General features: G+C 61.5%; 54 protein-coding genes (1 of these 54 only partly in view). 20 read left to right on the top strand and 34 right to left on the bottom strand.

Annotated features, from left to right (window positions below; genetic code table 11):
- Window positions 1-781, bottom strand: partial view of a LysR family transcriptional regulator gene (locus E4O97_RS08365; protein WP_248161128.1) — the 5' portion only. It extends 110 nt beyond the left edge of the window; only the first 781 of its 891 coding nucleotides appear in the window; it begins with the start codon at window positions 779-781; the stop codon falls past the left edge of the window.
- Between the two features lie 153 nt (window positions 782-934).
- Here E4O97_RS08365 and E4O97_RS08360 point away from each other — a divergent pair, with 153 nt between their 5' ends.
- From E4O97_RS08360 to E4O97_RS08320, 9 genes are all read left to right on the top strand, one after another.
- Window positions 935-2,425: an aldehyde dehydrogenase family protein gene (locus tag E4O97_RS08360; RefSeq protein WP_078820152.1), complete on the top strand. Its 1,491-nt coding sequence runs from the start codon at window positions 935-937 to the stop codon at window positions 2,423-2,425.
- 170 nt (window positions 2,426-2,595) lie between these two features.
- A complete protein-coding gene (locus E4O97_RS08355) occupies window positions 2,596-3,879 on the top strand; it encodes an FAD-binding oxidoreductase (protein ID WP_032878169.1) in 1,284 nt (427 codons plus the stop codon).
- 374 nt (window positions 3,880-4,253) lie between these two features.
- Window positions 4,254-5,390 carry a branched-chain amino acid ABC transporter substrate-binding protein gene (locus tag E4O97_RS08350; RefSeq protein ID WP_078820153.1) on the top strand — a complete coding sequence of 379 codons (1,137 nt, stop codon included), beginning with the start codon at window positions 4,254-4,256 and terminating at the stop codon, window positions 5,388-5,390.
- Between the two features lie 201 nt (window positions 5,391-5,591).
- Window positions 5,592-6,506 carry a branched-chain amino acid ABC transporter permease gene (locus tag E4O97_RS08345; protein ID WP_003188099.1) on the top strand — a complete coding sequence of 305 codons (915 nt, stop codon included), beginning with the start codon at window positions 5,592-5,594 and terminating at the stop codon, window positions 6,504-6,506.
- A 2-nt stretch (window positions 6,507-6,508) separates the two neighbouring features.
- Window positions 6,509-7,786, top strand: coding sequence for a high-affinity branched-chain amino acid ABC transporter permease LivM (livM, locus tag E4O97_RS08340; RefSeq protein ID WP_005784284.1), 1,278 nt, complete (start codon window positions 6,509-6,511; stop codon window positions 7,784-7,786).
- Window positions 7,783-8,658, top strand: coding sequence for an ATP-binding cassette domain-containing protein (locus E4O97_RS08335; protein ID WP_005784285.1), 876 nt, complete (start codon window positions 7,783-7,785; stop codon window positions 8,656-8,658). The genes livM and E4O97_RS08335 overlap by 4 nt, the downstream gene beginning before the upstream one ends.
- Entirely contained in the window at window positions 8,655-9,371 is a 717-nt protein-coding gene (locus E4O97_RS08330) for an ABC transporter ATP-binding protein (protein ID WP_005784287.1), read from the top strand. The genes E4O97_RS08335 and E4O97_RS08330 overlap by 4 nt, the downstream gene beginning before the upstream one ends.
- A gap of 824 nt (window positions 9,372-10,195) precedes the next feature.
- Complete coding sequence (locus E4O97_RS08325) at window positions 10,196-10,960, top strand: SDR family oxidoreductase (RefSeq protein WP_032878165.1); 765 nt, start codon at window positions 10,196-10,198, stop codon at window positions 10,958-10,960.
- A gap of 184 nt (window positions 10,961-11,144) precedes the next feature.
- Entirely contained in the window at window positions 11,145-12,050 is a 906-nt protein-coding gene (locus E4O97_RS08320; protein WP_005784289.1) for a cation diffusion facilitator family transporter, read from the top strand.
- 119 nt (window positions 12,051-12,169) lie between these two features.
- Here E4O97_RS08320 and E4O97_RS08315 read toward each other — a convergent pair whose 3' ends face one another.
- The 5 genes from E4O97_RS08315 to ureE all read right to left on the bottom strand — a co-directional run bounded on the left by E4O97_RS08315 (window position 12,170) and on the right by ureE (window position 15,858).
- On the bottom strand, window positions 12,170-13,279 hold the full coding sequence (locus tag E4O97_RS08315; RefSeq protein ID WP_248161127.1) for an AGE family epimerase/isomerase: 1,110 nt from the start codon (window positions 13,277-13,279) through the stop codon (window positions 12,170-12,172).
- A gap of 173 nt (window positions 13,280-13,452) precedes the next feature.
- Window positions 13,453-14,025 (bottom strand): HupE/UreJ family protein, encoded by a 573-nt coding sequence (locus E4O97_RS08310; RefSeq protein WP_032878162.1) that lies wholly within the window; start codon window positions 14,023-14,025, stop codon window positions 13,453-13,455.
- Between the two features lie 22 nt (window positions 14,026-14,047).
- Window positions 14,048-14,662, bottom strand: a complete 615-nt coding sequence (gene ureG / locus E4O97_RS08305) for an urease accessory protein UreG (RefSeq protein ID WP_005784294.1) — start codon at window positions 14,660-14,662, stop codon at window positions 14,048-14,050.
- Window positions 14,663-14,686: 24 nt separating this feature from the next.
- Window positions 14,687-15,361: an urease accessory protein UreF gene (locus E4O97_RS08300; protein ID WP_248161126.1), complete on the bottom strand. Its 675-nt coding sequence runs from the start codon at window positions 15,359-15,361 to the stop codon at window positions 14,687-14,689.
- The gene (gene ureE, locus E4O97_RS08295) at window positions 15,358-15,858 is read right to left on the bottom strand and encodes an urease accessory protein UreE (RefSeq protein ID WP_005784297.1); all 501 of its coding nucleotides are present in this window, start codon (window positions 15,856-15,858) and stop codon (window positions 15,358-15,360) included. Before ureE ends, E4O97_RS08300 begins: the two co-directional genes overlap by 4 nt.
- A gap of 337 nt (window positions 15,859-16,195) precedes the next feature.
- On the opposite strand from ureE, the gene E4O97_RS08290 reads away from it, so the two are divergent.
- Entirely contained in the window at window positions 16,196-16,693 is a 498-nt protein-coding gene (locus tag E4O97_RS08290) for a C40 family peptidase (RefSeq protein WP_248161125.1), read from the top strand.
- A gap of 4 nt (window positions 16,694-16,697) precedes the next feature.
- On the opposite strand, the gene E4O97_RS08285 is transcribed toward E4O97_RS08290, so the two are convergent.
- Both E4O97_RS08285 and E4O97_RS08280 read right to left on the bottom strand, forming a co-directional pair.
- Window positions 16,698-17,330, bottom strand: coding sequence for a TetR family transcriptional regulator (locus E4O97_RS08285; RefSeq protein WP_005784300.1), 633 nt, complete (start codon window positions 17,328-17,330; stop codon window positions 16,698-16,700).
- A 151-nt stretch (window positions 17,331-17,481) separates the two neighbouring features.
- Window positions 17,482-17,802, bottom strand: coding sequence for a hypothetical protein (locus E4O97_RS08280; protein ID WP_005784302.1), 321 nt, complete (start codon window positions 17,800-17,802; stop codon window positions 17,482-17,484).
- Window positions 17,803-18,160: 358 nt separating this feature from the next.
- Between E4O97_RS08280 and E4O97_RS08275 the strand changes: the two genes are divergently transcribed.
- The gene (locus E4O97_RS08275) at window positions 18,161-20,227 is read left to right on the top strand and encodes an AsmA family protein (RefSeq protein WP_248161124.1); all 2,067 of its coding nucleotides are present in this window, start codon (window positions 18,161-18,163) and stop codon (window positions 20,225-20,227) included.
- Between the two features lie 131 nt (window positions 20,228-20,358).
- On the opposite strand, the gene E4O97_RS08270 is transcribed toward E4O97_RS08275, so the two are convergent.
- Both E4O97_RS08270 and E4O97_RS08265 read right to left on the bottom strand, forming a co-directional pair.
- Entirely contained in the window at window positions 20,359-20,889 is a 531-nt protein-coding gene (locus E4O97_RS08270) for a ferritin-like domain-containing protein (RefSeq protein WP_005784304.1), read from the bottom strand.
- Window positions 20,890-20,986: 97 nt separating this feature from the next.
- A complete protein-coding gene (locus tag E4O97_RS08265; protein WP_103733894.1) occupies window positions 20,987-21,877 on the bottom strand; it encodes a DMT family transporter in 891 nt (296 codons plus the stop codon).
- Window positions 21,878-21,974: 97 nt separating this feature from the next.
- On the opposite strand from E4O97_RS08265, the gene E4O97_RS08260 reads away from it, so the two are divergent.
- From E4O97_RS08260 to E4O97_RS08250, 3 genes are all read left to right on the top strand, one after another.
- On the top strand, window positions 21,975-22,763 hold the full coding sequence (locus tag E4O97_RS08260) for a helix-turn-helix transcriptional regulator (protein WP_005784308.1): 789 nt from the start codon (window positions 21,975-21,977) through the stop codon (window positions 22,761-22,763).
- 71 nt (window positions 22,764-22,834) lie between these two features.
- Window positions 22,835-23,134 carry a PsiF family protein gene (locus tag E4O97_RS08255; protein WP_005784310.1) on the top strand — a complete coding sequence of 100 codons (300 nt, stop codon included), beginning with the start codon at window positions 22,835-22,837 and terminating at the stop codon, window positions 23,132-23,134.
- 209 nt (window positions 23,135-23,343) lie between these two features.
- Complete coding sequence (locus E4O97_RS08250) at window positions 23,344-24,357, top strand: AI-2E family transporter (RefSeq protein WP_032878157.1); 1,014 nt, start codon at window positions 23,344-23,346, stop codon at window positions 24,355-24,357.
- Window positions 24,358-24,440: 83 nt separating this feature from the next.
- Here the strand turns inward: E4O97_RS08250 and E4O97_RS08245 are convergent, their stop codons facing one another.
- On the bottom strand, window positions 24,441-25,709 hold the full coding sequence (locus E4O97_RS08245) for an Hsp70 family protein (protein WP_078820160.1): 1,269 nt from the start codon (window positions 25,707-25,709) through the stop codon (window positions 24,441-24,443).
- A gap of 238 nt (window positions 25,710-25,947) precedes the next feature.
- Here E4O97_RS08245 and E4O97_RS08240 point away from each other — a divergent pair, with 238 nt between their 5' ends.
- A complete protein-coding gene (locus E4O97_RS08240; RefSeq protein ID WP_032878155.1) occupies window positions 25,948-26,886 on the top strand; it encodes a DnaJ C-terminal domain-containing protein in 939 nt (312 codons plus the stop codon).
- Window positions 26,887-26,931: 45 nt separating this feature from the next.
- Here E4O97_RS08240 and ureC read toward each other — a convergent pair whose 3' ends face one another.
- The 22 genes from ureC to cbiE all read right to left on the bottom strand — a co-directional run bounded on the left by ureC (window position 26,932) and on the right by cbiE (window position 49,436).
- Window positions 26,932-28,632, bottom strand: coding sequence for an urease subunit alpha (gene ureC, locus E4O97_RS08235; protein WP_078820161.1), 1,701 nt, complete (start codon window positions 28,630-28,632; stop codon window positions 26,932-26,934).
- 118 nt (window positions 28,633-28,750) lie between these two features.
- Entirely contained in the window at window positions 28,751-29,056 is a 306-nt protein-coding gene (locus tag E4O97_RS08230) for an urease subunit beta (RefSeq protein WP_032878152.1), read from the bottom strand.
- On the bottom strand, window positions 29,053-29,586 hold the full coding sequence (locus E4O97_RS08225) for a GNAT family N-acetyltransferase (protein ID WP_078820162.1): 534 nt from the start codon (window positions 29,584-29,586) through the stop codon (window positions 29,053-29,055). The genes E4O97_RS08230 and E4O97_RS08225 overlap by 4 nt, the downstream gene beginning before the upstream one ends.
- Window positions 29,587-29,591: 5 nt before the next feature.
- Window positions 29,592-30,104, bottom strand: coding sequence for a GNAT family N-acetyltransferase (locus E4O97_RS08220; RefSeq protein ID WP_032878150.1), 513 nt, complete (start codon window positions 30,102-30,104; stop codon window positions 29,592-29,594).
- A 9-nt stretch (window positions 30,105-30,113) separates the two neighbouring features.
- Window positions 30,114-30,416 (bottom strand): urease subunit gamma, encoded by a 303-nt coding sequence (gene ureA, locus E4O97_RS08215; RefSeq protein ID WP_032878149.1) that lies wholly within the window; start codon window positions 30,414-30,416, stop codon window positions 30,114-30,116.
- A gap of 159 nt (window positions 30,417-30,575) precedes the next feature.
- Complete coding sequence (locus tag E4O97_RS08210) at window positions 30,576-31,415, bottom strand: urease accessory protein UreD (RefSeq protein ID WP_248161122.1); 840 nt, start codon at window positions 31,413-31,415, stop codon at window positions 30,576-30,578.
- A gap of 31 nt (window positions 31,416-31,446) precedes the next feature.
- Window positions 31,447-32,145: an urea ABC transporter ATP-binding subunit UrtE gene (gene urtE / locus E4O97_RS08205; RefSeq protein WP_078820165.1), complete on the bottom strand. Its 699-nt coding sequence runs from the start codon at window positions 32,143-32,145 to the stop codon at window positions 31,447-31,449.
- Between the two features lie 148 nt (window positions 32,146-32,293).
- On the bottom strand, window positions 32,294-33,127 hold the full coding sequence (gene urtD, locus E4O97_RS08200) for an urea ABC transporter ATP-binding protein UrtD (protein ID WP_087149500.1): 834 nt from the start codon (window positions 33,125-33,127) through the stop codon (window positions 32,294-32,296).
- Window positions 33,124-34,191: an urea ABC transporter permease subunit UrtC gene (gene urtC, locus E4O97_RS08195; RefSeq protein WP_032878142.1), complete on the bottom strand. Its 1,068-nt coding sequence runs from the start codon at window positions 34,189-34,191 to the stop codon at window positions 33,124-33,126. Before urtC ends, urtD begins: the two co-directional genes overlap by 4 nt.
- Complete coding sequence (gene urtB, locus E4O97_RS08190) at window positions 34,191-35,693, bottom strand: urea ABC transporter permease subunit UrtB (protein ID WP_248161121.1); 1,503 nt, start codon at window positions 35,691-35,693, stop codon at window positions 34,191-34,193. Before urtB ends, urtC begins: the two co-directional genes overlap by 1 nt.
- A 139-nt stretch (window positions 35,694-35,832) precedes the next feature.
- Complete coding sequence (gene urtA, locus E4O97_RS08185) at window positions 35,833-37,098, bottom strand: urea ABC transporter substrate-binding protein (RefSeq protein ID WP_032878139.1); 1,266 nt, start codon at window positions 37,096-37,098, stop codon at window positions 35,833-35,835.
- A gap of 184 nt (window positions 37,099-37,282) precedes the next feature.
- A complete protein-coding gene (locus E4O97_RS08180) occupies window positions 37,283-38,293 on the bottom strand; it encodes an iron ABC transporter permease (RefSeq protein WP_032878137.1) in 1,011 nt (336 codons plus the stop codon).
- Window positions 38,290-39,237, bottom strand: coding sequence for an ABC transporter substrate-binding protein (locus E4O97_RS08175; RefSeq protein WP_248161119.1), 948 nt, complete (start codon window positions 39,235-39,237; stop codon window positions 38,290-38,292). The genes E4O97_RS08180 and E4O97_RS08175 overlap by 4 nt, the downstream gene beginning before the upstream one ends.
- Window positions 39,234-40,022, bottom strand: coding sequence for an ABC transporter ATP-binding protein (locus E4O97_RS08170; protein WP_078820168.1), 789 nt, complete (start codon window positions 40,020-40,022; stop codon window positions 39,234-39,236). The genes E4O97_RS08175 and E4O97_RS08170 overlap by 4 nt, the downstream gene beginning before the upstream one ends.
- Complete coding sequence (locus E4O97_RS08165; RefSeq protein ID WP_248161118.1) at window positions 40,022-42,130, bottom strand: TonB-dependent receptor; 2,109 nt, start codon at window positions 42,128-42,130, stop codon at window positions 40,022-40,024. The genes E4O97_RS08170 and E4O97_RS08165 overlap by 1 nt, the downstream gene beginning before the upstream one ends.
- Window positions 42,131-42,281: 151 nt before the next feature.
- Complete coding sequence (locus E4O97_RS08160) at window positions 42,282-43,664, bottom strand: PepSY domain-containing protein (RefSeq protein ID WP_248161117.1); 1,383 nt, start codon at window positions 43,662-43,664, stop codon at window positions 42,282-42,284.
- A gap of 117 nt (window positions 43,665-43,781) precedes the next feature.
- Window positions 43,782-45,842 carry a TonB-dependent copper receptor gene (locus E4O97_RS08155; protein ID WP_248161116.1) on the bottom strand — a complete coding sequence of 687 codons (2,061 nt, stop codon included), beginning with the start codon at window positions 45,840-45,842 and terminating at the stop codon, window positions 43,782-43,784.
- Between the two features lie 93 nt (window positions 45,843-45,935).
- A complete protein-coding gene (locus E4O97_RS08150; protein ID WP_248161115.1) occupies window positions 45,936-46,325 on the bottom strand; it encodes a DUF2946 domain-containing protein in 390 nt (129 codons plus the stop codon).
- A gap of 9 nt (window positions 46,326-46,334) precedes the next feature.
- Complete coding sequence (locus tag E4O97_RS08145) at window positions 46,335-46,817, bottom strand: copper chaperone PCu(A)C (protein WP_032878127.1); 483 nt, start codon at window positions 46,815-46,817, stop codon at window positions 46,335-46,337.
- 47 nt (window positions 46,818-46,864) lie between these two features.
- Entirely contained in the window at window positions 46,865-47,257 is a 393-nt protein-coding gene (locus tag E4O97_RS08140; RefSeq protein ID WP_005784364.1) for a DUF2946 domain-containing protein, read from the bottom strand.
- Window positions 47,258-47,514: 257 nt separating this feature from the next.
- Window positions 47,515-48,234 (bottom strand): cobalt-precorrin-6A reductase, encoded by a 720-nt coding sequence (locus E4O97_RS08135; protein ID WP_078820173.1) that lies wholly within the window; start codon window positions 48,232-48,234, stop codon window positions 47,515-47,517.
- Window positions 48,231-49,436, bottom strand: a complete 1,206-nt coding sequence (cbiE, locus tag E4O97_RS08130; protein WP_248161114.1) for a precorrin-6y C5,15-methyltransferase (decarboxylating) subunit CbiE — start codon at window positions 49,434-49,436, stop codon at window positions 48,231-48,233. The genes E4O97_RS08135 and cbiE overlap by 4 nt, the downstream gene beginning before the upstream one ends.
- A gap of 38 nt (window positions 49,437-49,474) precedes the next feature.
- Here cbiE and cobG point away from each other — a divergent pair, with 38 nt between their 5' ends.
- The 5 genes from cobG to E4O97_RS08105 all read left to right on the top strand — a co-directional run bounded on the left by cobG (window position 49,475) and on the right by E4O97_RS08105 (window position 54,825).
- Window positions 49,475-50,821, top strand: coding sequence for a precorrin-3B synthase (gene cobG / locus E4O97_RS08125; RefSeq protein WP_248161113.1), 1,347 nt, complete (start codon window positions 49,475-49,477; stop codon window positions 50,819-50,821).
- Complete coding sequence (locus tag E4O97_RS08120; RefSeq protein WP_032878122.1) at window positions 50,814-51,440, top strand: precorrin-8X methylmutase; 627 nt, start codon at window positions 50,814-50,816, stop codon at window positions 51,438-51,440. The genes cobG and E4O97_RS08120 overlap by 8 nt, the downstream gene beginning before the upstream one ends.
- Complete coding sequence (locus E4O97_RS08115) at window positions 51,440-52,171, top strand: precorrin-2 C(20)-methyltransferase (protein ID WP_005784378.1); 732 nt, start codon at window positions 51,440-51,442, stop codon at window positions 52,169-52,171. The genes E4O97_RS08120 and E4O97_RS08115 overlap by 1 nt, the downstream gene beginning before the upstream one ends.
- Complete coding sequence (gene cobJ / locus E4O97_RS08110) at window positions 52,171-53,808, top strand: precorrin-3B C(17)-methyltransferase (protein ID WP_248161111.1); 1,638 nt, start codon at window positions 52,171-52,173, stop codon at window positions 53,806-53,808. Before E4O97_RS08115 ends, cobJ begins: the two co-directional genes overlap by 1 nt.
- A 237-nt stretch (window positions 53,809-54,045) precedes the next feature.
- Complete coding sequence (locus E4O97_RS08105) at window positions 54,046-54,825, top strand: hypothetical protein (RefSeq protein ID WP_078820177.1); 780 nt, start codon at window positions 54,046-54,048, stop codon at window positions 54,823-54,825.
- On the opposite strand, the gene E4O97_RS08100 is transcribed toward E4O97_RS08105, so the two are convergent.
- Complete coding sequence (locus tag E4O97_RS08100) at window positions 54,822-55,418, bottom strand: MarC family protein (RefSeq protein WP_003171467.1); 597 nt, start codon at window positions 55,416-55,418, stop codon at window positions 54,822-54,824. The two genes, E4O97_RS08105 and E4O97_RS08100, sit on opposite strands and share 4 nt — an antisense overlap.
- Window positions 55,419-55,641: the final 223 nt, after the last annotated feature.

The raw sequence follows: 55,641 nt of genomic DNA, 5'->3' as shown, positions 1-55,641 counted from the left end.
GCCAGGGAATCACCAGCTTGCCCTCGGCCAACTCCTCTTCCACCAGAAAGCGCGGCAACAGCGCCACGCCACAACCCACTTGCGCGGCCCGAATGCACATATAGAAGGTGTCGAACCGCGGCCCGTGGTAGCTGTGCTCGGTGTGGAAGCCCTGGCTGGCGAACCAGTCATGCCAGCCCTGGGGCCGCGAGGCGTTTTGCAGCAACACCAGGTCGCTCAGTTGCGTGGGGTCGGTGAAAGGCTGCGTCGGCAGGCTCTCCGGCGCGCATACCGGCACCAGCTCTTCACTGAACAGCTTCAGGCTCTCGGTACCAGGGCGTGCGCCCTGGCCGAAATAGAACGCCATGTCAGCCTTGCCTTGCAGCAGCTCGTCCGGCTGCTGTTCGTTGCACAGGTCCAGGTGGATCTGCGGGTGACGCAGGCGCCAACCCTTGAGGCGCGGCACCAGCCAGCGCGCGCCGAAGGTATAGGGCGTGGACACGCGCAGCACCTCGGTCTCGCCTCCGTAGGAGCGCAGGTAATGGGTAGACATCTCCACCTGGGTGAGGATCTTGCGCACTTCCACCAGGTACAGATCGCCCGCCGGGGTCATCTGCAAGCGGCGGCGTACCCGGCGAAACAGCAGGTGCTGCAACAACTCTTCCAACTGCGCCACCTGTTTGCTCACGGCGCTTTGTGTGAGGTTCAGCTCTTCGGCGGCGCGGGTGAAGCTCAGGTGGCGGGTGGCGGCTTCGAAGCACTGCAGAGCGGTGATCGACGGCAAATGTCTTTTGTTCAGCACGGCTTGCCTCTTTTTATTCTTTGCATGAATAAACGGAATGATATCTCGCCTAATCGTCGTTTGTTGGCAAGTCTTGGGCCAGCTACAAATAGGGCCAGGATCGCCGTGCATATTGCGGCGCGAATTTTTGTATGCAGATTGAAGGAGTGACCCATGGTTGCCGCATTGCTTGATCGTCTCGGGGTAAACCCGGCGCTGTACCAGGCGGGCAAACAGCCCGTGCATTCGCCGATTGATGGCAGCCGTATCGGCAGTGTGCACTGGGAAGGCCCTGCCGAGGTGGAGCAACAGGTCAGTCGTGCCGAGCATGCATTTGAGGCTTGGCGCAAAGTGCCGGCGCCACGGCGTGGCGAGCTGGTGCGCCAGTTTGGCGACGTACTGCGCCAATACAAGGCCGACCTGGGCGAACTGGTCTCCTGGGAAGCCGGCAAGATCACCCAGGAAGGCTTGGGTGAAGTCCAGGAAATGATCGACATCTGCGACTTCGCTGTGGGCCTGTCCCGACAGTTGTACGGCTTGACCATTGCCTCCGAGCGCCCAGGCCACCATATGCGTGAAACCTGGCACCCGCTGGGCGTGGTCGGGGTGATCAGCGCCTTCAACTTCCCGGTTGCCGTATGGGCCTGGAACACCGCGCTGGCATTGGTGTGCGGCAACGCGGTGATCTGGAAACCCTCTGAAAAGACCCCGCTCACCGCCCTGGCGTGCCAGGCGCTGTTCGAGCGCGTATTGAGCAAGTTTGATGATGCTCCCGAGTACCTGAGCCAGGTGATCATCGGCGGCCGCGACGCCGGCGCCGCGCTGGTGGACGACCCGCGTGTGGCCCTGATCAGTGCCACCGGCAGTACGCGCATGGGCCGCGAAGTGGCGCCGAAAGTCGCGGCGCGCTTCGCCCGTAGCATTCTTGAGCTGGGTGGCAACAACGCGATGATCCTCGGCCCAAGCGCCGACCTGGACATGGCCGTGCGCGCCATCCTGTTCAGCGCCGTCGGCACTGCCGGCCAACGCTGCACCACCTTGCGCCGGCTGATCGCCCATGAGTCGGTCAAGGAGGACATCGTCACCCGCCTCAAGGCTGCTTATTCCAAGGTGCGCATTGGCCACCCGCTGGAAGGCAACCTGATCGGCCCGCTGATCGACAAGCAGGGTTTTGACAACATGCAGGACGCCCTGGAGCAAGCCTTGAGCGAAGGCGGCAAGGTGTTCGGCGGCAAGCGCCAACTGCAAGACACATTCCCCAACGCTTACTACGTCTCGCCGGCAATTGTGGAAATGCCCGAGCAAAGCGACGTGGTGTGTACGGAAACCTTCGCGCCGATTCTCTACGTGGTCGGCTACACCGACTTCGCCGAAGCCCTGTGCTTGAACAACGCGGTGCCACAGGGGCTGTCGTCATGCATCTTCACCACGGATGTGCGTGAAGCCGAGCAATTCATGTCGGCGGTGGGCAGTGATTGCGGGATTGCCAACGTCAATATCGGCCCGAGCGGCGCGGAGATCGGGGGGGCCTTTGGCGGTGAAAAAGAGACAGGCGGCGGGCGAGAGTCGGGTTCTGATGCGTGGCGCGGGTATATGCGGCGTCAGACCAATACCGTGAACTACTCGCTGGAATTGCCTCTGGCCCAAGGCATTACCTTCGACTGAGCCCACGCGTCGAAGTGAGATCAAAATGTGGGGGGGCTTGCTCCCGATAGCAGTGTTTCAGTCAGCAAATCTGTAGCTGACCCACCGCTATCGGGAGCAAGCCCCCTCCCACATTTGATCAGATTTTCAATTCTGAAAAGTTGTTTGTTAGGTCTCATCGGAGTCTGGCAATGGCACTACGCGAAACATGTTTATGGGAACACCTCACCCCCGGCCGGCCGGATCGTGCCGCGCTCAGGGGCGCGCTCAAGGTGGATGTCTGCGTGATCGGCGCCGGTATCACCGGTTTGTCGGCGGCCATTCATTTGCTGGAGCAGGGTAAAAGCGTTGCCGTGCTGGAGGCGCATCGCACCGGCCATGGCGGTTCGGGGCGTAACGTCGGGTTGGTCAATGCCGGCATGTGGATCCCGCCAGATGAGATCGAAGCCGGGTTTGGCACGGCGGTTGGCAGCCAGCTAAACCGCATGTTGGGCGCAGCGCCGGCCCTGGTATTCAGCCTGATCGACAAATACAAGATCGATTGCCAATTGCGCCGCGAGGGCACCTTGCACATGGCCCACAACGCCCGTGGCGAGGCGGATTTGCGCAGTCGTGAAGAGCAATGGAAGCGCCGTGGTGCGCCGGTCGAATTGCTCACCGGGCAGGCGTGTGAGCAAGCCACCGGCACCCAAAAAATCTCCGCCGCCTTGCTCGATCGACGGGCCGGCACCCTGAACCCCATGGCCTACACCACGGGCTTGGCGAATGCCGCCGCAGCGCTGGGCGGGCAGTTGTTTGACCATTCCCCGGTCACCCAGCTTGAGCGCCAAGGTGCCGATTGGTCGGTGCAGACCGCCGAGGGCGCGGTGCAGGCCGCTCAGGTGGTGATCGCCTCTAACGCCTACACCGAAGGCGAATGGACCGAGTTGCGGCGCAATTTTTTCCCCGGCTATTACTATCAGGTGGCGTCAGCGCCGCTGACCGATGATGCCGCCCGGCAAATCCTCCCCGGTGGCCAGGGCTCGTGGGATACGCGCCAGGTACTGAGCAGCATCCGTCGCGATGCCGATGGCCGTCTGTTGCTTGGCAGCCTGGGCAATGGCAACCAGAAACCTGCCTGGTTCCTCAAGGCGTGGGCCGATCGGGTGCAGCAGCACTACTTCCCGTATCTCAAATCGGTGCAGTGGGAATACACCTGGACCGGCTGCATCGCGTTTACCCCAGACCATCTGATGCGCCTGTTCGAACCCGCCCCTGGCCTGGTCGCAGTCACCGGCTATAACGGGCGCGGTGTGACCACCGGCAGTGTGGTCGGCAAGGCGTTTGCCGACTATCTGTGTCACCAGAATCCCCAGGCCTTGCCGATCCCCTTTGCACCGATGCAGCCACTGGCGGGTGCAGGTCTGCGCAGTTGCCTGTATGAAGCAGGATTCTCGCTGTATCACGCCGGGCAATGTCTGAGGATCGTGATCTGATCAGCGAAATACCGCTCAAAAGCCTGCGTTTTCTTAGCAGGCTACCCATCTGTATTGGTGCAAGGCGTAGCAATCACGCACTGTAAATGTGCAGTTCCGTTACGCACGTTGTTACAGGTGTAGGAACTGTCGTTTATCCCTCTGGTTGCAGCTGCGACCTGGCGGGGTTGTACTTTTTTGGTTCGTTGGTTGCACCTATCGGGGCTAGACGGTTGCACGTCCTGGCAAAAGGCGTCGAAACGCCTGTAATAACAATGACACCGTGTCTTTTTGAAGAATAAAAAAGTAATGGCACGCGGCTTGCTCTGAGCTTTCAGTGAAAAGTTTGAATGCAAGTTGTCGTGCCAAAAATCAAAAATATCGGAGCACCACTCATGTCCCAGACGTTTTACAAGAAAGGTTTTCTGGCCCTCGCCGTTGCAGCGGCGCTGGGTGTTTCTACGTTTGTTCAAGCTGATGTGAAAATTGGTGTGGCGGGCCCGATGACGGGTGCCAACGCCGCTTTCGGTGAGCAGTACATGAAGGGTGCCCAGGCGGCAGCCGACGTTATCAACAAGGCCGGCGGCATCAACGGCGAGCAGATCAAGCTGATTGCCGGCGATGACGCCTGCGAACCCAAGCAAGCCGTGGCCGTGGCCAACCGCCTGGCGGACCAGGACAAGGTGATCGGTGTGGTCGGGCACTTCTGCTCGTCCAACACCATCCCGGCGTCTGAGGTCTACGACGAAGCCGGCATCATCGCCATCACCCCAGGCTCCACCAATCCACAGGTCACCGAGCGCGGCCTGGGCGCCATGTTCCGTATGTGCGGGCGTGACGACCAGCAAGGCATCGTCGCCGGCGACTACATCGTCGATGTGCTCAAGGGCAAGAAAGTCGCGGTGATCAACGACAAGGACACCTACGGCAAAGGCCTGGCCGACGCCACCGCAGCCCAGTTGACCAAGCGCGGTGTCAAGCCGGTGCTGGAAGAGGGCCTGACCCGTGGCGAGAAAGACTTCAGCGCCCTGGTCACCAAGATCCGCTCCCTGGGCGCCGACGTCGTGTACTTCGGCGGCTTGCATCCAGAGGCCGGCCCATTGGTGCGCCAGATCCGTGAAGCGGGCCTCAAAGACGTCAAGTTCATGTCCGATGACGGCGTAGTGACCGACGAACTGGTGGCGACCGCCGGTGGTGCGCAGTACGTCGATGGCGTCTACATGACCTTCGGCGCCGATCCGCGCCTGTTGCCGGACAGCAAGACCGTGGTTGAAGAGTTCCGCAAAAACGGCACCGAGCCTGAAGGCTACACCCTGTATGCCTACGCCTCGATCCAGGCCCTGGCCGCCGGCTTCAACGGTGCCAAGTCCAACAAGGGCGAAGACGCGGCCAAGTGGCTCAAGGCCAACCCCGTGCAGACGGTAATGGGCAAGAAGGAATGGGACGGCAAAGGTGACCTGAAAGTCTCTGACTATGTGGTTTACCAGTGGGACAAGGACGGTAAGTACCATCAGCTGGAAAAACAGAAGTAAGGCTGAGCACCACAGTTCCAATGTGGGAGGGGGCTTGCTCCCGATAGCGCAGTGTCAGCCAACACATGCATGACTGACCCACCGAAATCGGGAGCAAGCCCCCTCCCACAGGGGAACGGTGTTGTTATTGAGATCTGTTTTTTCCTCCAGAAGCGCCGCACACCCACCGGTGTGCAGGTGCTCACCGCGTGAGATTGCGTTATGGATGGTATTTTCCTGCAGCAACTGGTCAACGGCCTGACCCTCGGGTCGGTCTATGGCCTGATCGCCATCGGCTACACAATGGTCTATGGCATCATTGGCATGATCAACTTCGCCCACGGCGAGGTTTATATGATTTCCGCTTACCTCGCGGCGATCAGTCTGGCACTGCTGGCTTACTTCGGCATCGAATCCTTCCCGCTGCTCATTCTCGGCACCTTGATCTTCACCGTGGTCGTCACCGGCGTGTACGGTTGGGTCATTGAACGGGTCGCCTATAAACCGTTGCGCAACTCCACCCGACTGGCTCCGCTGATCAGCGCCATCGGCATCTCGCTGATCCTGCAGAACTACGCACAGATCGCCCAGGGCGCCAAGCAACAAGGTATCCCGACCCTGCTGGCCGGCGCCTGGCGCGTCGATATCGGCACTGGCTTCGTGCAACTGACCTACACCAAAGTGTTCATCCTCGTGGCGGCATTCGCCGGCATGGCGTTGCTCACCTACATCATCAAGTACACCAAGCTGGGTCGCATGTGCCGCGCCACCCAGCAAGACCGCAAGATGGCCTCGATCCTGGGCATCAACACCGACCGGGTGATCTCCTACGTGTTCGTCATCGGCGCGGCCATGGCTGCCCTGGCCGGCGTGCTTATCACCCTCAACTACGGCACCTTCGACTTCTATGCCGGCTTCATCATCGGCATCAAGGCGTTTACCGCGGCGGTACTCGGCGGCATCGGCTCCCTGCCTGGGGCGATGCTAGGCGGGATCATCCTCGGTATCTCCGAGTCGCTGTTCTCGGGGTTGATCAACTCTGACTACAAAGACGTGTTCAGTTTCTCCCTGCTGGTGGTGATTCTGATTTTCCGTCCCCAGGGCCTGCTTGGTCGCCCACTCGTGGCGAAGGTGTAAACATGTCTGCTGCCAAATCCATTGATATCAAGAAGAGTGTGGTCGATACGGTCCTCGCCGGGCTGATTTCGCTGATCGTGTTCGGGCCCATCGTCGGCGTAGTGCTCGACGGCTACAGCTTCAACCTGGAGCCGCTGCGCGTTGCCACGTTGGTCGCCATTGTGATGGCCGGACGCTTTGCCCTCAGCCTGTTCCTGCAAACCCCCAAGGGCGTGAAGATTCTGCAGGGTTTTGAAAGCAGCGGCTCGGGTGTGCACGTGCTGCCACCGGACTACAAATCGCGGTTGCGCTGGATCATCCCGGCGTTGATCGTGATCGCCATCGTGTTCCCGATCTTCGCCAACAAATACCTGCTGACCGTGGTGATTCTCGGGCTGATCTACGTGTTGCTCGGCCTGGGCCTGAACATCGTGGTGGGCCTGGCCGGCCTGCTCGACCTGGGTTACGTGGCGTTCTATGCCATCGGTGCCTACGGCCTGGCGCTGGGTTATCAATACCTCGGCCTGGGGTTCTGGACGGTGCTGCCGCTGGCGGCAATCGCGGCGGCGCTGGCGGGGTGCATACTCGGCTTCCCGGTGCTGCGAATGCACGGTGACTACCTGGCCATCGTGACCCTGGGCTTTGGTGAAATCATTCGCCTGGTACTCAACAACTGGCTGTCATTCACCGGCGGCCCCAACGGTATGCCGGTGCCTTCGCCAACCTTCCTGGGCCTGGAGTTCGGCAAGCGTGCAAAGGATGGCGGCATCCCGTTTCACGAGTTCTTCGGCATCGATTACAACCCCAACATCAAGTTCATGTTCATCTACATCGTGCTGTTTCTGGTGGTGCTGGCCGTGCTGTACATCAAGCATCGCCTCACGCGTATGCCGGTCGGTCGCGCCTGGGAAGCCTTGCGTGAAGATGAAATCGCCTGTCGTTCCATGGGCCTGAATCACGTATTGGTCAAGCTCTCGGCGTTCACCATTGGGGCTTCCACTGCCGGATTGGCGGGTGTGTTTTTTGCCAGTTACCAGGGCTTCGTCAATCCGTCGTCGTTTACCTTCTTCGAGTCGGCGTTGATCCTGGCCATCGTGGTGTTGGGCGGCATGGGCTCGACGGTGGGCGTGGTGATTGCGGCATTCGTGCTGACCGTGGCGCCTGAATTGCTGCGCAGCTTCTCCGAATACCGTGTGCTGCTGTTTGGCGTGTTGATGGTGGTGATGATGATCTGGAGACCGCGTGGCTTGATTCGGATCAGCCGCACCGGTGTGACGCCACGCAAGGGGGTAGCGCCATGAGCAAGGAAGTCGTGCTATCTGTCGAACACCTGATGATGCACTTCGGTGGCATCAAGGCCCTGAGCGATGTCAGCCTCAAGGTCGAACGCAACTCGATATTTGCCCTGATCGGCCCCAATGGCGCCGGCAAAACTACGGTGTTCAACTGCCTCACCGGCTTTTACAAAGCCAGCGGCGGCAAGATCGAACTCAACGTGCGCGGCAAGCAAACCAACGTCATCCAGTTGTTGGGTGAGCGCTTTGAGGCCACCGACTTCGTATCGCCCAAAAGCTTCCTCAGCCGCGTGTACTACAAGATGTTCGGCGGCACCCACCTGGTGAACCGCGCCGGCCTGGCGCGGACGTTCCAGAACATTCGCCTGTTCAAGGAAATGTCGGTGCTGGAAAACCTGCTGGTGGCCCAGCACATGTGGGTCAACCGCAACATGCTCGCGGGCATCCTCAATACCAAGGGCTACCGCAAGGCTGAAAGTGATGCCCTGGACTGTGCGTTCTACTGGCTGGAGGTTGTGGACCTGGTGGACTGCGCCAACCGCCTGGCTGGCGAGCTCTCCTATGGCCAGCAGCGCCGCCTGGAAATCGCCCGCGCCATGTGCACGCGGCCGCAGATCATCTGCCTGGACGAACCGGCAGCGGGCCTCAACCCTCAGGAAACCGAAGCCCTCAGCGCGATGATTCGCCTGCTGCGCGACGAACACGACCTCACGGTGGTGCTGATCGAACACGACATGGGCATGGTGATGAGTATTTCCGACCACATTGTGGTGCTGGACCACGGCAACGTGATCGCCGAAGGCGGCCCCGACGCGATCCGCAACGACCCGAAAGTGATCGCCGCCTACCTGGGCGCGGACGAAGAGGAGTTGGTATGAGCGCACCTATCCTCGAAATGAAGGACCTGGACGTGTTCTACGGCCCGATCCAGGCGTTGAAGAAAGTCTCGCTGCACATCAACGAAGGCGAAACCGTCAGCCTGATCGGCTCCAACGGCGCGGGAAAGTCCACGCTGCTGATGTCGATCTTCGGCCAGCCTCGGGCCGAGTCGGGGCAGATTCTGTACAACGGCGTCGACATTACCCACAAGTCGTCCCACTACATCGCCTCCAACGGCATTGCGCAGTCGCCGGAAGGGCGGCGGGTGTTCCCCGACATGACCGTCGAGGAAAACCTGCTGATGGGCACCATCCCCATTGGCGACAAGTTTGCCAGCGAGGATATGCAACGCATGTTCGAGCTGTTCCCCAGGCTCAAGGAGCGGCGTAACCAGCGCGCCATGACCATGTCCGGCGGCGAGCAGCAAATGCTCGCCATCGCTCGTGCGCTGATGAGCCGGCCCAAACTGTTGCTGCTCGACGAGCCAAGCCTGGGACTGGCGCCGATTGTGGTGAAGCAGATCTTTTCTACCCTGCGCGAGCTGGCGTCTACCGGGATGACCATCTTCCTGGTGGAGCAGAACGCCAACCATGCGCTGCGCTTGTCGGATCGGGCGTATGTGATGGTCAATGGCGAGATTCGCCTGACGGGCACCGGTAAAGAGCTGCTGGTGAACGAGGAAGTGCGCAACGCCTACCTGGGCGGTCACTGACCTCAAGTCCAGACACATCACCCCTGTGGGAACCTGGCCTTATGTGGGAGCCGGGCTTGCCCGCGATAGCATCACCTCGGTTTAGCTGGCATACCGAGGTGGCTGCATCGCAGGCAAGCCAGCTCCCACCCAAGGCCCGGTTCCCACATTTGTTTTTGCGGTGTCAACAAGCCCTCCACCAAATTGTGGAAAACAAATCCAGCCCACCTCCAAAGCGCGACATATAGCCGCCGCAAATCCCTGTTTTGTCACAGTTTTGACTTGTCCCCATCCACTGTGGAACCGGCTGTGGGTAACGTGGGTGTACTTGGCTGAAAGCCTTTGAATACGGGGCCTGTAGCGTTGTGGTTGTTTTTTGATCGGCGGCTTTTTCTCGACCCTCTACCGGCTTTGTCAACCTGTTTAAAGACACAGGTATATGACCGGAATATGTCCATCCAGCCTGTGGATAAGTCTGTGACTAAACTCTGGAAAGACGCCCGCAGGGGCCGGAATGACTGGCCTGAAGCCATCGTTGCGTTTTTCCGAATTTTTCAGGGGCTACATACGCCCCAGCCAAGGTCAAGCAAAAAACTTTCTAAAAACGCCTGCAAGCCTTGTACACAGTGGCTTCGAGCGATGTGCACTTGCCCCCAAAGACTGTGGGCGCAGTTGTGGATAACCTGCGCGCATATGGCTGCAGGCCACGTTTTATAAGGCTTTGCTTGGGGTGGTTAAAAAACGCACAGTTGCGTGTGAAGTTACGTGCGTAGCGGTTGCCGCAGCCGCGGCGGAAGGGCATTCTGCTGGCAACTTTTTTCCCCGATGCACTCAAGGAGAACACCATGTCCGACACGCTATTCATTACTGGCGCTACTTCAGGTTTCGGCGAGGCCTGTGCCCGTCGTTTTGCCGAAGCCGGCTGGAAACTGGTGCTCACCGGTCGTCGTGCCGAGCGCTTGAATGCCTTGGTCGAAGAACTTTCCAGGCAGACCGAAGTGCATGGCCTGGTGGTGGATGTGCGCGATCGCAAAGGCATGGAGGAGGCCATCGCCAACTTGCCGCCGTCGTTCGCCAAACTGCGTGGCCTGATCAACAACGCTGGCCTGGCCGTGGGCACTGATCCGGCCCCCAAGTGCGACCTCGACGACTGGGAAACCATGGTCGACACCAATATCAAGGGCCTGCTGACCACTACCAACCTGCTGCTGCCGCGCCTGATTGCTCATGGCCGGGGTGCGGGGATCATCAACCTGGGTTCCATCGCCGGTAACTACCCGTACCCCGGCAGCCATGTGTATGGCGGCTCCAAGGCGTTCGTGAAGCAGTTCTCGCTGAACCTGCGTTGCGACCTGCAAGGCACTGGCGTGCGTGTGACCAACATCGAGCCGGGCCTTTGCGAGAGCGAGTTCTCGCTGGTGCGCTTTGGCGGTGACCAGGCGCGTTATGACGCCACCTACGCAGGTGCCGAGCCGATCCAGCCGCAGGATATTGCCGATACGATTTTCTGGGTGATGAATACGCCGGCGCACGTGAATATCAACCGGTTGGAGCTGATGCCTGTGAGCCAGACCTGGGCTGGGTTTGCGATTGAGCGGGGGGCCAAATAGGGCCTTAGACCGCGTCGCCTGCATCGGGGGCAAGCCCCCTCCCACATTGATCGGGTTCGCAGATCAAGTGTGGGAGGGGGCTTGCCCCGATAGCGGTAAATCGGCCAAAAACAGGCCATAAGGTACACTCCGCTCCTGAAAACCCTCCGCACTGTGCGGTTTAAAGGTTTTGACAGGAGGAAATGTGAGTAACCGAGGTGAGCAGGCACTGCTCAAACAATCGACCATCCTGATGTTCGCCGTGGCGATCGCCGGGATTGTCACGGGTGTCATATCCGGCGCCCAATCCATTTTATTCGACGGCTTTTTCTCGCTGATCGCCACCGCCATCAAGGTGCTGATGCTGATCACGGCCAAGCTGATCGCCAAGAAAAGCAACGAGCGCTTCCAGTTCGGCTATTGGCACCTGGAACCGATGGTGCTGTTGATCGAAGGCAGCTTCCTGCTGCTGATCGCCATCTACGCGTTCCTCAATGGTGTGTTCGGCATCATCAACGGCGGGCGCGAGATCGAGTTGGGGCTGGTGATCATTTATGCGGCGGTGTTTACCGTCGTGGAGTTCGCCTACTTCTTTTATGTGCGCTACCGCAACCGCACGCTTAAATCGTCGCTGATCCAGTTCGACAACATCAGTTGGCTGGTGGACGCAATGCTGTCGGTGGGCTTGCTGATCAGCTTCCTTGCCGCACTGCTGCTCAAGTCCCAGGGCTATGGCGAATGGGCGGTGTACGTCGACCCGCTGATTTTGATCCTGTTGGCCCTGAGTATGCTGGCGCCAGCGTTCAAGATCCTGCGCCCGGCGTTGCGTGAAGTGCTGGGGATCGCGCCGGATCACCTGGACGATAAAGTACGCGAAGTGATGGATGCGGCGCAGGCCAGGCATGGTTTCGATGACTACGTGTCCTATGTGCAGAAGCACGGGCGGGCGCGGTTTATCGAGATTCATGTAGTGCTGCCGGCCGATTACCCAGTGGATAAGGTCGCGACCCTCGACAGGTTGCGCGAAGAGATATCCACAGGGCTGGGCACGCCGGATGCGGCGCGTTGGTTGACGATCAGTTTTACCGGGGATCGCAAGTGGATTGCGTGAGGTCAGTCAGACCGAGGTGAGGCTATCGGGAGCAAGCCCCCTCCCACATCAGGACGATTTTCAACATGAAAACGCGGACAAGTGTGGGAGGGGGCTTGCCCCCGATGAGGCCCTGAGGGTTACCCAAACTGCTTGATCAAACCCTGGTAGCAAGTCGCCAAGTGATAGGGCGTGGTAGAAGGCATATCCCGCCGGCTCACCTTACCGTCGGCATCCAGGCATTCATGCCAGCCCTTTGCATGCAGAAAACGCTGTTGCAGCGCCAGCAATTGACGTTGCAGCACCGTCTCGCTGCCGGGACGCAAGGTCAGTGCTCGCAGGTATTCCGCCTGGGCCCAGATGCGCTGAGTGCCGTCGCGCACCGTGCCATCGAGTGCCAACATGCCACTGACCGCACCGCTTAACTTATCCACACCCTTTTGCTCGGCATAGGCAAACGCCCGTGTCAGTGATGCATGCAGCGGCGTGCCGCGCAGCACCTCTGAGGATTCCAGCAAAAAGAACCATTCGAACTGGTGCCCTGGCTCAAACCAGTTATCCACAGCGCCCAGCGGTTTCTCCAGCATCACGCCGTGCTCGCGGTCGATGAAGCGTTGCTGCATGGCCGTCGCCAGTGCCAGCAGTGCCGCTTGTACCTGCGCGTCCTCGCGTACCGCGAGGGTGGCGAGGAAGCCCTCGGCCAAGTGCATCAGCGGGTTTTGCAACGGGCCGGATTTGAGCGAGGCCCAGTTGCGCTCAAGTACCGCCTCATACAAGCCATCGCCCGTGGCAAAGCGTTGAGCGACAACTTCCAGTGCGGCGTTGAGCACCGACTCCACCAAGGGTTCACGCACCTTGGCCCAGTAATGGGCACAGGCAAAGATGATGAACGCGTGGGTGTAGAGGTCCTTGCGCTTGTCCAGGGGTTGGCCGGCCGGGTCGATGCTGTAGAACCAGCCGCCGTGCTCGGCATCATGGAAGTGCCGCTGCAGGGAGCGGAACAGCGCCGCCGCCCGTTCATCGGCAAAGGCCGCACCTGGCTCGCCGATCAGGCTGGCGAACAGGTACAGCTGCCGGGCGCACGCCATGGCGCGATAGCGTTGTGGGGGCAATGGTTGATGATCGGCATCCAGTGCCTCAAAGGGCAGTGCGAGGTCGGCATTCCAACCCGGACCTTGCCAGAGGGGCACGATCAGGTCATGGAAGTGCGTGAGCACAGGCGTCAGGGAAGAGGGGGAAGCGATGGGCATTGGCTGGCGTCGTCACGGCAGGGGTGTTTGCCGCGCATGGTAGCAGGCTTGGGATCGGTGGTGTTTGTACTGGCACTATCGCGGGCAAACCCGCTCCCACATTTTTGAAGTGTGAACCCTCTCAAATGTGGGAGCTGGCTTGCCTGCGATGAGGTCCTTGCAGTCGCTGACGATCAGCCCGCCAACAACCACACCCCGGTCGCTGCCGAAGCCGCCCCGGCCACCCGCACCAAGGGTGCTGCAGCCGCTGGCAAAAAGCGCACCACTGCATAACCGGCGGCATGCAACGCCGCGGTCGCACCCACAAACCCAATGGCATACGCCCAAGGGCTGGTCATGTCCGGCAGTTCAAGGCCATGGGCCACGCCGTGAAACAACGCAAACAATGCCGTGGCACCCACCGCCATGAACAGCGGCGGCCGCACCGCCAGTGCCACGGCCAGGCCCAGGGCGAGCACCGAAGCGGCAATCCCGCTTTCCAGCGCCGGCAATTGCAGCCCTTCAAAACCCAACACCCCGCCGATCAGCATGGTGCCCACGAAGGTGCATGGCAGTGCCCAGCGCGCGACGCCTTTCTGTTGGGCCGCCCACAGGCCGACCGCAACCATGGCCAGCAAGTGATCGAGGCCGCCCAAGGGATGGCTGATGCCGGCCACCAGGCCATTGTCGCCGTGGCCAGGGTGCGCGAAGGCCAGGGCAGGGGCCAGCAGCAGCGCGGCAGCGGCGAAGAGTTTGTTGAGGCTCATGGACAGGTTCCTTATGGGTTGATCAGGCGGCGGTCAGCAAGCCCTGGCGTTCGATGAAGGCGACGATGTCGTCCAGGCCGACTCCGGTTTTCTGGTTGCTGAACACAAAGGGTTTGCCGTTGCGCATCCGCTGGGTGTCGCTGTTCATCAACTCCAGCGAGGCGCCCACCAGCGGGGCCAGGTCGATCTTGTTGATCACCAGCAAGTCGGATTTGCAAATACCGGGCCCGCCTTTGCGTGGCAGCTTGTCACCAGCGGACACATCGATCACATAAATGGTCAGGTCTGAGAGTTCCGGGCTGAAGGTGGCCGACAGGTTGTCGCCGCCGGACTCCACCAGGATCAGGTCCAGGCCGGGAAAGCGGCGGTTGAGCTGGTCCACGGCCTCAAGGTTGATCGAAGCATCTTCGCGAATCGCCGTGTGCGGGCAGCCGCCGGTCTCCACGCCGATGATGCGCTCCGGCGCCAGTGCCTTGTTACGTACCAGAAAGTCGGCGTCTTCGCGGGTATAGATGTCGTTGGTGACCACCGCCAGGTTATAGCGATCACGCAGCGCGAGGCACAGGGCCAGGGTCAGGGCGGTCTTGCCGGAGCCCACCGGGCCGCCGATTCCGACGCGCAGGGGTTGTGTGTTCATGTGCTTCTCCACAATAAAAAACGTTCAGGAACGAAACAGGCGGCTGTACTGGCGTTCGTGGGCCATGCACGCCAGGGACAGGCCAAAGGCGGCGCTGCCCAACCGCGCAGGGTCAATGCGCTCGGCGTCCTGCTGGGCTTGCTGTAGCAAGGGCAGCAGTTCGCTGGTCAGGCGTTGCGCGGCTTGCTGGCCCAGTGGCAGGGTTTTCATCAGCACGGCCAATTGGTTCTCCAGCCAGCTCCACAGCCATGCGGCGAGAGCATCGTCGGGGCTGATGTGCCAGGCGCGGGCGGCCAGGGCCCAGCCAAGAGCCAGGTGCGGTTCGCCGCGTTGTGCAAGGAACTCACGGGCGGCGCTGTCCAGTTCCGGTAAGCCATTGAGCAGTTGCTGCAGGGAGTAACCCATTTGCCGGCTCTCCTGATACAGCTCGCGGGTCTCACGGCTGGCGCGGTGTTCTTCGCACAATTGCGCCAGCCCAGGCCAGTCCTGTTCAGCGGCAGCGCGGCAATGGCTGAGCAACAGCGGCGCTTCGAAGCGCGCAAGGTTGAGCAGCAACTGATCGCTGATCCAGCGCCCTGCGCTCGCGGCATCCTGTACGCGGCCGTTGTCCACAGCCATTTCCAGGCCCTGGGAATAGCTGTAGCCGCCAATCGGCAACTGCGGACTGGCCAGGCGCAACAGCGCCCAGGCTGGGTTCATAGACGTACGCCGAACTGGTGCAGCTTGGGCGGGTAGTTGAAGTCTTCGTCGCCATGGCGCGAATGATGATGGCCGCCGCCGTAGGCGCCATGTTCCGGCTGGAACGGCGCCTCGATGGTTTGCGTGTCGGCGCCCAACTGTTCCAGCATCGCCTTGAGCACGTAGTCGTCGAGCAGGCGCAGCCAGCCGTCGCCGACTTGCAGGGCCACATGGCGGTTACCCAGGTGATAGGCAGCGCGGGTCAGTTCAAAGGCGTTGCGGCAAGTGACGTGCAGCAGTTGTTCAGGGCGGGCGCAAACGCGTACGACACGTCCGTCTTCAGCTTGTAGGAACTCGCCATCGTGCAAGGGCGGCTGTCCACGCTCCAAAAACAGGCCGACGTCTTCACCGTCGGCACTGAAACAGCGCAGGCGGCTTTTGCTGCGGGCTTCGAAGTTCAGCAGCAACTCAGCGGCCCAGAGGGCTTGGGGGGCGATTCGGCGGTGGATCACCAGCATCGGTAGGCTTCCAGCTATGAGCGATAGCAGTGCTAGAGCAAGGGGCTTGCCAACCTGCTATTGGCGTAGGAGTTTCCTGTCAGTGCAGGTGGTTGCGCATGGATAGGGCATCCACGGGTTGTATAGATCGTTCAAATTTGGTGCACATGAGCGGTTATAGCACTGGAAAAGGGCGTTTTCCCTGAAAGAAGCCTGGTGCTGCATGAAATTTCTTTCATCCAATTATCCGTTGCGTTTTTAAGGATTTATCCTACAAAGACCCGAGAATCGGCCTTCGTGGGCTTACGTGATGGTTCTTTAACATTCGCGCCGTGTTTAATTCACCGCGATGTTCATCATGTTCAAGTCATTTATTTGTTCAGTCATTGTCGGCCTGTCGTGTGTTATCTCGTCAGCCTCGGCCAATCTTCAACAGCCGCCGACTTTCGCTTCAAGCCATGCGGCGTCTTCGGTCGACGATGTGATCGACCGCGCCCATCAACTGCTCGGCACTCCCTACAAGTGGGGCGGTACGTCTGCCGAGCAGGGGTTTGATTGCAGCAGTTTCCTGGTCTATCTGTTCAAGACCGAAGCCAACATTCAGCTGCCGCGCACCACTGCGGCGATGCACCGTTCAACCGCTTCAACCATCAAGCGAAAAGCGTTAAAACCGGGCGATGCCGTATTTTTCAAAGGCAATGGGCGAGGGCGGGTGAGTCACGTCGGGCTGTATATCGGCGAAGGCAAGTTCATCCATTCACCGCGTACCGGCAAGCATGTGCGTATCGATTCGTTGAGCAATAAGTACTGGAGCAAGAACTACACAACGGCCAAGCGTTTTCACAAGGCTGGCTGAGGGATTACTCGGTACTGCCCAGCCCTTGCCAGTGCTTGAGGCCGATAAAGATAAAGCGCAGTTGCTGGGTGATTTTCGCCTGGGGCGTGAGGTGGGCTGGCAGGGCATGGGCCGGTGGGTCGATGATATCGGGCAGGGTGGCAAACACGCTTTTGACGATCAGGTCGGCCATCACATGTAAACCTTCTGCATCCAGATGCTGCAATTTTGGCATCAACGTCAGGTCGGCGGCCAGGTCGCGGGTGATGTCCTCGCGCAGGGCGCCGATGGCTTGGCGCACGGCCAGGCAGCCGCCGTACTGTTCGCGGGCCAAAAACAGGAATTGCGAACGGTTGGCCGAAACTACGTCGAGAAAGATCCGCACAGAGGCATCGATAATGCCCCCCATCACGAATTCGTTGTGGCGCACCAGGCGGATCGTGGCGCGGAAGGTCTGGCCGACTTCGCTGACCAATACCAGCCCAAGCTGGTCCATGTCGGCAAAATGGCGATAGAAACCAGTTGGCACTATACCCGCTGTCTTGGCCACTTCGCGCAGGCTCAGGCTGCCAAACCCACGGCCACACTCCATCAGATGGCGGGCTGCGTCCATCAAGGCAAGGCGTGTCTGTTGCTTCTGTTCGGCGCGGGGCAGCATGAGCGGATGGGCTTTGTCGGCAAGTACAGCGACGCACTCTAGCAAAAGCGCTTTGCCGGCGTCGAACTTGGCGGGGGCGAGGCGTGACGCGGTCTATATAAAAGCAAAAGCCCGATCGGCTGATCGGGCTTTTTTCTGGGCCACCACGGGCTTAGCTCTGTGCTTGATGCAGTTCTTGCAGACGGTCGGCACCACCTTCAGCAACGCCTTCGGTGTAGGCGCGTTTGTTGGCTTGTTCAGCACCGCCTTCTACCAGACCTTTCTCTTGCAGGCGATTGTAGCCATTTTCAGCGACAGCACCTTTGGCGTAGTCACGGTTTTCGTCTTCTTGCGAACCGCTACGCGCCACGGTTTGGCTAGTCTGCATGGCTTGAGCTTTGTTCTGTGGAGTGGCCTGTTCGGCGGCTGGCAGGGCGAAAGCGCTGGAAGCCAGGACAGATAACAGGACGGTAGCGAGTAATTGGCGTTTCATGATGGTTGCTCCTTGGGAGGGCGATAAAGTGGGTACGGGGCTAATGCTACTCTTGATAAGTCGATATAAAAGTTCATAAACACAATGGTAATAATCAACAGAATTGATTGTTCCCCGCAAAGGCTCTAGATCGAGCCTCTCAAGCACGCGGTTTTGCACCGCAGTGGGTATTTTCGACACGAACCTGGGTAACAATGGTGCGCTGTCGATGATGAAATCTGTCTGCTTGATCAGGAAAATCGTTTTTTTTCGGCTAAATCCGCCGTTGGGTTAAACCCTCCGGCACTTTGCCAGTCGTAGTTCTATAAGCTGTGTCAAAGGCTGTTGCCCAGCCAGTCGTATTCAGGAGCCCTGTGCAATGACGCGCACTCGTAAAATCGTCGCTTGGAGCTGCGCCAGCTTCGTTCTGTTAATTGCCATAGCGGTACTTGTGCTGGTGTTCTTCGACTGGAACCGCATCAAGCCGCCTCTCAACGCCAAGGTATCCGAAGAACTGCATCGCCCGTTCGCCATCAACGGCAACCTCGCGGTGGTGTGGCAGCGCGAGCCCGATGAGGGCGGCTGGCGTGCCTGGGTGCCGTGGCCCCATGTGATCGCCGAAGACCTGACCCTGGGCAACCCGGATTGGTCGAAACAACCGCAGATGGTCACGCTCAAGAAGGTCGAGCTGCGTATTTCACCCCTGGCTTTGCTGGTGCAGCGCGTGGTGATCCCGCGCATTGACCTCACCGAACCCAGTGCCCAGTTGCAGCGCCTGGCCGACGGCCGCGCCAACTGGACGTTCAAGTTCGATCCCAAGGACCCCGACGCCGAGCCCTCCAACTGGGTGGTGGATATCGGCGCCATCGGCTTTGACAAGGGCCATGTGACCCTCGACGATCAAACCCTCAAGACTCAGTTGGATGTGATCATCGACCCCTTGGGCAAACCCATCCCGTTTGGTGAAATTGTCGGGGACGCCGATGCCAAGAAGGCGCTGGAAAAAGGCTCGGCGCCTCAGGACTACGCGTTCGGCCTCAAGGTCAAAGGCCAATATCACGGCCAGAAGCTCGCCGGCACCGGCAAGATCGGCGGTCTGCTGGCCTTGCAGGACGCGGCCAAGCCGTTCCCGCTGCAAGCCCAGGTGAAAGTCGCCGACACCAGCATCGCCCTGGCCGGCACCTTGACCGACCCGCTTAACCTCGGTGCCCTGGACCTGCGCCTGAAACTCTCGGGCAGCAGCCTGGGTAACCTTTACCCGTTGACTGGTGTGACCTTGCCGGATTCGCCGGCCTATTCAACCGACGGCCATTTGATCGCCAAGCTGCATGAAACCAGCGGCGCCTCATTCCGCTACGAGAACTTCAACGGCAAGATCGGCAACAGCGACATCCATGGCGACCTGGCCTATGTCGCCAGCCAGCCACGGCCCAAGCTCAGCGGCGCGCTGGTGTCCAACCAACTGCTGATGGATGACCTGGCGCCTCTGATTGGCGCGGATTCCAACGCCGAGCAAAAAGCTCGTGGCGGTGAAAGCAAACAACCGGCGACCAAAGTGCTGCCGGTTGAAGAGTTCCGCACCGAGCGCTGGCGCGAGATGGATGCCGACGTGGAATTCACCGGCAAGCGCATCGTGCACAGTGCCGACTTGCCCTTCACCGATCTGTATACGCACCTGGTGCTCAACGACGGCCAACTGAGCCTCGAACCCCTGCGTTTCGGCGTGGCCGGCGGCAAGCTCGATGCGCAGATTCGCTTGAATGGCCGCATTACGCCGATGGAAGGCAGCGCCAAGCTGACGGCACGCAACTTCAAGCTCAAGCAACTGTTCCCGACCTTTGAGCCGATGAAAACCAGCTTCGGCGAACTCAACGGCGATGCCGATATTTCCGGGCGCGGCAACTCGGTGGCGGCACTGCTGGGAACCTCCAACGGCGACCTGAAGATGCTGATCAACGATGGCGCCATCAGCCGCAGCCTGATGGAAATCGCCGGGCTCAACGTGGGCAACTACGTCGTGGGGCGCCTGTTCGGCGACGAGGAAGTGAAGATCAACTGCGCAGCGGCGGACTTCGGCATCAAGACGGGCCTGGCGACCACGCGGTTGTTTGTGTTCGATACCGAGAACGCCATCATCTACATCGACGGCACGGCCAATATGGCTACCGAGCAACTGGACCTGACCATTACGCCGGAGTCCAAGGGCTTTCGTCTGTTCTCGCTGCGTTCGCCGCTGTACGTCAATGGACCGTTCATCAAGCCCAATGCTGGCGTGAAAGCCATTCCGCTGGCGCTACGTGGTGCAGGCATGGTCGCCCTGGGCGTTATCGCCGGGCCAGCCGCCGGCTTGCTCGCCTTGGTCGCTCCAAGTGGCGGAGAGCCCAATGAGTGCGCACCGTTGCTGCAGCAGATGAAGGAAGGCAAGGCACCGAAAACCGTGAAGTAACTGTAGGAACCGCAAAGCAAATGTGGGAGGGGGCTTGCTCCCGATTGCAGTGTGTCAGTCAGTACATCGGGTACTGAACCACCGCTATCGGGAGCAAGCCCCCTCCCACATGGGTATTGCCGTGTTGCGGGTTACAGGTCCTGCAGAATATCCGCCATATCATCGGCGTGCTCTTCTTCCTGGGCCAGGATGTCTTCGAAGATGCGACGGGTAGTCGGGTCTTTATCGCCGATGTACTGGATGATTTCACGGTAGCTGTCCACCGCGATGCGCTCGGCTACCAGGTCTTCGTAGACCATCTCTTTGAGCGAGTTGCCTGCCACATATTGAGCGTGGGAGTTCTTCGACAGCAGGTCGGGGTTGAACTCCGGCTCGCCGCCCAGTTGCACGATACGCTCGGCCAGTTTGTCGGCGTGCTCGGCTTCCTGGGTGGCGTGTTCAAGGAACTCATCGGCAGCCACGCTGGCTTTCAGGCCGTTGGCCATGAAGTAGTGACGCTTGTAGCGCAACACGCAAACCAGCTCAGTGGCCAGCGACTCGTTGAGCAGGCGGATGATTTCCTGACGGTCGGCGTCGTAGCCTTCGGTCACGGCACCGTTTTCGACATTCTGGCGGGCGCGGCTGCGCAGGGTCGCAATGTCAGTCAAGTGTGCTTCAGTCATTTCAATCTCCTGGGGCTAATCCGGTTGTACGCCACGCTCTGCCGGCGTGATCGCTATAGGTTGTGAGTCCCGGGCCAGGCGAAAAGTTTTATCGGATTTAACAGGATGTGTCATGAGCACGTCTGACCGGTGTGGTCCAGCGCTCCGACAGGATCACTCCACCCAGGGTCAGCAAGCCACCCACCAGGTGATACAGCGCCAACTCTTCCTTCAACACCACTGCTGCGATCAGTGCGGTAATCAACGGCAGCAGGTTGAAAAACAGCGTGGTACGGCTTGGCCCCAGGGTCTTCACCGAGTGCATCCACGCCAGCGGCGCCAGCATTGAAGCCAGCAGGCAGGCGTACAGCACCAGCGGAATATTCGTCCAGCCCAAACCGGCCTTGGCCGAGAACAGGTACAGCGGCAGCAGCACCACCACCGCCACCAGCACCTGCAAATACAGCAGCACCAACGGCGGCAGGCGCAGTTGCCATTTTTTCAGCAGGGTGCTGTAGACCGCATAAGCCAGCGTCGCCACCAGCATCATGCCGTCACCCAGGTTGACCCCGTGTTGCAACAGCGCGCCCAGGCTGCCGGACGATACCACCACCACGACACCGGCGAACGACAGCACCGCGCCGGTCAGCGCGCCGAAGGTCAGGCGTTGCCCCAGGCTGATAATCGCGGCGGTCAACGCCATCAGCGGCATCAGCGAGAGGATGATGCCCATGTTGGTGGCGCTGGTCAGCGTGGCGGCGTAATAGGCCAGGCTTTGATACACCGCCATGCCCAGCACGCCGAGGATGAAGATCTTGCCCAGGTTGGGACGGATAAGCGCCCAGTTGGCAACGACCGGCTTGAGCATGAACGGGGTGAACAGCAGTGCTGCGAACAGCCAGCGGTAAAAGCCGATTTCAGCCGGGAAAATCGAGCCCACGGCCAATTTGTTGACCACGGTGTTGCCGGCCCAGATAAAGATGGCCAGCAGCGGATACGCGTATTGCATCGAAAGAAACCCAGTGTATTGACGAGGCGCGATTATCCCCTGTCTGGATCGAAGCCTATACTGCGATCCAGACAACCGACCTCTGAATCCAGACAACATGCCCCGACATACCGTACGCCTGGCGGATTTCCCCCGCCTGCCGAGCCCTGTGTACTTTCGCTATTCCGATTTCGCACCCGATACCGAGTGCACCCCGCACCGGCACAGCTGGGGGTCGTTGGACTATTCAGCCAACGGCGTGATGCGCATGGAGGTGGCTGGCAGCCGTTTTATGTCGCCGCCGCAGTACGCGGTGTGGATCCCGCCCAATACCGAACACAGCTCCTACAACGCCCAGGCGATTGTCTATCGTTCGGTGGGCTTGGCGCCGACGCTCTGCGAGCAGCTGCCGCAAGCGCCGTGCACGCTGACGATCAGCGATATTCTCAAGGCCATCCTCAGCGATTTTGCCCAGCGCGACGTGAATATCCCGCAATCGGACGCGGATATCCGCCTGGCCCAAGTGCTGGTGGACCAACTCAAGCAGGCGCCGATCCACGATGGCTTCCTGCCCTACGCCCGCCACCCCGGGCTGCTGGGGGTGCTGGAAGGTATGCAGGCGCAGCCCGCCGACAATCGCCCGCTCGGGCAATGGGCTGAGCAGGTACATGTGAGCGAACGCACCCTGGCGCGTCAGTTTGTGCGCGAGCTGGGTATGAGTTTTGGTGAATGGCGCCAGCGCCTGCGCTACCTGGCGGCCATCGAAGCCCTGGACAGTGATCGCAGCGTGCAGCACGTGGCGTTTGATTTGGGCTACAGCACCGCCTCGGCATTTATCGCCATGTTCCAACGCCATGCTGGCTGCACCCCGGAGCACTACCGACGGACGAATATTCGTGGCCGGTGAAGTTGTAACAGCTTTTGACTACACTGCGCTGTAGGCCGTGCCCGTCGGCACGGTAACAGGGAGAAAACTCCATGAAGATGCTGCGTATTCCGTTGTTGATGATGGGCCTGCTGTTGTGTTCACAAGGTTTTGCCGCCACTGCCCAGCAAAACAAAATGACCACCTGCAATGCCGAAGCCACCACCAAGACCCTCAAGGGCGATGACCGCAAGGCCTTCATGAAGACCTGCCTGTCGGCGCCTGCCGCCAACGATGCCAAGACCCTGACGCCGCAGCAGCAGAAGATGAAGGACTGCAATGCGTCGGCTAAAACCAAAGCGTTGACCGGCGATGCGCGTAAAACATTCATGAGCACCTGCCTCAAAGGTTAATCACGATTTCGCAGGCGCTGCAGATCAAATGTGGGAGGGGGCTTGCTCCCGATAGCGCCGTGTCAGTCAATCGATTCATTGGCTGATCCTCCGTAATCGGGAGCAAGCCCCCTCCCGCACTTGATCGCATTCACAGTCGTCCCCCCTCGCTTGATGCCTGCAACGCTGGCAGACTGCCCATCCTTTAACGCCGTTCGTTTTGAGGCTGTATGCCAACGTTTTCTCAGCGTCATGTGTTGTTGCTGGCCAGCTACATCATCATTTTCGGCGGGTTGCTGCTGGTGCTGCCGCTCAAATTGCTGCCCAGCCTGCTGGCCGGCCTGTTGGTCTATGAACTGGTCAACATGCTCACCCCCCAACTGCAACGACTGATCGAAGGCCGGCGCGCCCGTTGGCTGGCGGTGGCCTTGCTCGGCACCCTGATCGTCAGCGTACTCACCTTGATCTTCGCCGGCGCCATCAGCTTCCTGCTCCACGAAGCTGAAAACCCCGGGGCTTCCCTGGATAAATTCATGGGCGTGGTCGACCGCGCACGCGGCCAGTTACCGCCGTTCATCGACGCCTACCTGCCCGCCAGCGCCGCCGAGTTTCGCGTGGCCATCGGCGACTGGATGAGCAAGCACTTGAGCGAACTGCAACTGGTCGGCAAAGACGCCGCCCATATGTTCGTCACCTTGCTGATCGGCATGGTGCTCGGCGCCATCATCGCCCTGCAACGGGTGCCCGACCTGACCAAACGCAAACCCCTGGCCGCCGCGCTGTTCGACCGTTTGCACCTGCTGGTTCAGGCGTTTCGCAACATCGTCTTCGCCCAGATCAAAATCGCCGCGCTCAACACGGCTTTCACCGCCGTGTTTCTCGCCGTGGTGCTGCCGCTGTGCGGCATCCACCTGCCGCTGACCAAAACCCTGATCGTGCTGACCTTCCTGCTCGGCTTGCTGCCGGTGATCGGCAACCTGATGTCCAACACCCTGATCACCATCGTCGCGCTGTCGCTGTCGATCTGGGTGGCGGTAGCGGCGCTGGGGTATTTGATCGTGATCCACAAGGTCGAGTACTTCCTCAACGCGCGCATCGTCGGCGGGCAGATCAGTGCCAAGTCGTGGGAGTTACTGCTGGCGATGCTGGTGTTTGAAGCCGCGTTCGGTTTGCCGGGGGTGGTGGCAGGGCCGATTTATTATGCGTATCTGAAGAGTGAGCTGAAGTTGGGTGGGATGGTTTAGGCGCAGATGCGAGTTACAAGCTGCAAGCGGCAAGTGGAAGCAGATTGGCTTTTACTTGCCGCTTGCAGCTGAAAACTTACCGCTTAAGACCCATAACGCTTGCTGGCCTCAATCGCCAAACCGCTGCCGATACTGCCGAAGATATTGCCTTCCACATGCCGCGCATTCGGCAGCATCGCCGAGATACTGTGGCGCAACGCGGGGATGCCGCTGGAACCACCGGTGAAGAACACCGTGTCCACCTGGGCCACGCTCACCGAGGCGTCATTGAGCAATTGCGTGACACTGCCGCGCACGCGTTCAAGCAGGTTGTCGATGGAGGACTCGAACAGCGCCCGGCTCAGGTCCACGCTCAGGCCGGCTTCGATACGGTCCAGTGGCACATGGCGGCTGTCTGCCTGCGTCAGCTGGATCTTGGTTTCTTCCACTTCCATCGCCAGCCAGTGCCCGGCGCGCTGTTCGATCAGCTTGAACAGGCGGTCGATGCCGCCGGTGTCTTCGATGTCGTAGCGCATGCTGCCCAGGGCCAGCTGGGACTTTTGCGAGTACACCGAGTTGATGGTGTGCCAGGTCGCCAGGTTCATGTGGTGGCTGGTAGGCATGTAGGCGCCGCTCTTCATGCGGCTGCCGTAGCCGAACAGCGGCATCATGCCGGCCAGCGAGAGTTGCTTATCGAAATCGGTTCCGCCGATGTGCACGCCACCGGTGGCGAGGATGTCGCTCTGGCGGTTGTCGTTGTGACGGCGGTCCGGCGACAGGCGCACCAGGGAGAAGTCGGAGGTACCACCGCCGATGTCGACGATCAGCACCAGCTCCTCTTTTTCAATGGTGGACTCGTAGTCGAACGCCGCCGCAATCGGTTCGTACTGGAACGAGATGTCCTTGAAGCCGATCTTGCGCGCCACGTCCACCAGGGTGTTCTCGGCTTCCTGGTCGGCCATCGGGTCGTCATCGACGAAGAATACCGGGCGGCCCAATACCACTTCTTCGAACTCACGCCCCGCGTTGGCTTCGGCGCGGCTCTTGAGTTGGCCGATAAACAGCGCCAGCAGGTCGGTAAAAGGCATTGCAGTGCCAAGCACGCTGGTGTCGTGCTTGATCAGCTTGGAACCCAGCAGGCTCTTGAGCGAGCGCATCAAGCGGCCTTCGTAGTTCTCCAGGTATTCGTGCAGCGCCAGGCGACCGTACACCGGGCGGCGCTCCTCAAAGTTGAAGAAGACCACCGACGGCAGGGTGATTTTGTCGTCCTCCAGCGCGATCAGCGTTTCCATGCCGGGGCGGATCCAGCCGACGGTGGAGTTGGACGTGCCGAAGTCAATGCCGCAGGCACGGGCTGGGGATGGGTTTTTCATGTCTATCGGGTTCCGGTTTAAAAACGGCCGCGCAGTGTATGCCAGTCGCAAGCGCTTGCGTAGGCCAACCATCCGTTAAATCGTGCTTGAAAGTACGGGATTTGCCCCCACATCTGTTGCATACGGCTGATGCCGATAACACTTTGACGTACCCCCAGGCCGCAACCCTCACCAGGTGCAAACCAGCGCACGTTGCGCCCCGGGCAGTGCGATCTCGATAAAGGATGGTGAACCGTCGATGGATTTCAAAGATTACTACAAGATTCTGGGTGTCGAGCCGACGGCCGATGACAAGGAAATCAAGGCTGCCTATCGCAAGCTCGCGCGCAAATATCACCCCGATGTGAGCAAGGAAAAAGACGCCGAAGAGAAATTCAAGGACGCGTCCGAAGCCTATGAAGCGCTTAAAAGCGCCGATAAGCGAGCCGAGTACGACGAATTGCGCAAATACGGCCAGCATGGCCAGCCGTTCCAGGGCCCGCCGGGCTGGCAGAGCCGTGGCGGCTTTGGCGGTGGCCAGGACGCGGGCGATTTCTCGGACTTTTTCAGCTCGATCTTTGGCTCGCGCGGCGATGCTTTCGGTGGTGGTCAACGTCGTCCTACCGGGCGCAAGGGCCAGGATGTGGAGATGCAGCTGTCGGTCTCCCTTGAGGAAACCCTGTCGGCCGAGTCCAAGCAGATCAGCTTTCAGGTGCCGCAATACGACGCCTCTGGCCGGCATGTCAGCAATAGCGTCAAGAGCCTGAATGTGAAGATCCCCGCCGGTGTAGCCGACGGCGAGCGCATCCGTCTCAAGGCCCAGGGCGCGCCAGGCATTGGCGGTGGCGCCAATGGCGACCTGTACCTGATCATCAAGTTTGCGCCGCACCCCAAGTTCGAGGTCGATGGCGAGAACCTGGTCATCAACCTGCCGCTGGCCCCGTGGGAGTTGGCCTTGGGTGCGGAAGTGGCAGTGCCGACCCTGACCGGCAAGATCAACCTCAAGGTGCCTGCCGGCAGCCAGAATGGCCAGCGTATGCGCGCCAAGGGCCATGGCTTGCTGAACAAGGCCGGGCAGCGTGGCTACCTGTTCATCCAGTTGAAGGCGGTCATGCCCCCTGCGGGCAATGAGGATGTGAAAGCGTTGTGGCAGGAGCTGGCGCAAAAAGCCGCTTTTAACCCACGCGAGCAGTTCTAAGGTCCTGTGGCGAGAGAGCAAGCTCCCTCGCCACATGAGTTTGAGCTAGAACAGGAAATATCGCTGCGCCATCGGCAGGACTTCAGCCGGTTCACACCACAGCAGTACGCCATCGGCCTTGACCTGATAGGTCTGCGGATCAACCTCGATATCCGGCAGGTAATCGTTGTGGATCAGGTCGCTTTTCTGCACATCGCGGCAGCCCTTGACCACTGCAATCTGCTTCTTCAATCCCAGGGCTTCGGGCAGGCCGGCGTCCTGTGCCGCCTGGCTGATAAACGTCAGACTGGTGGCGTGCAGTGAGCTGCCGAAGCTGGCGAACATCGGGCGGTAATGCACCGGTTGCGGTGTGGGAATCGAGGCGTTGGCATCGCCCATCAGGCTCGATGCAATCGCGCCGCCCTTGAGGATCAGGGTCGGCTTGATACCGAAAAACGCCGGCCGCCACAACACCAGGTCCGCCCATTTGCCGACTTCGACGGAACCGACGATATGGCTCACGCCGTGGGTGATCGCCGGGTTGATGGTGTACTTGGCGATGTAGCGCTTGGCGCGGAAGTTGTCGTTGCCGGGGCCGTCACCTGGCAGTGGGCCGCGCTGTTTTTTCATCTTGTCGGCGGTCTGCCAGGTGCGCGTGATCACCTCGCCGACACGGCCCATGGCCTGGCTGTCTGAACTGATCATCGAGAACGCGCCGAGGTCATGCAGGATGTCTTCGGCGGCGATGGTCTCGCGGCGGATGCGGCTCTCGGCGAAGGCCACGTCTTCGGCGATGCTCGGGTCCAGGTGATGGCAGACCATCAGCATGTCCAAGTGCTCGTCGATGGTGTTGCGGGTGAATGGCCGCGTCGGGTTGGTAGAACTGGGCAGCACGTTCGGGTAACCGCACGCCTTGATGATGTCAGGTGCGTGGCCGCCACCGGCACCTTCAGTGTGGTAAGTGTGAATGGTGCGGCCCTTGAGCGCGGCGAGGGTGGTTTCGACGAAGCCCGACTCGTTGAGCGTGTCACTGTGGATCGCCACCTGCACATCGTACTGGTCGGCGACGCTCAGGCAGTTATCAATGCTGGCGGGCGTGGTGCCCCAGTCTTCATGCAGCTTCAAACCAATGGCACCGGCCTTGACCTGCTCGATCAACGGCTCGGGCAAACTGGCGTTGCCCTTGCCGGTGAACCCGATGTTCATCGGGAACGAATCACTGGCCTGCAGCATCCGCGCAAGGTGCCACGGCCCCGACGTGCAGGTGGTGGCATTGGTACCGGTGGCCGGCCCGGTGCCGCCACCGATCATGGTGGTGACGCCGCTGGTCAGTGCTTCTTCGATCTGCTGCGGGCAGATGAAGTGCACATGGGAGTCGATGCCGCCGGCGGTGAGGATCATGCCTTCACCGGCGATCACTTCGGTGCTGGCGCCAATGGCCATGGTCACGCCGGGCTGGATATCCGGGTTGCCGGCCTTGCCGATGGCATGGATGCGACCGTTCTTCAAGCCAACGTCAGCCTTGACGATGCCCCAGTGGTCAATGATCAGCGCATTGGTGATCAGGGTGTCCACTACCTCATGGGCGAGCAACTGGCTCTGGCCCTGGCCGTCACGGATCACCTTGCCGCCGCCGAATTTGACTTCTTCGCCATAGACGGTGAAGTCCTGTTCGACTTCGACAAACAGCTCGGTGTCGGCCAGGCGGACTTTGTCGCCGACGGTTGGGCCATACATGTCGGCGTAGGCTTGGCGGCTGATTTTCATGTGGTTGCCCTGATTAATTGTGTTGAATGTGAGATCGCTATCGCGGGCAAGCCCGCTCCCACATTTTGATTTGTGAACACTGTCAAAAGGTGGGAGCCGGCTTGCCTGCGATGAGGCCCTAGAGGTCGCCCATAATTCGACCGGCAAACCCGAACACCCGGCGCCCGCCGCTCAAATCGACTAACTCCACCTCCCGACGCTGCCCCGGCTCAAACCGAACCGCCGTGCCTGCCGGAATATTCAGGCGCATACCGCGGCTCGCTGAACGGTCAAATTCCAGCGCGTCATTGGTCTCGAAAAAATGGTAATGCGAGCCCACCTGAATCGGCCGGTCGCCGCTATTGGCCACGCTCAAGGTGACGGTGCGGCGGCCGACATTCAGTTCGATCTCGCCAGGCTGGATCTGATATTCACCAGGAATCATGCCGGTTGCCCCAGGGTCTTGTAGTAGATGGCGGTCGGGCTGTAGCGCCCGTCCGGGCTTTGGCAGTAATCGGGCAGCTCACCGATCTTGATGTAGCGCAGCGACTGATAGAAGGCTTCGGCGCCGGAGCCGGCCTCGGTGTCCAGATACAGCAGGCCGCGCTTGTGCTGGCGTGCGGCGAGCTCCAGGCTGTGCATCAATTGCTGGCCCAGGCCATGGCGGCGGGCGCTGCTGTGCACCAGCAACTTTTGCACTTCGGCGCGGTTGAGGCCATTGGCCTTTTGGCACAGCGCCAGTTGTACACTGGCGACTACCCGTTCTTCACGTACCACCACCCACAACAGCAGGCTGGCGTCTTCGATACCGGCTTGCACGCCGGTCAGATACTCGCGGGCCTGGGCCTCATCGAAGTCGGCCATAAAGCCCACCGACGCGCCATGCTGCACCGCGTCCAGCAACAGCTCGATCAAGCCCAGGCGGTAATGGGCGAAACTTTCAGCATTGACTCGACGCAGTTGTGCAGCGCTCATCGATCTCACTCCTTGGGCGGTTCGGCGCCCGGATTCAACGTCAGTTGCATAAAGGTCAGGTCCAGCCAGCGGCCGAACTTGATGCCCACTTGCGGCATATGCCCGGTGGTGATGAAACCCAGGCGTTCATGCAGGTGGACCGAGGCCAGGTTGCCGCTTTCGATGGCGGCGACCATGACGTGCTTGCCGCAGCTGCGGGCGCGCTCGATCAGGGCCTGCATCAGGCGTGGACCGAGGCCTTTGCCGCGCTGGTCATTGCGCACGTACACCGAGTGTTCGACGCTATAGCGGAAGCCTTCGAAAGGTCGCCAGTCGCCGAATGAGGCGTAGCCGGTGACTTCGTCGTTTTCCACCGCGACCAGGATCGGGTACTGCTGCGCCTGGCGTGCGCTGAACCAGGCTTGGCGGTTGGCCAGGTCCACCGGTTGTTCGTTCCAGATCGCTGTGGTGTTGAGCACCGCGTCGTTGTAGATGTCGCGGATCGCCGGCAGGTCTTGCTCGGTAGCATCACGAATCATGGCCGGGCCTCACGCGATTGGCTGGTGGACAGTCACCAGCTTGGTGCCATCGGGGAAGGTGGCTTCCACCTGGATATCCGGGATCATTTCCGGGATGCCTTCCATCACTTGCTCGCGGCTGAGCAAGGTGGTGCCGAAGTGCATCAACTCGGCCACGGTGCGGCCATCGCGAGCGCCTTCCATCAGCGCGGCCGAGATATAGGCGATGGTTTCCGGGTAGTTGAGCTTCACGCCGCGCGCCAAGCGGCGCTCGGCCACCAGGCCGGCGGTGAAGATCAGCAGTTTGTCTTTTTCCCGTGGGGTCAAATCCATGGTTCAAGGTCCTTCAAACAGCATTCATAAAAACACCGCAGATCCCCTGTGGAAACAGGCCGGTGTGGGAGCTGGCTTGCCTGCGATAGCGGTGTATCAGGCACACCGCCATCGCAGGCAAGCCAGCTCCCACATAAACTCAGTTTCACTTGTTGATCTTCATGTGCTCCAGATTCGTGGTGCGACGGCTTCTCGCCCCAGCACTGCCGGGCGCAACAGCCGCCATAAATCAATCAACCACCCCCGCGCCAACAGCGCTTCCTCGGCCAGACAACGCGCCACCAGCAACCCAGGCAGTTGGGTCAAATCTCCGCGCACCGCGTGGGGCAGCGAGCGGCAACGCTCAAGCAATTCAGGATCGACCTCACCCGTCACCAGCAACGTGGCAAACACCGGCTGCCCATCCAGCCCGATGGGCGAATCCAGCAACCCATCGGCGCCCACAATGCGCTGGCGCTCATGCCAGAGCAACTGGCCGTCGCGGCGAATATCCAGGTGTGATTGAAAGTGGCCGAGGTCGAACCGCTCGCCGCTGGCCGGGCGCCCCAGGGCGACCACGTCCCAGTAGAACAACCGCGCATCGCCCGAGAGCTCGATGCGCGTAGTGAGTTCGGCCTGGGCGGCGCTGAACACGATGGTTTCCTGGGGCAGCCATTCCAGGGTCCCGCCGGCCTCGACGGTCAACTCAAGTTGCTGAAATGCCGGGCCGCTGGCGCGGTACCACTTGGCGGCGCCGGGGCTGGTCAACTGCGCCCATGCACCGGCGCTGACGTGGGCGCTGATGTCCAGGCGATCGCCGCCGGCAATTCCGCCGGGCGGGTGCACGATGATGTGCTGGCACACCTGGGGGCCTTCGGCGTACAGGTGCTTTTGCACGCGCAGCGGGCCCAGGTGGCGGCGCAATACCGGGCGCGTGGTGTCGCCGAAACGCGCGTAGCCGAGTTCCAGCGCGGCGTGCCAGCTGGGGGTGAACAGGGCAGGGGAAACGGGCAGGTTCATGGTTTTTGGCTTAATGTCGTGACGCCACAGATTAGATGGTTACGAGGCCGCGTACACCTTCGCTCTCCATATTTTCACCGCGGCCCTGCTGCACGATTTCACCGCGTGACATCACCAGGTAGTGGTCGGCCAGTTCGGCAGCGAAGTCGTAGAACTGCTCCACCAGCAGGATCGCCATGTCGCCACGCTCGGCAAGCTTCTTGATCACCGCACCGATCTCCTTGATCACCGACGGCTGGATACCTTCGGTGGGCTCATCGAGGATCAGCAGGCGCGGGCGGCTGGCCAGGGCGCGGCCAATCGCCAACTGTTGCTGCTGGCCCCCGGACAAATCGCCGCCGCGTCGATGCTTCATCTGCAGCAACACCGGAAACAGCTCGTAGATGAACGCGGGCACTTCCCTGGCTTCGGAACCGGGGAAGCGCGACAGCCCCATCAGCAGATTTTCTTCCACCGTCAGCCGGCCAAAAATCTCCCGGCCCTGAGGCACATAAGCGATCCCGGCATGGACACGCTGGTGCGGCTTGAAGCCGGTGATGGCCTTGCCTTCCCAATTTACCGCGCCCTCCTTGGCCGGCAGCAAGCCCATCAGGCACTTGAGCAGGGTGGTCTTGCCCACGCCGTTGCGGCCGAGCAGGCAGGTGACTTCGCCGATTTTCACGTCGAAGGACAGCCCGCGCAGGATGTGGCTACCGCCGTAGTACTGGTGCAGTTTGTCGACTTGCAGCATTCTCAATACCTCTTCAATCCCCCTGCGGGAACCGGATCAAATGTGGGAGCTGGCTTGCCTGCGATGCAGGCGACTCGGTGTTTGTGTGACACTGAGGTGACGCCATCGCAGGCAAGCCAGCTCCCACATAAAGCAGTTCGTGTCAGCGTTAGCGACCGAGGTAGACCTCGATCACCCGCTCATTTTCCTGCACCTGTTCCAGCGACCCTTCGGCCAATACGCTGCCCTGGTGCAACACGGTGACGTGATCAGCGATGGAGCCGACAAAGCCCATGTCGTGCTCCACCACCATCAAAGAATGCTTGCCGGCCAGGCGCTTGAACAGTTCGGCGGTGAATTCGGTTTCGGCGTCGGTCATGCCGGCCACCGGTTCGTCGAGCAGCAACAGTTGCGGGTCTTGCATCAGCAACATGCCGATTTCCAGGAACTGCTTCTGACCGTGGGACAGCAAGCCGGCGGGCCGATGCACCGAGGCGGTCAGGCGGATGGTGTCGAGTACTTCATCGATGCGGTCTTTTTGCTCGCCACTCAGGCGCGCCCGCAGGCTGGCCCACACCGACTTGTCGGTCTTCTGCGCCAGCTCAAGGTTTTCGAACACGCTGAGGGCTTCGAACACCGTAGGCTTCTGGAACTTGCGGCCGATACCGGCCTGCGCGATTTGCACTTCGCTCATGCTGGTCAGATCCAGGGTTTCGCCGAACCAGGCCCTGCCGTGGCTGGGCCGGGTCTTGCCGGTGATCACGTCCATCAACGTGGTCTTGCCTGCGCCGTTGGGGCCGATGATGCAGCGTAATTCGCCGACGCCGATATACAGGTTCAGGTCATTCAACGCTTTGAAACCGTCGAAGCTGACGCTGATATCTTCCAGGGTCAGGATGGTGCCGTGGCGGGTATTGAGCCCTTTGCCTGCGGCCTGGCCGATACCGATCGCATCGCGGCCGCTGCCCGCATCGAAAATAGGTTCAAGCATGACGTTCCTCATTTCTTCAGCAGGCCGATAACGCCCTTGGGCAGGTACAGGGTGACGATGATGAACAGCGCCCCCAGGAAGAACAGCCAGTACTCGGGAAACGCCACCGTGAACCAGCTCTTCATGCCGTTGACCACCCCAGCGCCGAGCAATGGCCCGATCAGTGTGCCCCGCCCGCCGAGGGCGACCCATACGGCGGCCTCGATGGAGTTGGTCGGCGACATTTCGCTGGGGTTGATAATGCCCACCTGCGGCACATACAACGCCCCTGCCAACCCGCACAACACTGCGCTCAACACCCACACGAACAACTTGAAGCCACGCGGGTCGTAACCACAGAACATCAGGCGGTTCTCGGCATCGCGCAAGGCGGTCAGCACGCGGCCGAACTTGCTCTGCGCCAGGCGCCAGCCGATGTACAGGCTGGCCACCAGCAACAGCACCGTGGCCACAAACAACACCGCCCGTGTGCCAGGTTCTGTAATGCCAAAGCCCAGGATGCTGCGAAAATTGGTAAAGCCGTTATTGCCGCCGAACCCGGTCTCGTTGCGAAAGAACAACAGCATTCCGGCAAAGGTCAGGGCCTGGGTCATGATCGAGAAATACACGCCTTTGATCCGTGAGCGGAAGGCGAAGAAACCGAACACCAGCGCGAGCACTCCCGGGGCCAGCACCACCAGGCACAGCGCCCAGAGAAAGTTGTCGGTGCCCGCCCAGTACCAGGGCAATTCGGTCCAGGACAAAAAGGTCATGAACGCCGGCAACCCGTCGCCCGACGCCTGGCGCATCAGGTACATGCCCATGGCATAACCGCCCAGGGCGAAGAACAGACCGTGGCCCAGGGACAACATCCCGGCATAGCCCCACACCAGGTCCAGCGCGAGCGCGACGATGGCGTAGCAGAGGATCTTGCCCACCAGTGTCAGGGTGTAGGCCGACACATGTAGTGGATTGTCCGGCGCCAGCAGCGAACACAGTGGCAGCGCCAGAAGCAGGAACAGGATCACCACGCCGACGGCGATCGTCACCTTGGGGCCGGCTTTTTGCGTGGCCGTAAGCATCAATGGCTGGTTCATCAGTCGATCACCCGTCCTTTCAGTGCGAAGAGTCCTTGCGGGCGTTTCTGGATAAACAGAATGATCAGCGCGAGGATCAGGATCTTGCCGAGCACGGCACCGATTTGCGGTTCAAGAATCTTGTTGGCGATACCCAGGCCGAAGGCTGCCATTACGCTACCGGCCAACTGGCCGACGCCACCGAGTACCACCACCAGGAACGAGTCGATGATGTAGCTCTGGCCCAGGTCCGGGCCGACGTTGCCGATCTGGCTCAGGGCCACGCCACCAAGGCCTGCGATGCCGGAGCCCAGACCAAAGGCGAGCATGTCCACGCGCCCGGTGGGCACGCCGCAGCAGGCGGCCATGTTGCGGTTCTGGGTGACGGCGCGCACGTTAAGGCCCAGGCGTGTCTTGTTCAGCAACAACCAGGTGAGCACCACCACGAACAGCGCGAAGGCAATGATGACGATGCGGTTGTACGGCAGCACCAGGTTGGGCAGTACTTGAATACCGCCGGACAGCCAGGCGGGGTTGGACACTTCGACGTTCTGCGCGCCGAACACCAGGCGCACCAGTTGGATCAGCATCAGGCTGATGCCCCAGGTGGCGAGCAGGGTTTCCAGTGGTCGGCCATAGAGGTGACGAATCACCGTGCGTTCCAGGGCCATGCCGATGGCGGCGGTGACGAAGAACGCCACCGGTAGCGCGATCAGCGGGTAGAACTCGATGGCCTGGGGCACATAGCGCTGCATCATCAGCTGCACCACATAGGTGGAGTAGGCGCCGAGCATCAGCATCTCGCCATGGGCCATGTTGATCACGCCGAGCAGGCCGAAGGTGATCGCCAGACCCAGTGCCGCCAGCAATAGAATCGAGCCCAGCGACATGCCGCTGAACGCCTGCCCGAGGATCTCGCCGACCATCAGTTTGCGTTTGACCTGGGCCAGGCTGGTTTCGGCGGCGGTGTGCACAGCCGCATCGGTTTCTACGCCTGGCGCAAGCAGCGCTTCGAGGCGCGTGCGTGCCAGCGGGTCGCCGGTGCTGCCGAGCAGACGCACGGCGGCCAGTCGCACCGCAGGGTCGGTGTCCACCAGTTGCAGGTTGGCCAGGGCCAGGCTGAGGGCGCTGTGCACATCCTCGTCGGTTTCGGCGGCGACCTGCTGGTCGAGGAATTTCAACTGCGCAGGCACAGCGCTTTTTTGCAGGGTTCGAGCTGCCGCCAGGCGAACCTTGGGATCGGCGGCGAGCAGTTGCTGGCTGGCTTGAACGTTGTCGATCAGGCCGCGCAGACGGTTGTTCAGGCGTACGGTCCTGGTTTCGCCATTGAGCTTGAGCTGGCCTTGTTGCAGGGCATCCACCAGTTCGATGCGCGCCGGGTCGGGCTGTGCGGCCCAGTCCTGGAGAAGCTTGGCTTGCTGCATCGGGTTGGCTTTGAGGAAGTCTTCGGCATCGCTGGCGTGTGCGGCCAAAGGCAGCAATAGCAGCACGGCGAGGATGAAGCGGTGGAGGGCAGTAGGCATAACACAATGTCCTAGTCATGCGCGGTCAACACTGTGGGAGGGGGCTTGCTCCCGATAGCGGTGTGTCAGGCAATGCATGTATCACTGACCCGCCGCCATCGGGAGCAAGCCCCCTCCCACATGTAGAACGCGTGGGGCTTTAGTTGCTCTTCACCGCGTAATCCGGCTTCTTGTCATTGCCCGGGATGTAAGGGCTCCATGGCTGTGCCCGAATCGGTGCTTCGGTCTGCCACACCACCGAGAACTGCCCATCAGCCTGGATCTCGCCGATCATCACCGGCTTGTGCAGGTGGTGGTTGGTCTTGTCCATGGTCAGGGTAAAGCCCGACGGTGCGGCGAAGGTCTGGCCGCCCAGGGCTTCGCGCACTTTGTCGACGTCGGTGGACTTGGCTTTCTCTGCCGCCTGGGCCCACATATGGATGCCCACATAGGTGGCTTCCATCGGGTCGTTGGTCACGGCTTTGTCTGCGCCCGGCAGGTTGTGCTTCTTGGCGTAGGCTTTCCAGTCGGCGACGAATTTCTGGTTGACCGGGTTCTCCACCGACTGGAAGTAATTCCACGCCGCCAGGTTGCCCACCAGTGGTTTGGTGTCGATGCCGCGCAGTTCTTCTTCGCCCACCGAGAAGGCCACCACCGGTACTTCGGTGGCTTTCAAGCCCTGGTTGGCCAGCTCTTTGTAGAACGGTACGTTGGAGTCGCCATTGACGGTGGAGACCACAGCGGTCTTGCCGCCGGCGGAGAATTTCTTGATGTTGGCGACGATGGTCTGGTAATCGGCATGGCCGAACGGGGTGTAGACCTCTTCGATATCCTTATCCGCCACGCCTTTGGAATGCAGGAACGAGCGCAGGATCTTGTTGGTGGTGCGCGGGTACACGTAGTCGGTGCCCAGCAGGAAGAAGCGCTTGGCACTGCCGCCTTCTTCGCTCATCAGGTATTCCACTGCCGGAATCGCCTGCTGGTTCGGCGCCGCACCGGTGTAGAACACGTTCGGTGACATCTCTTCGCCTTCGTACTGCACCGGGTAGAACAGCAAACCGTTGAGTTCTTCGAACACCGGCAATACGGATTTGCGCGACACCGAGGTCCAGCAGCCAAACACCACGGCAACCTTGTCCTGGGTCAACAGTTGCCGGCCTTTTTCTGCGAACAGCGGCCAGTTGGACGCCGGGTCCACCACCACTGGTTCGAGCATCTTGCCGTTCACGCCGCCCTTGGCGTTGATCTCGTCGATGGTCATCAGCGCCATGTCTTTAAGCGAGGTTTCGGAGATCGCCATGGTCCCGGACAACGAGTGCAGGATGCCGACCTTGATGGTCTCGGCGGCCTGGACGGTCCAGGTCAAACCCATGGCGACAATGGATGCCGACAAAGTGAAAGCCTTGATCAAGCTGCGACGCTGCATGGTGCGATCTCCGTGGACTCAACACTGTTATGAGGGGAAAGTTGAGCAGGTGATTGCAAGCGCTGTGCCGAGTCGGAAAAAGGCATGAAATGGTCGCTTCGCCCAGGTCAGCGCATGGGAAATGCACCATGAAATGGCGGGTCGGTCTGCCAGGTGCGTGGCTGTGCGCTACAACGGGGCGCGCTCAACGCTTGCGCATCAAACCGATAAAAAACAGCCCGCCAATCGCCGCCGTCGCCACGCCAATCGGCAAGTCTTCGGGCGCTATCAGTGTGCGTGCGGCGACATCGACCCACACCAGGAACACACTGCCAAGCAGCACGCACACTGGCAGTAAACGCCGGTGTTCGGCACCTATCAGGCGCCGGGCGATGTGCGGCACCATCAGCCCGACAAAGCCGATAGAACCGCTGATGGACACCAGCACGCCGGTCATCAGCGAAGCGACCAGGAAGACTTTCAAGCGTACATTGCGTGCGTTCAAACCCAGGGTCACGGCGGTCTGCTCACCGGCCATCAACGCGTTGAGCGGGCGGGCCATGCCGAGCAGCAACAGCAATCCCAGCAGCACCGTGGTGGCGGGAATTGCCAGCAGTTCCCAGCGGGCCAGTCCCAGGCCGCCGAGCATCCAGAACATCACCGCCGAGGCGGCGCGGTGGTCACCCATGAACAGCAACAGGTTAGCCACCGCCATCATCACAAACGACACCGCTACACCGCACAGCAGCAGGCGATCACTTTCCAGGCGGCCGTTGCGACTGGCTACGGCCAGCACCACCAACATGCTCAGCAGCGCACCGATAAAGGCGGCGAGGGGCAAGGTCAGCAGGCCGATGATTTCACCCACATGCAGCACCACGATCACCGCGCCGAGGGTGGCGCCGGAGGTCACACCGAGCAGGTGCGGGTCGGCCAGCGAGTTACGCGTGACCGCCTGCAGCACTGCGCCAATCAGTGCCAGCCCGGCGCCTACCAGCGCCCCCAGTAGCATACGCGGCACACGGATCAGCCAGACGATATGTTCCTGGCCCACACTCCAGTCCACCACACCCAAGCCGAACACCTTGTTCAGCAAAATTCGCCACACCACGTCCACTGGCACCTGCGCCGAACCGAACCCCAGGGAGATCACGCAGGAGACCAGCAACAAGGCACCCAGGGCGCTTAATAACAGGACGTAGTGACGGGTGATCATTCGCCGTGAAACCCCTTGGCCAGGGTTTCAACCGCTAGCACGTTGTCGATGCTTGGTGTGGCTTGCATATAGGGGATCACGATGAAGTGCTGGTGCTTGATGGCCTCCACCGATTGCAGTGCAGGGTGGTCAAGCAGGAACTGTTTCTTCTGTTCGGCGGTGACCTCGCTGTAGTCAACGATCACGATGACTTGTGGGTTGCGCTCAACGACGGTTTCCCAGTTGACTCGGGTCCAGCTGGCGTCGATGTCATCGAGGATGTTGCGCCCGCCGGCGGCGTCGATCAGCGCCTGGGGCATGCCCAGGCGGCCCGAGGTCATGGCGCGGTCTTCGCCGCTGTCGTAAAGGAACACCCGTGGCTTGTCGGCGGGCAGGTCTTTTTGCACCTCGGCCACTTGCGCCTGCATCTGGGCGATAAGGGTATTGGCGCGATCCTGCACGTCGAAGATCCTGCCCAGGTTGCGCAGGTCGTTATAGGTATCGTCGAGGCTTGCGGCTGGGCGCTTCATCACGAACGCACATGACTCGGTCAACTCATACACATTGATGCCCAAGGGTTGCAGGGTGTAAGGCGTGAGGTCGCCGCCCACGCGCATACCGTAACCCCAGCCGGCGAAGAAGAAATCCACGTTGGCGTTGAGCAGGGTTTCCACCGACGGGTACTTGCTCGCCAGTTCCGGCAGGCCGTCGAGGAACGTGGCCATTTGCGGCGGTACTGACTTCCAGCCGGTCACGCCGCTGTAGCCGGCCATGCGTGGCTTGAGGCCCAGGGCGAGCATCATCTGGGTCATGTTGATGTCGTGGCTGACCGCGTGTTGTGGGGCTTGCTGGAAGGTCACGTCGCGGTTGCAACTTTTGATGGTCAGCGGGTATCGAGTGCTTTCGGCGAGTGCTTGGGCCGCGCCGAGCAACAGAGGCAGAGACAGCAGGACGCGCAGGATCATGGCTGGGTTATCCAAGTGATTCGTGGGTAGCCGTCCAAGGGGTGAGTGTCGATCAAGGCCTCGACGCCAAACACGTCGCGCAGCAACGCGGCGGTCAGCACTTCGTGGGGCGTGCCGCTGGCGACGATGCGCCCGTGGTGGATCACGTACAGGCGATCACAGAAGGCGGCGGCCAGGTTGAGGTCGTGGATGCTGGCCAGGGTGCCGATGTTCAAACGCCTGACCAGCCTGAGCAACTCAAGTTGATAACGCGGGTCGAGGTGGTTGGTCGGCTCGTCAAGGATCAACAGTTGCGGTTGCTGGGCCAGGGCGCGGGCAAGGATGACGCGCTGTTTTTCACCGCCGGACAGGGTCGCGAAGGCATGGTCCTCGAAGCCTTGCATGCCCACCGATTCCAGCGCTTGAAGGATCAGTTGCTGGTCGTGCAGTGTGTCGCTGTCGAACAAACCCTTGTGGGGTGTGCGCCCCATGGCGACCACCTCATCCACGCGTAAGCCGAAGGTATCGGGAAACTCCTGCAGCACCACGGCGATGCGTTGCGCGCACCACTTTGCGCTTTGCTTCCAGACATTCTGGTGCGCAAGCGATACATCACCGTGTTCTGGCCGGGTGAACCGATAGGCGCAGCGCAACAGGCTGGTCTTGCCACTGCCGTTAGGCCCGATCAGCCCGACAAACTCCCCGGCACCGACGCGCAGGCTGGCGTCACGCAGTTGGAACTGGTGATGGCAGTGGTTGTGGCCGGGTGGAGTCCAAGCCAGGTCGGTGAGGGTGAGTGAGGTCATTAGAAGGTGTAGTCCGCGGTAATGAACATGGAGCGAGGTACACCCAGAATCCACTGCTGCCCATCGTTGTATTGGCTGACCGCATAAGTGCGATCGAACAGGTTATTGAGTTGCAGGCCCAGCGTGGTGTTGCGCATGGCTTTCCACGACAACGTGGCATCGACCACGGTATAGCTCGGCAGCTCGCTCTGGTTGGCCATATCGGCATAGCGTGCGTCGACGTAACGCACACCGGCAGCGGCACGCACGTTGTCGGTCACGGCCTTGCTCAGCCACAGGTTTGCGGTGCGGCGCGGAACGTCCACCGGGCGGTTGCCGTCGCGGGAGACCTGTACGCCGTTGACGTCTTGTTTGAAATCGTCGTACTGCGCCCGCACGACGGCGGCGTTGGCTTGCAACTGCCAGGCGTGGGGCAGTTGCAAGTCGAGGCTGGCTTCCAGGCCGTTGGAGGATTGTTGGCCGACTTGCTGCTTGAAGTCCGGCTCACCCGGCACATCCGTCAGCAGCTTCTTTTTGACGATGTGGTAGGCGGCCAGGGTCCATTCTCCGCGGGCATCCCAGAACGCTTGTTTGATGCCAACCTCGGTCTGCTTGGCGGTAGACAGGTCGAACTGTTGCTGGCTCGGGCTCAGGGAGATCAGCCCGCCGACGCCGTCGGTGCTGGTGGCGTACTGGCCGTAGACCGAGGTGTCCGGGGTGATCGCGTAGACCAGGCCGGCTTTCCAGTTATTGCCGGTGAGGGTTTTGTCGGATTGGCCGCCAGTGCGCAGGTCGTCGCGGTCGATGTGCGCGTAGTCGCGGCGGATACCGGTGATCAGCGTGAGTTGGTCGGTCAACTGCAAGCGGTTTTCAGCAAAACCTGCGAAGGTTTTGGTCGTAGTGGAAAACACCGGTTTGAACGGGTCTTTACTGGCAAACGGCGCGGGCGCCGGGTGATACAGGTCGATGGGTTGGCCGGTTCCCGACACATCATTAAATGGCGTGTTGCTCGCCAGGCGGAAACGGATGCGGTTGTATTCCACGCCCGCTACGGTCTGGCTATCGAGGCCGAACAGGGTGTGCTTGAAGGTGAAGGTCTGGCGGTCGCCCACCTGTTCCTGATCGTGCTTGATACCGAAGTTGCCGCTGCGGGTCAGTTGGCCGTTGGTGAAATTGTAGTTCTCGGCGTTCTGCCAGCGACGCTGGTTTTTCAGGTAGTACAGCTCGTTGGTGGCGCTGACGTTGTCGTTGAGTTGCCACTCGCTGGTCAGGCGCGTCCACTGGTCGTTGTAGTGCTGGGTGTCGTTGCTGACGTTATAGTTCTTGTCGCGCAGGCCCTTGTGCAACTGGCCGTTGACCAGGGGCGTGCCGAAGTAGTTTTGTGGGCGCTGATCACCGTAGTCGCTGGCCAGGGTGAAACTCAGGTTGTCGGCTGGTTGCCAGCGCAGGGCGCCGCTGACGAAATCGCTGCTGGAATCGCCACGGTCGATGAAGCCGTTGCTGCGCAGGCGGTTGAGGTTCAAGCGGTAGCTCAAGGTGTCGGTCAGCGAGCCGCCGCTGTCGAGGGCTTGCTGCTGGCGGTCGTAGGAGCCGTAGCCAAGGCGGATATGGTTTTCGATCTCGCCCGCAAAGGGTTTTTTCGAGATCGTGTTGATCACCGCGCCGGTGGCGCCTTCGCCGTACAGCACCGAGGCCGGGCCGCGCAGCACGTCCACCCGTTCCACAGCCCAGCTGTCCACCGGGAAGGTCGAGGTGCCCATGCCGGTGTACATGCGGTTGCCGTCGTACAGCTGCATCACCGAGCTTTGGCCGGTAAACCCACGGGCCTGCAACGAGGTGCCGCCGTCGCCCGGCGTGCCGGTGCGGCTGATGCCGGTGGCGCGGGAGATGGCGTCCTGCACGCTGGCGTCGCCACGTTCGCGGATCTGGGCGCCGGTCTGGCTTTCAACGCTGCCGGGGGTTTGCAGCGCTGTGAGATTCAGGCGCGAACCGGCGGTGGTCGGGGTGTTGAGGTCAACGCGCTCACTATCCACTGCCGGTGCGGTAATGGGGCTGGCGGGCAGGGTCAGGGCCTGGGCGTTGGTATGCAGGGCGAGCAGGCACAGGCCGCTCGCAAGGTAGTTGTTCATCGGTCGATCAGTCGCTTCTTGAGAGGTACTCGCCGCAGGGCGCGGCGAGCAACGATAGCGCAGAAAGTGTTATAAGTTAACACTTATCGGCTGCGGGGCAAAAGTCTGCGCAAGGCTACACAAGCCCCCTAGATTGGGCATCTCGCCTGTTTCATGCGGAACCTGAAGCGGATTCACCTTGGCCAAAAAAGCGCGACAGCACCAGACGATCCAGTACCCACACCACGATCAGCGACGCCCCCACCAGCGGGAAAACAAGTGCCAGGCCCAGCATGATCACCATCGCGGTTTTCCACTTTGGCAGGTCATGACGCAACGGCGGAACACCCACGCCACCGGCAGGGCGACGCTTCCACCAGATCACCACGCCGCTGACCGCACTGAGCAGGATCATCAGGCAGATCACCAGCACGATCAGTTGGTTGACCCAGCCGAACATCTTGCCTTCATGCAGCATCACGCCGGTCTCGGTGGCGCGGGCGACCAGGTTGTAATGTTCCCAACGCACATCGGCCAGGACCTTGCCGGTGTACTGGTCCACATGCAGGGTGGCGTCATTGCGCGGGTCGTTGGCGAACACCGCGACGGTGAATACCCCCGTGGCGGTGGTGGGGAACGCGATGCTGTAGCCGGGCTCCACGCCGCGCGCATTGGCCAGGTCGACCACTTGTTGCAGGCGCACGCTTGGTGCGGCAGGACCTGAATGCATGGCGCCGTGGTTCATGTGTTCGGCGTGGTCGCCGGACATCGGCATCGGCGTGTTTTCCATGGCCCAGGGCACGGTCTGTTGGGTGGCCGTGTTGAGCACGCGCGCCTGCTGGTCGGACTGCGGCACGTTGTTCCACATCGCCGTCGGGAAGGTGTTCCACAGCTCGGCGTATTGCTTGCCCCAGAAACCGGTCCAGGTCATGCCGCTGAGCAGCATGACCAGCAGAAATGCCGCGCCCCAGAAGCCGGCGACAGCGTGCAGGTCACGCCAGAACAAGCGGCCACGGCTGTTGAGGCGCGGCCACAATACGCCAGCCGATGACTTGCCACGCGGCCACCACAGGTACAGGCCGGACACCACCAGCATGACGCCCCAGCCGGCGGCGAGTTCTATCAGGCGGTCGCCGGTGGTGCCGATCATCAGCTCGCCGTGCAGGGCGCGGGCAATGGCCTGCAGGTTGTATTTGGCGTCCTGCTCACCCAGGACTGTGCCGCGATACGGGTCGACGAATACGCCGATCTCGCGGCCCTGGTTGTGCATCACGAACTGCGCGCTGTTGGTGGCGTCGGCAGGCGGCAGGTATTTGCTGATCGCGGCCTGGGGGTAGGCGTCTTTGGCGCGTTGCAGCAGTTCGTCGGCGCTCAGAGCGTGCTCGGCGGCGGGTACGGTGAGCAGGTGGCCGTACATCAGCGGGTCGAGTTGGGGTTTGAACAGGTAGATGATGCCGGTCAGGGCCAGCAGCACCATGAAAGGGGCGACAAAGAGACCGGCGTAGAAGTGCCAGCGCCAGGCCAGGTTGTAGAAGGAGATCTTCGGTGTGCTCATCAGGGGCTCCGCAAGGCTTTTGATTTTTTTGTGTCGGTTACACCGCCATCGGGGGCAAGCCCCCTCCCACATTTGAAATGCGTTTCAAGTGTGGGAGGGGGCTTGCTCCCGATGCTGTTAGAAGCTCATGTCCACCTTGGTCCAGAGCGTACGCCCCGGCTCCTTGATGGCTTGCGGGTCATTCGCCGGGTAACCGAAGCCTGCGTTACCCGCCAGGTTCAAATGCTCGGCATAAGCCTTGCCGAACAGATTGTCGACTCCGGTACTGACCTTGAAGTTCTTATTGATGCGGTACGCAGCGTTGAGCGAAAACACGCAAAAACCGCCGCTCTTGTCGTAGTCCTTGCCGACCACGTTGCCCTTGTTCTGGTCGATGCGGTTTTGCGCCGCGACCACGCGCCACAAGGCGCCGGCACTCCAGTCGTCTTCGCTGTAGGTCAGGCCCAGGCGTGCATCCAGCGGCGGCATCTGCGGCAAGGCTTTGCCATCGCTGCTGTTCTTGCCCCAGGCGTAGGCGAGGCTGGCGTCGGCTTTCCAGTTGCGGCTCAGCTTGTAGGCCGCACCCAACTCGCCGCCCATGATGCGCGCGTCGACATTGCGCGCCTGGGAAGTGGTGCCCATCATGCCGGGCCGGTAGTCGAACAGGATGAAGTCGCGCACCTGGCCGACGTAACCCGAGGCCCAGGCTTCGAGGTCGGCGGTTTTGTATTGCGCGCCGAAATCCAGCTGCGTGGTCTTCTCGGGCTTCACGCCGTCAAAGGCATTCACCGAGCCGACCGCGCCGGTGTTGGGGGAGAACAGTTCCCAGTAATCCGGAAAGCGTTCAGCGTGCCCCAGGCCCGCATAGACGGTCGTGGGCGTGTCCGCCAGGTCGTGCTCATAGCGCACAAAGCCCGATGGCAAGGTGTCTGCGCGGGTGTCGTCGGCGGTGGGGTTGGGGCGGCTCATCATTGCCGAGCCGGTGCGTTGCCGAAAATCCTTGGCTGAGGCACGGTCCAGGCGGGCGCCGGTGATCAGGCGGTCGTTGTCGGCGGCGTACCAGGTCAGCTCGCCGAATACCCCGTAGTTGTGGAAGTTGGCGTCCTTGTTGCGCGGCAGGTCCTTGTAGGTGTCGATGCCCATGCTGCTGCGCGCGCGGTGCTCGTTGGTCTGCGCGTCCAGACCGCCGATCAGTTGCACATCGGCCCAGCGCCAGGTTGCCTTGATGCGACCGCCCAGGGTGCGACGGTCGACGTTGGAGGCCATGGGCCCGGCCATCATGCCGGTGCCCGAAGGGACGCGCAGGCTGTAGTTGTCCATGACGTGGTCGGCGTAGTTGTAGTAGACCTGGGCCTCGACCTTGTCCAGTACCTCGCCGAGGTTGGATTTTTCGAAGCGCAGCCCGAGGCTTTCGCGCAGGAATTGCGAGCCGTCCATACCGCGTCCGGCGTAGCGCGCTTCACCGTCGCCACGGCCGGCGGTGAGTTCCAGCAGCGTGTCGGCGTCGGGGGTGAACCCCACCGCCACATCGCCATTCCACTTGTCATAGCGCGAGGCGACAGTGTCGTTGTTGCCGTCCTTGTAATCGTCGGCATGGGCCTGGTTGCCGATCACCCGCACATAGCCCAACGGGCCTCCTGCAGCAGCATCGATAACCTTGTCGAAGCGCCCGTTGGAACCGGCCAGCACACTGGCATTGACCCGCGTGCCCAGCTCGCCGAACTGCTCGGGCTCACGCTCGAACAGGATCGTACCGGCCGACGCGCCCGGGCCCCAGAGTACGGTTTGCGGGCCTTTGATCACGGTGAGCTTGTCGTAGGTTTCCGGCGAAATATACGAAGTCGGCGCATCCATGCGGCCTGGGCAGGCGCCGAGCATCATGCCGCCGTTGGTAAGGATGTTCAGGCGCGAGCCGAACATGCCGCGCAGCACCGGGTCGCCGTTGGTGCCGCCGTTGCGCACCAGGGCGAAGCCGGGGATGGTCTTGAGGTAGTCGCCGCCATCGCTGGCGGGCACCGGCTGGCGTGGATCCTTGGGGTTGGTGACAACGGTGAGGGGCGAGCTGGGGGCGATCGCGGTGATCACCGTGGGGCTCAGCTCGTGCTCGTGCGCATGGGCGTAGGGGGCAAGCAGTGCGCCGCACAGAACGGCGAAAACAGGGGCAGCGCCCAAACGGGTGTCAGCAGAAAACCTGGACATGACAAGTTCCATCAATCAATCGTAAACAACACGGCCAGCAGCCTGCGGCTGTCTAATTGAAGTCGGCCGGGGTGAAGTAACGCGGTGAAGGGCTTACGAGACGATGGGCGGCGCACGACTGCGGGCGCCGGGGAAGATGCTCTGCCGAGCATGGCCCAGGCGTGGCGCGGCGATGAGCGCGTTGGCTGGCGGCGGGGTGCCAAGCGTTACGCAGGAGACGCTACCGGGCAGGGCCGGGCAACTGAACAGCAGGCTGCAATAGCCGCATTTCTCCCAGAGAACATGATGTTCGTCAGGGGTTTTGGTCGGCTTGGGTTCGCCGTGGCACGCGGGCATGTCCATGGACATACCCGCGTGATGATCCATCGGCATCGCTTGGGAAATCAGCGGACAGATAAAGATCATCAGCATGGCGAACAGGCTGATCCAACTGCCGCGCATCAGACGGCGGTGCGGAGACAACCTGGCGCGGGGGGCGCCCATCGGGTAGGTCTAGTGAGTGTGCTTATGCTCGTGCGTGGCCATCGGCGGGACCTTCTGCACCGACACTTGCACCTGAACCTTGCCTGCTTTCTCGAAGGTCAGGGTCAGTGGGAATTGCTTGCCATCGGCCAACAGGCTGCGGTCTTTGAGGCCCAGCAGCATCACGTGATAAGCCATCGGCGCGAAGGTCAGCTCACCCTTGGCCGGTACGGCAACGCTGGGCACTTGCTGCATCTTCATCAAGTCGCCTTGCATCACATGCTCGTGCAGCTCGGCTTTCTCCGCGACGCTGGTTTCAACGCTGAGCAGGCGATCCGGAGCAGCCCCGGTGTTATGAATCACAAAGTAGGCCGCCACGGTCGGCGCATTCGGTGGCAGCTCCTGGGACCAGGGATCGCTCACCAACAGGTCGCCGGCCTTGTAGTCATCGGCATTGGCAGCACTGAACACCGGCAACAGCAACGCAGCCAGAAGCAGGGAAGATTTAAGCATGGCAGTTCTCCAGAACGGTTCTAAACGCAGTTCACTTGCGAAGAAGATCAGACCGTTGGGGAGGCGCGAGGGTTAAGGCTTGGCCATTGCTGGCGCGGGGTGGGATTGCGCAATAAGCGTGGCGGCAGGCTCTGCACCGCCTCGAAGCGCGTCACATACAGCTGCGGCACATGCCCCGGCAACGCCACCAACGGCGCCGAGCCCGAGCAACACCAGCAATGCTGCATGGCAGAGTGATCGTCCGGCGCTGCCGGGATTTCCAGCTTGCCCAGGGCAATCGCCTTCAGGCTGGCACCATTGGACGAACAGAACCCACCCCACATCAGACGCTTGACCGGATCATCAGTCTGCTGCATCGCACTGGCCAACGGCATGGCAAACGCATTGAACAGCACTGCAAGGCAGGCGATCCAGGCAATTGCAAAGCGTTGACGGGCCATGGCGGATAATCCGTAGGGTTAAACGATCAGGGGGTATTTAGCCTGATCGGGGGGGATAAGTAAAAAGGGGCGGTGTGGTTTGGTGTCGCAGTGCTGGATTTGAGCGTAGACGGGAATTGAGTGGATGAGGATCTTCAGGGCTGCGCAGGTCAAATGTGGGAGGGGGCTTGCTCCCGATCGCGGTGTGTCAGTTACTGATTTGTGGCTGATCCGCCGCCATCGGGAGCAAGCCCCCTCCCACATTAGGTCGGTGTTGCTCAGAGGGGGTGTATTGCCTGCAGCACCGCAGCTACGGTTGTGAATTCTCGATCTACGGTAGCCAGCACCGGCCGCTTCAGCACCAATACCGGCACGCCACGCTCACGCGCCACTTCCAGCTTCGGTTCGGTGGCGGTGCTGCCGCTGTTCTTGCTGATCAGTACATCGATCCTGCGCCGTTCGAATAAAGCCCGCTCATCCTCGATCAGAAACGGTCCGCGCGCGCCGATCACTTCACACCGCGCATTCCCCGGATAAACGTCCAGTGCGCGCAGCGTCCAGAACTGGTCGGCGGGGATTTCATCCAGATGCTGCAAGGGTTCGCGGCCCAGGGTGAACAATGGGCGCTTGAAAGGTTTCAACGCGGCTATCAGGGCGGCCCAGTCAGGCACTTCCCGCCAGTCATCCCCCACTTGCGGATGCCACGCCGGACGTCGCAACGCCCAGCAAGGCACATCGCTCAATCGCGCCGCCTGGGCCGCGTTGTGGCTGATCTGCGCCGCATACGGATGCGTGGCATCGAGAATCAGGCTGATACGCTCGTCACGAACAAACTGCGCGAGCCCTTCAGCGCCTCCATAACCCCCGACTCGAACCTGGCAGCTCAGGTCGGTCGGCACACGGCCCACGCCCGCCAGGCTGTAGATATGCTCAGGCCCCAGGGTGCGGGCAATGGCCAGCGCCTCCGTCACGCCGCCCAGCAACAGAATTCTTTTCATAGGGGCTTGATCACTTCCAATAGCGTGATCGGCAATGCCTGGCGCCAGGTATCGAACTCGCCCAATGGCTGCGCCTGGGCCACGTGGATGCGGGTCAGTTCGCCGCCGTGCTCGGCGCGCCAGTTCATCAAGGTCATTTCACTTTGCAGGGTCACGGCATTGGCCACCAACCGCCCGCCGGGGCGCAGGTGTTGCCAGCAGGTGTCGAGCACGCCTTCGCGGGTGACGCCGCCGCCGATGAAGATGGCGTTCGGTGCTTCCAGACCGCTTAACGCATCCGGCGCCTTGCCGCGAATCAGTTGCAGGCCGGGCACGCCGAGGGCGTCGCGGTTGTGTTCGATCAGGCTTTGGCGGCCTGCGTCGGCCTCGATTGCCACGGCGCGGCAGCTTGGATGCGTGCGCATCCATTCAATGCCGATGGAGCCGCTGCCCGCGCCCACGTCCCACAGCAGTTCGCCGGGCATGGGGGCGAGGCGGGCGAGGGTCATGGCGCGCACGTCGCGTTTGGTCAGTTGGCCATCGTGCTTGAAGGCCGCGTCGGGCAAACCTGCAAGGCGTGACAGACGTGGTGCGTTCGTATCCGCCAGGCAGTCGATGGCGACCAGGTTCAAAGCGGCAACCTCGGCGTGTTCCCACGATTGCGCGTGCCCGTCGATGCGCCCCTCAGCCGGGCCGCCCAGGTGTTCAAACACAGTAATCCGGCTGGGGCCGAAACCGCGTTCGGCCAACAACGCAGCCATCAAAGCGGGGCTGCTGCCGTCATTGCTCAAGACCAACAAGCGCACGCCAGCGGCCAGATGCGCATTAAGTGCCGCCAACGGACGAGCGACCACCGATAGCGTCACCACCTCCTGCAACGGCCAGCCCAGGCGCGCTGCCGCCAGGGACACCGACGATGGCGCCGGCAAAATCAACAATTCTTCAGCTGCCACTTGCCGGGCCAGGCTGGCGCCGACGCCATAGAACATCGGGTCGCCACTGGCCAAGACGCACACAGGCTCCCCGCGCCGCGACAACACCGGCTCCAGGGAAAACGGGCTCGGCCACACCTGGCGTTCGCCACGAATACACACCGGCAAAAGGTCCAACTGGCGTTGGCCGCCTATAATCCGCGTGGCGCGCAACAGGGCGTGCCGGGCATTCCTGCCCAGGCCCTTGAAGCCGTCTTCACCGATGCCTACAACCGTCAGCCAGGGCGACATATCAATTCCTTGAGCGACATCCGACGGGCAGGCTTTTCATGCCGCCGGACAAAGCAGGCATAATACCGCGCCTTTACCCGTCAACCGGTAGCCCCGTGAACCCAACGCCCGCTGTGAATACCATGCGCCCCTCGGCTTGTCCGGGGTTGCTGCGTATTGTCCAGGCGTTGGACGGCGGTATTTGCCGGATCAAACTGGCCGGTGGTTCGATCACCGCCGCCCAGGCCCACGCCGTGGCGGACGCAGCCCAGGCGTATGCGGGCGGGGTGATCGAGGCGACCAATCGCGCCAATCTGCAGATCCGCGGCATCGGCGCCGAGCAGGAGGCGTTGATCGCCCGGCTGCTAGCGGCGGGCCTGGGCCCCAGCAACGCGGGCGGTGACGACGTGCGCAACCTGATGCTCAGCCCCAGCGCCGGCATCGACCCGCAGATGCTGTTCGACACCCGCCCGCTGGCCACGCAGATTCTTGCCACCTTGCAAAACCATGCGCGGTTCCACCAGCTGTCGGCCAAGTTCGCGATACAACTCGATGGCGGTGAAGCCCTGGCGATGCTGGAGCATCACCATGACCTGTGGCTGTCGGCGTTTGTGCGCGATGGTCAGACGCTGTTGGCGTTCGGCCTGGCCGGTTGTCCGGGGCTGGATGCGCCCGTGGCAGCAGTGCCGCTGGACCAGGGGCATGCGCTGGTGGTGGCGGTGCTGGAGGCCTTTCTCGACCTGGCGACGCCCGAGCAAACACGTATGCGTCATCTGCCTGTGGATAACTTGTTGGGCCGCCTGAGGCTGCCGCTGTTGTCGGCGCAGGGCTTCAAGCGCCCGGCCAGTGGTGCGTTGTTGCACATCGGCAGTTATCCACAGGCCCAAAAGAATCAGTTTTACGTCGCGGCAGTCGCGCCATTGGGCCGCCTGGATTCGCTGATGCTCCAGGGCGCCGCGCAACTGGCCAGCGAGTACGGCGATGGCACGTTGCGCTTCACGCCCTGGCAGGGCGTGCTACTGCCCAACATTGAACGCGTTGGCGCCGTGACCGAACGCCTGGCGCAACTGGGCTTTGTGTGTTCAATCGACCAACCCCTGGCGCGCATGATTGCCTGCACGGGTTCCAGCGGTTGCGGCAAGGGCCTGGCCGATACCAAGGCCGACGCGGTGCAACTGGCCGCCCTGCAACCCGGCGTCGAAGCGCACCTGTCCGGCTGCCCGCGCTCATGCGCCGCCGCGCACACCGCGCCGGTCACGTTGCTTGCGGTGAGCCCCGGCCATTACGACCTCTATTTTCGCGATGCAGCCCACTCGGGTTTCGGTCGGCTGCACGCGCGCACTCTTTCCATTGAAGCGGCGGGCGCCCTGTTACGCGCTCGCCCACGGAGCAACACCGATGATTGATTACATCCGCGACGGTCAGGAGATCTATCGCAACTCCTTTGCCATTATTCGCGCGGAAGCCAACCTGGACCGCATCCCGGCCGATCTGGAAAAACTCGCGGTGCGGGTGATTCATGCGTGCGGCATGGTCGAGGCCATCGACGGTCTGCAATTTTCCGAAGGGGCCGGCAAGGCCGGGCGCGATGCGCTGGCTGCTGGCGCGCCGATCCTGTGTGATGCGCGGATGGTCTCCGAGGGCGTGACCCGTGCGCGTCTGCCGGCCAATAACGAAGTGATCTGCACCCTGCGCGACGACAGCGTGCCGCAGCTGGCGCGGGAGCTGGGCAACACCCGTTCCGCTGCCGCCCTGGAGCTGTGGCGCCCGTACCTGGAAGGCAGCGTGGTGGTGATCGGCAACGCGCCGACCGCCTTGTTCTACCTGCTGGAAATGCTCGACGCCGGCGCGCCGAAACCGGCGCTGATCCTGGGGTTCCCGGTCGGTTTCGTCGGCGCCGCCGAATCCAAGGCCATGCTTGCCGCCGACAGCCGTGGCGTACCCTTCGTGATCATGCAAGGCCGCCTGGGCGGTAGCGCAATGGCTGCCGCCGCCGTCAACGCCCTGGCCACGGAGGTCGAATAATGCAGGTGCGCGGACGTTTGATCGGGCTGGGCGTAGGCCCCGGTGACCCGGAACTGATCACCCTCAAGGCCCTGCGCCTGCTGCGTGAATCGCCGGTGGTGGCGTATTTCGTGGCCAAGGGCAAGAAGGGCAACGCTTTCGGCATCATCGAAGGCCACCTGGTGCCACAGCAGACCCTGATGCCGCTGGTGTACCCGGTCACCACTGAAGCGCTGCCGGCGCCGCTGTCCTATGAACAAGTGATCAGCGACTTCTACGACAACGCCAGCCTCGACGTGGCCGCGCACCTGGACGCGGGCCGCGATGTGGCGGTGATCTGCGAAGGTGATCCGTTCTTCTACGGCTCCTACATGTACCTGCATGACCGCCTTGCCGAGCGCTACGAAGCCCAGGTAATTCCGGGCGTGTGTTCGATGCTCGGTGGCGCTTCGGTGCTCGGCGCGCCGTTGGTGTATCGCAACCAGAGCTTGTCGGTGCTCTCGGGCGTGTTGCCCCATGATGACCTCAAGCGCCGCCTGGCGGATGCCGATGCCGCAGTGATCATGAAGCTGGGGCGCAACTTCCCGAAGGTGCGCCAGGTGTTGGAAGAGCTGGGCCTGGCCGAACGTGCGTTGTACGTGGAGCGCGCCACCATGGCCAACCAGAAGATCGTGCCGCTGGACCAGGTGGAGCCGATGTCGTCGCCGTATTTCTCGCTGATCATCGTGCCCGGTGAAAGGTGGCAAGGTTGATGACTCCGGCGATTGTGATTCTGGGCCAAGGCAGTTTGGCCACGGCGCGCAAGATCCAGCAGGTTTACCCTGGCGCGTTGATCCACGGCCTGGCCGCTCGGGTTGAAGGGGCGGACCAGAGCTACAGCGAGTTCGGCGCGACGCTGCGCCAGCTCTACCAGCAAGGCACGCCGCTGATTGCCCTGTGCGCGGCCGGCATTGTGATTCGCACCTTGGCGCCGCTGCTGCTGGAAAAAGGCGCGGAACCCGCCGTGCTGGCCGTGGCAGAAGACGGCAGCGCCGTGGTGCCGCTGCTGGGTGGCCTGGGCGGGGTGAATGTGATGGCGCGGGACATCGCCGCGGCATTGGGCGTATCTGCGGCAATCACCACCAGTGGCGAACTGCGTTTTGGCACCTGCCTGCTCAACCCGCCGACGGGGTATCAACTGGCGGACATTGAACTGGGCAAGCGCTTTGTCTCGGACCTTTTGGCCGGTGAGTCGGTACGCGTCGAAGGCGTGGCGCCGTGGCTGGATCAAGCCAATCTGGCCCAGGACCCACAGGCGCGCCTGGCGATTCATGTGGGCAGTGCCGAGCGCCCACCGGCAGCGAACGAGCTGCTGATTTATCCGCAAAACGTCTGCATTACCTGCAAGCCTGGTGCGCGGTTGGCTGAGCGCGTGCGCACTGCGCTGCATGAGGCGGGGATCGCGGTGCAAGCCGTGGCCTGCCTGTTGGCCAGCGACCTGCAGATGGCCGACGCCTCATTGCATGAAGCTGCGCTGGCGTTGGGTGTGCCGCTGCGTTTTGCCCCGGTGACGCCCGTTGCGGACATCAGCATTACCGTGGCCGAACAGCCCTTGGACGTGTCGCAGGTGGGACGCCCCCGTGGCCGTCTCGCAGTGATCGGCCTGGGTCCCGGCGCGGCCGAGTTGATGGTGCCGGCGGTCAAGGCGGAACTGGCGCGTTGCACCGATGTGCTGGGGTATGAAACCTATGTGCGCATGGCCGGGCCGTTCCGTGACGATCAAGTGCAACACTGCACCGACAACCGCGAAGAAATGCAGCGCGCTCGCCATGCTTTCGAGCTGGCTGCGCAGGGGCGTTCGGTGGTGGTGGTATCGTCCGGCGACCCGGGTGTATTCGCCATGGCCGCCGCGGTGATCGAGGCGCTGCACGACTCCACGGACCCGGCCTGGCATCAGGTCGACCTGGAAATCCTGCCGGGGGTTTCTGCCTCCCTGGCCACCGCTGCCCAGGCCGGTGCACCCTTGGGGCATGACTTCTGCGTCATGTCGCTGTCGGATAACCTCAAGCCCTGGTCGATCATTGAAAAGCGCCTGGACCTGGCTTCCCAGGCCGATCTGGCCCTGGCGTTCTACAACCCGATCTCGCGTTCGCGGCCCTGGCAACTGGGGCGTGCCCTGGAGATCGTCGGCCTGCACCGCACGCCCGATACGCCGGTGGTGCTGGGCCGCGACATCGGCCGCCCGGGCCAGACGCTACGCGTCACCACCCTGGGCCAATTGACGCCCGAGCAGGTGGACATGCGCACCATGGTGCTGATCGGCTCGTCCACCACCTGCGTGTTCCCGCGTGCCGGTGGCGGGGCGTGGGTGTACACGCCGCGTTGGTACGGCGACAAACCCGCCTCCTGAAAACGGCCCGCTGGCCGCCGGAAAGCTCCGAATGACCCTGGGATTCTCCTGAGGTTGTTCGGGGCTTTTTCTTTTTTTTACGGTGAAAACCGCAAGCCTGCCGGCTGTGCCTTGTGATTGCTGGGCACTGGGTTTTGACCGGTGCCACCAAGGCATGTTTGTCGCATGGAAAGCCCTCCGCCCGCTGGACTAGTGTGAAGGAAAGCCCCATGTCGGGTGCTTGTGGAGAACTGAAAAATGGAGCGACGTCACAGAAGGATCAACACTATCAAACGGCGCAAGCTGATTGCCGCCTACAAGTTGCCGGGGGCGCCAGGAGCGCACGCGGCGTTACCCCTGGACACTGACGACGACTGCAATGCGGCGGTGGTCAACAACGGGGTGATTTCCTTCGCCGAGGGGCTGTCTGGGCTGAACCGCGAATACATTCGCAAGAGTTACCTGCTGGCCAGCAGTTACGTGAGCGATGTATTGAAAGTACATCGGGGCACCGAGGCGTGGTACGACGAATTTATCAAGGTCATGGTCAGTCTTGGCTGGCTGCCGGTGCGCAGCAGTTTCGAGCGGGTCTCACGCTCCGGCAAGGGGCTGACGGTGCAATTGGCGGCGCTGAATATTATCGGCGCGCTGCTGGCGTCGATGTCACTGTCGGGGCCGCTGGTTACCGCGCTGCCCAAACTGGCCGCCGATGCGCTGGAGGCATTGAAGCGGCAGCCGGCGTCTTTTGATTTGTTCAAGCGCAATAGCGCGGTGCATGAGGGCGGTGACTTCGGCGTGGCGTCCTGCGCCGAAACCAATGGTGAAGTGATGATGGTGCTGGTGACCTTCAGCAGCCACGGCGTGAACAAACAGGTGGGAGTGCCGTTCCTTGAATGGGACAGCTCATCGTTCGAGGCTTTCAGCGGGCAAACCTGCCTGGTGCTGAACACCTCGGTGGTCAACGAAAAAACCATCCAGCTGATGCGCGAAAGCGCCGGTGACAAGGTGCAGCTGGCGATTGCCAAATACCGGATCTAAGGCACCAGGTAGCCGCGAACCCCGGTAAAAATGATTTGCGCGGCCAGGGCGCATACGAACAGGCCCATCAACCGGCTGACAATCTGCAAGCCCTGGTCGCCGAGAATCCGTTCGATACGGTTGGACAGGTACAGCACCACACCCACTGTGAGGCTGGCCAAGGCGATGCTGAGGATGGCGGTGAGCTTGTCGTCCCAGTGGGGCTGGCTCACGCCCATCACCAGCAGCGCACCGATGGTGCCTGGGCCGACAGTGAGCGGGATGGTCAGCGGCACGATGGTCACGTCCTGCTGCACGTTGTCGGTCTGCACCGCCGACTTGCCCTGAGCCATGCCCAGGGCCGAGATAAACAACACGCTGCCGGCGCCGATACGGAACGCGTCCACGGTAATGCCGAACACGCTGAAAATCACCCTGCCGAACAGGTAGAGCAACACGCTCGATACCAGAGTCGCCAGTGCGACTTTCCAGGCCAGGCGCCGACGTTCCTTGCTGGAATAGCCACGGGTCAGGCTGATAAAGCAGGACAGCACAAAAAACGGGCTGTAGAGCACCAGCATCTTCAGGTAAACGCTGAATAACACATGGAGCATGGGGGCGGCTCGCGGGCGGGGGAAGTGTGGAGGAGTCTATCCGACAGAGATCAAATGTGGGAGCTGGCTTGAACTGCGATAGCCATAGGTATCTACACAATTTTGTAGGTTGTAGCAGCCGACGGTAACCACGATGCGAAGCGAGTCGCTTTTGATCTGCTTTTGATCTTCGGCGCCCCGTTAAACCACGCTGGCCGGAATTCGACAGGGATTTGGGGGGTAA

The sequence above is a fragment of the Pseudomonas sp. W15Feb34 genome (genome assembly GCF_023127765.1).
Lineage (GTDB): Bacteria > Pseudomonadota > Gammaproteobacteria > Pseudomonadales > Pseudomonadaceae > Aquipseudomonas > Aquipseudomonas synxantha_A.
The sequence above is the reverse complement of the archived record's forward strand: the minus strand, read 5'-3'. Positions and strand labels throughout refer to the sequence as shown.

What these genes read in the sequence shown, in the direction of transcription:
- E4O97_RS08360 (WP_078820152.1), top strand. Translation starts at nt 935, where the DNA reads ATGGTTGCCGCATTGCTTGATCGTCTCGGGGTAAACCCGGCGCTGTAC.
- E4O97_RS08355 (WP_032878169.1), top strand. Translation starts at nt 2,596, where the DNA reads ATGGCACTACGCGAAACATGTTTATGGGAACACCTCACCCCCGGCCGG.
- E4O97_RS08350 (WP_078820153.1), top strand. Translation starts at nt 4,254, where the DNA reads ATGTCCCAGACGTTTTACAAGAAAGGTTTTCTGGCCCTCGCCGTTGCA.
- E4O97_RS08345 (WP_003188099.1), top strand. Translation starts at nt 5,592, where the DNA reads ATGGATGGTATTTTCCTGCAGCAACTGGTCAACGGCCTGACCCTCGGG.
- livM (WP_005784284.1), top strand. Translation starts at nt 6,509, where the DNA reads ATGTCTGCTGCCAAATCCATTGATATCAAGAAGAGTGTGGTCGATACG.
- E4O97_RS08335 (WP_005784285.1), top strand. Translation starts at nt 7,783, where the DNA reads ATGAGCAAGGAAGTCGTGCTATCTGTCGAACACCTGATGATGCACTTC.
- E4O97_RS08330 (WP_005784287.1), top strand. Translation starts at nt 8,655, where the DNA reads ATGAGCGCACCTATCCTCGAAATGAAGGACCTGGACGTGTTCTACGGC.
- E4O97_RS08325 (WP_032878165.1), top strand. Translation starts at nt 10,196, where the DNA reads ATGTCCGACACGCTATTCATTACTGGCGCTACTTCAGGTTTCGGCGAG.
- E4O97_RS08315 (WP_248161127.1), bottom strand. Translation starts at nt 13,279, where the DNA reads ATGCCCATCGCTTCCCCCTCTTCCCTGACGCCTGTGCTCACGCACTTC.
- E4O97_RS08310 (WP_032878162.1), bottom strand. Translation starts at nt 14,025, where the DNA reads ATGAGCCTCAACAAACTCTTCGCCGCTGCCGCGCTGCTGCTGGCCCCT.
- ureG (WP_005784294.1), bottom strand. Translation starts at nt 14,662, where the DNA reads ATGAACACACAACCCCTGCGCGTCGGAATCGGCGGCCCGGTGGGCTCC.
- E4O97_RS08300 (WP_248161126.1), bottom strand. Translation starts at nt 15,361, where the DNA reads ATGAACCCAGCCTGGGCGCTGTTGCGCCTGGCCAGTCCGCAGTTGCCG.
- ureE (WP_005784297.1), bottom strand. Translation starts at nt 15,858, where the DNA reads ATGCTGGTGATCCACCGCCGAATCGCCCCCCAAGCCCTCTGGGCCGCT.
- E4O97_RS08290 (WP_248161125.1), top strand. Translation starts at nt 16,196, where the DNA reads ATGTTCAAGTCATTTATTTGTTCAGTCATTGTCGGCCTGTCGTGTGTT.
- E4O97_RS08285 (WP_005784300.1), bottom strand. Translation starts at nt 17,330, where the DNA reads ATGCTGCCCCGCGCCGAACAGAAGCAACAGACACGCCTTGCCTTGATG.
- E4O97_RS08280 (WP_005784302.1), bottom strand. Translation starts at nt 17,802, where the DNA reads ATGAAACGCCAATTACTCGCTACCGTCCTGTTATCTGTCCTGGCTTCC.
- E4O97_RS08275 (WP_248161124.1), top strand. Translation starts at nt 18,161, where the DNA reads ATGACGCGCACTCGTAAAATCGTCGCTTGGAGCTGCGCCAGCTTCGTT.
- E4O97_RS08270 (WP_005784304.1), bottom strand. Translation starts at nt 20,889, where the DNA reads ATGACTGAAGCACACTTGACTGACATTGCGACCCTGCGCAGCCGCGCC.
- E4O97_RS08265 (WP_103733894.1), bottom strand. Translation starts at nt 21,877, where the DNA reads ATGCAATACGCGTATCCGCTGCTGGCCATCTTTATCTGGGCCGGCAAC.
- E4O97_RS08260 (WP_005784308.1), top strand. Translation starts at nt 21,975, where the DNA reads ATGCCCCGACATACCGTACGCCTGGCGGATTTCCCCCGCCTGCCGAGC.
- E4O97_RS08255 (WP_005784310.1), top strand. Translation starts at nt 22,835, where the DNA reads ATGAAGATGCTGCGTATTCCGTTGTTGATGATGGGCCTGCTGTTGTGT.
- E4O97_RS08250 (WP_032878157.1), top strand. Translation starts at nt 23,344, where the DNA reads ATGCCAACGTTTTCTCAGCGTCATGTGTTGTTGCTGGCCAGCTACATC.
- E4O97_RS08245 (WP_078820160.1), bottom strand. Translation starts at nt 25,709, where the DNA reads ATGAAAAACCCATCCCCAGCCCGTGCCTGCGGCATTGACTTCGGCACG.
- E4O97_RS08240 (WP_032878155.1), top strand. Translation starts at nt 25,948, where the DNA reads ATGGATTTCAAAGATTACTACAAGATTCTGGGTGTCGAGCCGACGGCC.
- ureC (WP_078820161.1), bottom strand. Translation starts at nt 28,632, where the DNA reads ATGAAAATCAGCCGCCAAGCCTACGCCGACATGTATGGCCCAACCGTC.
- E4O97_RS08230 (WP_032878152.1), bottom strand. Translation starts at nt 29,056, where the DNA reads ATGATTCCTGGTGAATATCAGATCCAGCCTGGCGAGATCGAACTGAAT.
- E4O97_RS08225 (WP_078820162.1), bottom strand. Translation starts at nt 29,586, where the DNA reads ATGAGCGCTGCACAACTGCGTCGAGTCAATGCTGAAAGTTTCGCCCAT.
- E4O97_RS08220 (WP_032878150.1), bottom strand. Translation starts at nt 30,104, where the DNA reads ATGATTCGTGATGCTACCGAGCAAGACCTGCCGGCGATCCGCGACATC.
- ureA (WP_032878149.1), bottom strand. Translation starts at nt 30,416, where the DNA reads ATGGATTTGACCCCACGGGAAAAAGACAAACTGCTGATCTTCACCGCC.
- E4O97_RS08210 (WP_248161122.1), bottom strand. Translation starts at nt 31,415, where the DNA reads ATGAACCTGCCCGTTTCCCCTGCCCTGTTCACCCCCAGCTGGCACGCC.
- urtE (WP_078820165.1), bottom strand. Translation starts at nt 32,145, where the DNA reads ATGCTGCAAGTCGACAAACTGCACCAGTACTACGGCGGTAGCCACATC.
- urtD (WP_087149500.1), bottom strand. Translation starts at nt 33,127, where the DNA reads ATGAGGAACGTCATGCTTGAACCTATTTTCGATGCGGGCAGCGGCCGC.
- urtC (WP_032878142.1), bottom strand. Translation starts at nt 34,191, where the DNA reads ATGAACCAGCCATTGATGCTTACGGCCACGCAAAAAGCCGGCCCCAAG.
- urtB (WP_248161121.1), bottom strand. Translation starts at nt 35,693, where the DNA reads ATGCCTACTGCCCTCCACCGCTTCATCCTCGCCGTGCTGCTATTGCTG.
- urtA (WP_032878139.1), bottom strand. Translation starts at nt 37,098, where the DNA reads ATGCAGCGTCGCAGCTTGATCAAGGCTTTCACTTTGTCGGCATCCATT.
- E4O97_RS08180 (WP_032878137.1), bottom strand. Translation starts at nt 38,293, where the DNA reads ATGATCACCCGTCACTACGTCCTGTTATTAAGCGCCCTGGGTGCCTTG.
- E4O97_RS08175 (WP_248161119.1), bottom strand. Translation starts at nt 39,237, where the DNA reads ATGATCCTGCGCGTCCTGCTGTCTCTGCCTCTGTTGCTCGGCGCGGCC.
- E4O97_RS08170 (WP_078820168.1), bottom strand. Translation starts at nt 40,022, where the DNA reads ATGACCTCACTCACCCTCACCGACCTGGCTTGGACTCCACCCGGCCAC.
- E4O97_RS08165 (WP_248161118.1), bottom strand. Translation starts at nt 42,130, where the DNA reads ATGAACAACTACCTTGCGAGCGGCCTGTGCCTGCTCGCCCTGCATACC.
- E4O97_RS08160 (WP_248161117.1), bottom strand. Translation starts at nt 43,664, where the DNA reads ATGAGCACACCGAAGATCTCCTTCTACAACCTGGCCTGGCGCTGGCAC.
- E4O97_RS08155 (WP_248161116.1), bottom strand. Translation starts at nt 45,842, where the DNA reads ATGTCCAGGTTTTCTGCTGACACCCGTTTGGGCGCTGCCCCTGTTTTC.
- E4O97_RS08150 (WP_248161115.1), bottom strand. Translation starts at nt 46,325, where the DNA reads ATGGGCGCCCCCCGCGCCAGGTTGTCTCCGCACCGCCGTCTGATGCGC.
- E4O97_RS08145 (WP_032878127.1), bottom strand. Translation starts at nt 46,817, where the DNA reads ATGCTTAAATCTTCCCTGCTTCTGGCTGCGTTGCTGTTGCCGGTGTTC.
- E4O97_RS08140 (WP_005784364.1), bottom strand. Translation starts at nt 47,257, where the DNA reads ATGGCCCGTCAACGCTTTGCAATTGCCTGGATCGCCTGCCTTGCAGTG.
- E4O97_RS08135 (WP_078820173.1), bottom strand. Translation starts at nt 48,234, where the DNA reads ATGAAAAGAATTCTGTTGCTGGGCGGCGTGACGGAGGCGCTGGCCATT.
- cbiE (WP_248161114.1), bottom strand. Translation starts at nt 49,436, where the DNA reads ATGTCGCCCTGGCTGACGGTTGTAGGCATCGGTGAAGACGGCTTCAAG.
- cobG (WP_248161113.1), top strand. Translation starts at nt 49,475, where the DNA reads ATGCCGCCGGACAAAGCAGGCATAATACCGCGCCTTTACCCGTCAACC.
- E4O97_RS08120 (WP_032878122.1), top strand. Translation starts at nt 50,814, where the DNA reads ATGATTGATTACATCCGCGACGGTCAGGAGATCTATCGCAACTCCTTT.
- E4O97_RS08115 (WP_005784378.1), top strand. Translation starts at nt 51,440, where the DNA reads ATGCAGGTGCGCGGACGTTTGATCGGGCTGGGCGTAGGCCCCGGTGAC.
- cobJ (WP_248161111.1), top strand. Translation starts at nt 52,171, where the DNA reads ATGACTCCGGCGATTGTGATTCTGGGCCAAGGCAGTTTGGCCACGGCG.
- E4O97_RS08105 (WP_078820177.1), top strand. Translation starts at nt 54,046, where the DNA reads ATGGAGCGACGTCACAGAAGGATCAACACTATCAAACGGCGCAAGCTG.
- E4O97_RS08100 (WP_003171467.1), bottom strand. Translation starts at nt 55,418, where the DNA reads ATGCTCCATGTGTTATTCAGCGTTTACCTGAAGATGCTGGTGCTCTAC.